Here is a 55,485-nt window from a genome sequence, read left to right on the forward strand (position 1 = left end):
TGGTGGTGCCGGAGCCGGCGCGGCCTCCGGTGACGCGGTGACCGCACCGATGCAGGGCACCGTGGTCAAGGTCGCCGTCGACGAAGGCCAGAGCGTCGAGGCCGGGGACCTCATCGCCGTCCTGGAAGCGATGAAGATGGAAAACCCCGTCAACGCCCACAAGGCAGGCACCATCACCGGCCTGACCGTCACCGCAGGCGACGCCATCACTCAAGGCACCGTCCTCGCAGAAATCAAATAACGACATATCGGTAGCGATGCGAATTTTGGCTCGAATCCGGGCCTCGGATAGCGTTACCCTGTAGCAATGTCCGAGCTTCCGGAAATTCGTATCGGTACAGCTGATCGGGAAAAGGCGCTCGACGCGCTGAGCCTGCATTTCAGCGAGGGTCGCCTCACGGTTCCCGAGTTCGACGAGCGCAGTGCCACTATCGCGTCCGCCACGACGCGCGGGGAGCTCGACACGGTCTTCGTCGACCTTCCCGCCGCGTCGACGCCGCCGCACACGCCTGCCCGGCCCGAGCAGTCGCCTGCTCCGGCCGAGACCGGCGGAATCGATTGGCGTGCAGTGGTGATGCCCCTGGTCATCTTCGGTTCGTTGGCGTTGTTCTTCCTCACCGATTTCGACAACAAGTGGCTCTTCTTCCTCCTCATCCCGCTCGCCGGTGCGCTGCTGTCCGCAGGCGGACACTCGAAGAGCCCGAAGAAAAAGAAGAAGGAGCGTTGAGGGCGCTTCTGTTCGACGTGTTCGGCACCGTCGTCGACTGGCGTACCAGCATCGCTCGCGAGGTCCGAGAACAGTGCGGGTCGGATGTCGACAGCTTTTCTTTTGCAGACCGCTGGCGCAGTCTGTATCAGCCGGCGATGGAGGAGGTTCGATCCGGTCGCAGGCCCTTCACCCGGCTGGACGTACTGCATCTCGAATCGCTCCGAGTAGTGTTGTCGGAGTTCGACATTCGGCTGGCCGAGAATCGTATTGCCGTGCTGAATCGGGCGTGGCACCGATTGGATCCCTGGCCGGATTCGGTCCCCGGACTCACCCGGCTTCGTACCGACTTCATCATCGCCCCGCTCTCGAACGGCAACATCTCCCTACTGCTCGACATGGCCAAGAACGCCGGACTGCCGTGGGACGCGATCCTCGGCGCAGAACCGGTGCGGGCGTACAAGCCCATGCCCGACGCGTATCTCCGCACCGCGGACATTCTGGGTATCGAGCCGAGCGAGTGCATGATGGTCGCCGCACACAACAGCGATCTCGCTGCGGCTGCCGACTGCGGCTTCGCAACGGCATTCGTCGCGCGACCGCTCGAACACGGGCCGAGTCAGACCACCGACCTCGCCGCGGAATCCGACTGGACTCACAGCGTCGACTCGATCGATTCTCTCGCAACGCAATTGGGCTGCTGACAACAGCTATCGAGCCTGAGGGATCAGCTGGTGCGCAATCCACGCGTCCACGTCCCGATGCGAATGAAAGCGAACAATTGTCAGCTCCGGGCAGCGCACACTCAGTCGTTCCACTCGCTCGGTGGTCGACCGGTAGGTGTTCCATGCCCATCGAACGATGTGGTCGCGATCGAAGAAGATTCGGTGCAGCGGCGGCTCGATGTTGCCGTTCCACAGCACCGTTCGACCGAACCTGCGACGGAGTGTGCGAACGATGACCTGCCACATGACTGTTCGCCGCGGTAAATCGAGCCACAGGAACAGTTCGGCTCGATCGGCGAGACGGTCCCGCACAAGACTGTATTGCCACTCGGTGACCCACGACGGGCGTGCGATGAACTCCTCCACGTCGGACTCGAACGTCGCACGCGGCGTCCAGTTCGGGCCGTGGAACAAGCTGTCGATCTCGACGTGTTCGATGTCGAGCAACGCCCCGATGCGAGCGGCCAGTGTGGTCTTGCCGGAACCGGATGTCCCCGCGACGACGATTCGCGCGGGGCGATGCGGCAGGGCGGCGTCCGGTCCGAACATCACGAAGGAGACGGTAGCGAATCGTGGAAACCGATAGGCCGTCGACTACGTCGGACGATTGCCACGATCCCGACCATCAAGGGCAACTGCAGAAAGACGATGGCGTTCAGAGCGTCGTTCGGAAGAGGCAGGTAGTCGAAGAACTGGGCCGTTCCGGTCACGATGAGCACCAGGTAGGACAGTTGCATCGACAGCATATGCCGCCGAAGCCAACCCGACCGTGAGCGTCCGACCAACGGCTGCAGCCAGCCGAACAACACCAGCGCGGCGGTCAGGATCGACACAGCGCTACGATCGCCTCCGCCATGTGGTTCACGAACTCCCGACGCGTCGACTCGGTCAGCCGGTCGAGGGAGAGGTACGGGTTCAGGTCTTCGAGCTCGACCAACAGCAAGGTTTCGTCGACGGTGCGGCACGCGTCCACCCGCGTGATTCCGTGGTCGATGTCGTTCCAGTCGACGAATCGTTGCGCGAAATCTTCGTCCTGAGCAGTAGTCGAGTACGGCTCCAGGTCCCAGCGTCGGCCGGGGTCCGGAGCATACAAGGAGTATTGCAATGTCCGGCCGACGAAGTAGAACGACACTTCGTACACGAAGTCGACTCGCGGCTGAATCAGATGGCCCGCCTCGACTTCCGACAGTTCGGCGCGCCCGATGTGACGCATACCGATCGAGTCGGCGCCCCATTTCGGTTTCACCACATAGGTATTCACCTCGGGTAAGCGCGAGACGTCCCGCGGGTCGTCGACGGTAGGTATGACCGGAAAACCGTCTGCGAAAAGGTCGACCAGGTACTGCTTGCCTCGCTGGTCGCCCTTGCCGGTGAGCTGGGTGAAGACTCTCGTGCCGTTCTCGCGCGCATGACGAGCGAAGATGTCGAAAGCAGCCTGGTACCCCAGCACAGGCCCCGAGTTCCGGATAACGACGACATCGAACCCGTCCATCAGCGCTAGCGCGTCGAGCGGGTGACAGAGCGCAATGTCGAACCGCTCGCGGAGCTGCGACGACAGAAAGATGTCCTCGTCGCAGTAGCGTCGGCCCCTCGACAGATAAGCCAGGTCGGTGACGAAGAGAACGCGTGGACGGCGGGAATACATCGGGCAACTCCTACTGGTCTCGAGACGTCACGATGTCCGTTTGCGGGCCAACAGAAATGCCTGCGATGTCGACTCGTATCCCATCGGAGCTCGATGCACGCGGACGTCAACCTCGAAATCGGCCTCGACGAGTATGGCCACGACCACGTCGGGGTCGAGTCGGTAGGCGTCGTACGAGACCGAGTGTCCATACGCCTGCTCGAGTCGCACTCGCTCGTTGCCTGCTTGAAATGCCAACAGCAGCAGACCTTCCGGCACCAGCACGCGATGCAATTCGGCGAATATCGCCGACAACTGCTGTGGCGGCGTGTGGATGATCGAGTACCAGGCAACGATCCCGGCCAGGGAGCTGTCCCCCGCGTCCAATACCTCCATCGATCCGACACCGAATCGCAGGTGCGGGTGTTCGCGCCGCGCGACCTCGATCATGTTGGGCGACAGGTCCATTCCCGCAATCTCGAGACCGAGGCGGTGCAAATGTTCGGTGATGCGGCCGGTTCCGCATCCCACTTCGAGAACGCTGCCGCTCGACACTCGGTCCGCGAATGTCGCCAACAGTCCGTGCTCGAGATGCCTGCCGTCGAGTTCGTCGCGAACCAGGTCGGCGTAGCTTTCGGCAACGGTGTCGTAGGCGGCCCTCGTCATCGAAACATGCTGCTGCTCGGTCACAGTGGCTACGGTACCGGCTCACCCGGCGTCGACAGGTAGGAGTGCGTCAGCATCTCGAAGAAGTGCCCGGTCGGGTCGCGGAAGTACACTCCGCGGCCACCGTGATCGGTGTTGACGGTGCCGGGTTCGGTCATCCGAGGATCGGCCCAGTGCTCGACGCCCTGGTCGACAAGCCTGGCGTAGGCCGCGTCGAACAGATCGTCGCTGACCCGAAAGGCGTAGTGCTGAAACTGAATATCGTCGAAGGGAGGCTCGGCGAATTGAACGAGCGTGCCGTCGGTGAGTTGGACGTTGACGAACGGCCCCCACGACGGTGCCTCCGGCAGAGCGAACAGCTCACGAAAGAACGCCGCAGAATCGGAACTGTTCTTCGCAACGATGATGGTGTGATCGAACGAAATGGACATGCGCTGCCTCCTGGACAGTACGACGCCTCCATGCCTGACGCAGTCCGTCATCGACACGCGACGCTGCCGACGATGCTCGCACGGACCCCGAATCCGAGTCAACCGGTGAATTCACGGCCGCAGTTCGGTCATCTCCGATGACAGCATTGCCGAGGAAAGGACCCCAGCATGGTCGGCCGACTTCTGTTCGTTCACGGTGCCGGCGGATTTGTCGACGACGCACCGCTTGCCAACGGCCTCGCGCAGGCTCTGCGCCTCGACCTTCGGATGCCGGAGCTGCCCGACACCGCCATGGGTTTCGAGGACTGGGCCGCGCCGGTTCGGCAGCACCTGGACCGGCTCGGACCCGAGGACACGGTGCTTGCGCATTCCTTCGGCGCATCGATCCTCGTCAGGGTCTTGGCAGAACATCGCCGGGAACGACCCCTGCGAGCCACTCTGTTGGCGATGCCGGACTGGACGCCGCGTGGGTGGGATGTCGCCGACTACGCGTTCACCGAGCCGGAGCCCGAGACCGACCTGACGCTCCTCCACTGCCGGGACGACGACGTCGTTCCCGTTTCTCACCTGGCGCTGAACTCGAAGGCTCTTCCGTCGGCGACGGTGATCGAGTTCCCGACCGGTGGTCATCAGTTCGACGGCATGATCGACGCCGTTGCCGCCGAAATCCGCGGATGAATGCGTCCCCGCGGGGACGCTCCTACTGGTCCCGATCCTCGTAGTCGATGACGAGACCGACTCGGTTCGCCAGGAGTTCGACCGATTCGACCCTGCTGACCCCGTCGGCTGCCTGGATGAAATCGAACGCGTCGCCTCCCGCTCCGCACCCGAAGCAGTGAAAACCTTGCAGGCTCGGTCGAACGTGCAGACTGGGCGTCCGCTCACCGATAGTCGTGATCGATTCCCGTCGCCCAGTGTGAGCATTCGACGGCAATCACGTCGTCTCTTCCCCGCAGGAAATCCCGGGCACCGAAGTCCCCCGACGCCGATGCCACGGCTGCGTCGACATGTCGACGCGCCAGAACGACCGGATGACCGGGACGGCCGTCGAACACAGCCCTGGCGAGACCGGTTTCCCGCGCTGCGGCGAGTACTGCCTGCACAACCTCGGCTCCAATGTCCGGGGTATCGACCACGTGCACAACCGCGTACTCCGCATCCGACGCCGCCGCCAGACCGGCGGTGAAGGAGGCGCTCATCCCCTGGTTCCAGTGGGGTGTGTGCACCGCGATCACGCCGTCTGGCATGGGCGCATCCGCCGCGCCCAGCACCACGACCACGCGATCGCAGCCGCCGTCGCGCAACGCCTGCACCGCAGTCCTCAGCCACAGCCCGTCGTGGGCGAGCACTTTGGGCGATCCGTATCGCGTTCCGGCACCGGCGGCCAGTAGCACTCCGACGGCCAGGTCCGACACGGTCGCTCCTTTCACTCGCGAGTGGAGTATTGGATGTTCGCACAACATCCACCTCGAGTGGGTCGACAAGTTTGTGCGCGCTCGACTAGCGAGGATAGGCGCGATGACTGATTCTTAGTGCACTTCTCCTGCAGCGTCGCAGGAATCCTGCCCTGTTGCTTCCGCGAGGTGCCCACCCATGTCTGTCACGCCCACCACACGCAAACGTGTCCATCCTGTCGACGAAGTGCTCCCCGTTCCGAAACTTGCCGCTTACGGGTTCCAACATGTCGTCGCCTTCTATGCCGGCGCTGTCCTGGTGCCGATCATCATCGGCAGTGCGATCGGACTGACCAACGAACAGTTGATTCACCTGATCAATGCGGATCTGTTCACCTGCGGCATCGCATCGATCATTCAATCTGTCGGATTCTGGAAAGTCGGTGTCCGCCTGCCGCTCCTGCAGGGTGTGACGTTCGCCGGTGTCTCTCCGGTGATCGCGATCGCGATGGCGAACGGAGGCGGCACCGAGGGGTTGCTGTACGTCTACGGCGCCGTCATCGTCGCCGGTCTCGTCACGTTCTTCATGGCACCGTATTTCAGTAGGCTGCTGCGCTTCTTCCCACCGGTGGTGACCGGTACCGTCATCACGATCATCGGTGTGGCGCTGCTCCCGGTGGCCGTCAACGACGCGGTGACCAATCCGGCTACTCACGAACAGGATCCGTCCAACGGGCGGTGGATGGCCTACGCGATCGGCACGCTGTTGATCATCGTGCTGATCCAACGATTCTTCAAAGGCTTCATGGCCACCATCGCCGTGCTTCTGGGCCTGGTGATCGGCAGCGCCGTCGCATTCGCGTTGGGAGACATGAACTTCGACGGCACCTCCGAGGCGTCCTGGATCGGCTTCACGCAGCCCTTCTTGTTCGGTGTACCCAAATTCAGTGTCATCGCGATCATTTCGATGATCGTCGTCATGCTCATCATCGCCGTCGAAACCACCGGCAGTGTGTATGCGACGGGTGAGATCGTCGGCAAGCGCATCAAGAAGGACGACATCGCAGCGACTCTGCGCGCGGACGGAGTGGCCACCGTCATCGGCGGCACGTTCAACTCGTTCCCGTACACGGCGTTCTCGGAGAACGTCGGCCTGGTCCGCCTGACCGGTGTGCGCAGCCGCTGGGTGGTGGCCACGGCAGGCGGCATCATGATCCTGCTGGGCTTGCTTCCGAAAACGGCAGCCGTCGTGGCATCCATCCCGCCGCCGGTGCTCGGCGGAGCCGCGCTCGCCCTGTTCGCCACTGTCGCCGTGGTCGGCATCCAGACGCTGTCGAAGGTGGATTTCACCGATCACCGCAACCTGATCATCGTTGCCACCAGCCTCGGACTGGCGATGCTCGTGACCATTCAACCGTCGGTCTCCGAAGGCGTGCCCGATTGGCTGGAGATGTTGTTCGGCAGTGGCATCGTTCTCGGCGCGGTGTCCGCGATCGTGCTCAACGTGCTGTTCTTCCACATCGGCAATCGCGGTCAGGCAGTGGCAGGCGGTCCCGGTAAGGGCATCACCCTCGACAAGGTCAACGAGATGTCGGCCGAGGACTTCGCCGCCACGTTCGGCGGCTTGGTGCAGGGCACTCCGTGGGTGGTCGAACGCGCCTACCAGCAGCGCCCTTTCGCCGATGCGCACGGCCTGCGCGAGGCCTTCCAGGAGGCACTGTTGGCCGGCACCACCGAGGAGCAGATCGAGCTGATCAACAGCTACCCCGATCTCGGCAGCGAGGACGCCACCGGCACCCTCAACGCAGCGGACCACGTCGGCCTGTCCAACCTCGAGGAGGACGAACACGACAACATCGTTCAACTGGCCGCCGAATATCGCGAGCACTTCGGCTTCCCGCTGGTGATCTGCGCGCGGGAGACCGAACGCTACGATCGTGTCCTGGCCAACGGCTGGTCTCGCGTCGAGAACGCACCGTCGGCGGAACGGTCGTTCGCGATGATCGAGATAGCCAAGATCGCGAACTACCGATTCGACGATCTCGTGGCCGATGCCAACCCGATCGCGGCCGCGCGGTTCGGTCGCATCAACGACTTCAGATAGCGAGCGCGAGTTGCTACACGAATGGATAGGGCTCGACGGGTTCAACCGGCTCAGTGATCGGCAGGCGATGCATGCGCTCTTCGAGTGCTGCGCGTCGTCGATCTGGGCCCGTCGAGTGGCCCAGGGTCGCCCCTTCCACAGCCGAGACCTGCTGTTGGACAGGGCCGATCGAGTGCTCGCCGAGTTACCCGAGGCGGAGATCGATCATGCACTCGACGGTCATCCCCGGATCGGCGGCAAGGCCGACAACCCGTCCTCGAAACGCGAGCAGGCCGCGGTGACGACCGCGGGCACCGAGGTGCTCGAGAAGTTGGCGGCGGGAAATCGCTCCTACGAGGAGAAGTTCGGGCACGTCTACCTGGTGTGCGCCACCGGCAGATCCGCGGAGGAGCTGCTCGCTATCCTCGAGGAGAGGCTCGACAACGATGCCGAAACCGAAAGACGGGTGCTCCGCGTGGAACTGGCCAAGATCAACCGAATTCGCCTCGGCCGCATGCTGGGTCCGGACCAGTGACGGGATTGTCGACGCACGTGCTCGACGCGACCTCGGGTACACCCGCGGTGGGGATGCGGGTGCGGTTGTTCCATCCCGAGAAGGGCGAGATCTCGACGGCCACCACCGATGGGGACGGCCGAATCGGCGAGGTCGTGCCCGGTCCGATCGATCCGGGTGTGTACCGACTCTCGTTCGACACCGGCGATTACTTCGAGGCGACGTCAACACCGAGCTTCTACCCGGAGGTGTCCATCTCGTTCACCGTCACCGACCCCGATGCCCACTACCACGTCCCATTGCTGTTGTCCCCCTTCGCTTATTCGACCTATCGCGGGAGCTGACATGACCGACCTGACCGGAAAGATCGTCCTCGGATCCAATCAGTACGGCAAGGCCGAGAACCGCGTGGTGCGGATCTATCGGGACTCGCCTCGGCACGAGATCCACGACATCAACGTGTCGAGTGCTCTGCGTGGGGACTTCTCCCCCGCTCACCTGGTGGGCGATCAGTCCAATGTGCTTCCCACCGATACTCAGAAGCAGACCGCGTACGCGTACGCGAAGACCAAGGGCCTGCTCCATCTGGAGAGTTACGGCCTCGATCTGGCCCGCCACTTCGTCGACGACGTCGAACCGGTGGAGGGTGCCCGCATCGAACTGGAGGAATACGCGTGGGCTCGCGCGGTGATCGACGGCGTCGAGCACGATCACACATGGACCCGCAAGGGCGAGGAGATCCGCACGTCGGCGGTGACCGTCGAGGGCAAGGGCGATGCGCAGCAGACGTGGGTGATCAGCGGCTTCAAGGAGATGGTGATTCTCAAGTCGACGGGTTCGGAGTTCCACGGATTCCTCGAGGACGACCTGACGATTCTCGAGCCCACGACCGACCGGGTGATGGCGACATCGCTGACAGCACAGTGGCGATACACCACCACCGACGTCGAGTGGGACGCCGTCTACGCAGGCGTGAAGGCGGCGATGATCGAACGGTTCGCCAATCTGCAGTCGCTGGCCCTCCAGCAGACTCTGTACGCCATGGGCGAGGCGGTGCTGGAGAAGTATCCGTTCATCGCCGAGATCACGATGTCGGCACCGAACAAGCATCACTTCGTCTACGACCTGGGCAAGTTCGGCATCGAGAACAATCTCGAGGTGTTCAACGCGGACGATCGACCGTACGGACTGATTCAGGCCACCGTCGAGCGCGAGGATGCCCCCGACGCCGGAAGTGCCTGGCGGACATACTCTGTCGTCGGGTAGGGCGCTGCGATCACGTGTGCAGCGCCGCGGTCCATTCCACCAACGGGGTGAGGGCCCGCCAGGCATCGCGCACCTTCGTCGCGGCCTTCGGTGTCTCCAGCCAGGCGGGTGAGCCGAAATGTTTGCCTGCAGTGAGGGATTTGTGGCGCAGGAGGTCGATACGCGGGTGGTCGAGCTCGTATCCCCGCGGCTTGGTCTTGAGCTTGTCGCCGCCGATCTCGTAGCCGGCTGTGGTCAGCGTCGCCAATATCCCCTCGAGTTCGGCTCCGCGGACGTCGTCGTCGACGGTGCGGCGGTAACGGGCGACGCCCTCGGACGAGGAGTTGTAGAAGCCTCCCGCGACGAACAACCCGGCGGGATCGATCTGCACGTAATAACCGAGACTGTCACCGCGAGCGACGAAGCCGCCCTGGTGGGTCTTGTACGGGGTCTTGTCCTTGGAGAAGCGAACGTCACGGTAGGGGCGGAAGACCTTGGCAGTACCGAACTCCGGTTCGAGTGTCGCGAGCAACGCCGTCATCGGTCCCTTGACCGCAGTGTCGTAGACGTCCTTGTGCTCGTTCCACCAGAGCTTGCTGTTGTCGGCTTCGAGGTCCTCGTAGAAGTCCAGGGCCGCGAAGGGTATTCCGGTGAAGCCTGTCATCGTTCGATCCTATGCGGCCCCCGTGGCCGAGGAACGAGGGATGGATTGAAGCGCGAGATAGACATCGAGGCGGTCCGAGGTGGAACTCAGATCGCGGCCCAGCAACTCCTCGACTCGCTTGATTCGGTAGCGGACGGTGTTGAGGTGGACGTGCAGCGACTCGGCCGTTCGGTTCCACGATCCACCGGTGGCCAGGAACTCGCGGAGGGTATCGGTCAGACCGGCATCGGTACGCCGGTCGTAGTCGAGCAGCGGTGCCAGAACGTGTTCGACGAACGACCGCCGCACGTCGTCGGGCAGAGCCGAGAGCATCGACACCGCCGAGGTCAGTTGCGCCCCCGCGGTGACGGTCACCGGACTGGACCCTTGCCTGCTGACTTCGAGTGCGTGACGGGCCGATCGCAGCGCGCCGTCGATGGTGATCCCGGTCGCTTCGGAACTGACGCCCACGAGCAGACGGCTGTGTCCGATGCCGGAACCCAAGCGGGTCAATCGGGTTCGCAGTGTCTGTGTGAAGCTCGGATCGTCGGTGTTCACGACCGCGACGATGTCGCCGTGTGTGCTGCACCCGACGCACCCGCCACCGAAGGAGGTCAGCGTGTCGCTGAGGACGGTGCGCAGCATCTCGCGCAGGTCGATCCGTCCGCTGTGGACGACTCTGACGACGACCAGCGAACGGTCCGGGTCGACGCCTGCCTGACGCAGCCGCGTCACGGCCTCGGGTCTGGTGCTGTCGGCCTCGATCAGCGCCACTGCCTGATCGGCGATTTCGCGTCGGACCAGCCGTCCCTCCTCGCGTCGCGCACGATCGAGCGCGGCGATGGCCGCGAGCTGGCCGAACGCATCGGAGATGGCGGGCGGGAACGTCGCCATGTCTCCAGCAACCGCGAGGAACCATCGGGTGGTCCTCTGCACGAGCGACGGCCCGATGCCGAAGATGCTGTACACACCGCCGTCACTGAGAGTGGTTGTCGTGGGCAGTCTTTCGGACGAGAGGGCAGCGTGCGTCAGCGTGTCCACATCGGCGTCGGAGAACGCCGAGACCTCGGCCACCAGCCGACGCCCGGTCGCCGTGAAGATCAGACACGCCATCCCGGTTTCCCTGGAGGTGTGCAGCGCCAACTCGTCGAGAGCTCTGCCGTCTGCGATCGCGGTGAGCAGCTGGCGTTGCCGGACGAGCGAGGTGTTCAGCGAGGCTATGCGGTCTCCGGTGACACGGCCGACGAGAAACTCGGTCACCTCGCCGAACGAGACGGTCTCGGGTACCGCGAGCAGCGGTAGTCCGTGCCGCTCGCAGGCCTCGATCAGATCGGGTGGGACGTGGCCGAGAAGCCCTTCACCGGCGGCCAGTGCCGACGCTCCCGATTCGGCGACGGCCCGGACGAACAGCTCACTGTCCGCGGGCGTTCGATGCCACACGAGACCGGTGATGACCAGCTCGCCACCCGCGATGTAGCGCGACGGGTTCGGCAGATCTGTCGTGTACGTCCATCGCAGCGTGCGACCCAGGGCATCGGTATCGGAGGTGAGCAATCGAATGCCGAGCTGCGTGGCGTCCAGCAAGTCCTTGACCTGCACTGCTGTTCCTCCCCCGGCACTCGCTGAGCGTGCTCGAAACGGCTGAGCGCGTAGGAAGAAACAGTATGTGTGGGTTGTTTCCACCGAGTTTCGGGCGTATCGCCGAACGACCGAAGATCGGTAACAGATACTCACTACAGTTCGAGATGACACGTCGGCTGGTGGATCTGCCGGCGTGGCGGATCCGCCGGCGAGGACGAGGGGTGAACGACGACCATGGATCTCGGTACTGTCGACGACATCGTGCTTCCCGGCTCCCGCGCGGACCTTCCGCCCGGACGTGTGGACACCGCGGTCCTTGCGGGAGGTACCTGGCTGTTCTCGGAGAAACAGGACCATCTGGCCACCCTCGTCGATATCACTGCCTTGGGCTGGGAGCCGTTGACCGTCACCGAGACAGGGCTCGAGATAGCCGCGACGTGCACCATCGAGACGCTGGCGCGCTACACCTCTCCGTGGCCGGCCACCACATTGTTTCCCCGCTGCGCAGCAGCGTTGTTGGCCTCGTTCAAGATCTGGAAGACCGCCACCGTGGGCGGCAACATCGCACTGGCCCTGCCTGCCGGAGCGATGATCTCGTTGACCGCAGCTCTCGACGGCGTCGGGCAGGTGTGGTCGGGTGAGGGACCCGATCACGACTACCGCATCGCGATCGCAGATCTGGTCACGGGCCCGCATGCCAATGCCCTTCGCCCGGGGGATGTGCTGCGCAGCATCGAGATTCCGCTGCACGCACTCCGGTCGAGAACCGCGATGCGCAAGCTCGCACTGTCACCGCTCGGGCGATCGGCCGCCGTGGTGATCGGGCGGGTCGACGAGGGCGGCGAATTCGTGCTGACCGTCAGCGCGTCGACCGTCCGTCCGTTCGTTCTTCGCTTTCCGGCCCTGCCGACGGCGGGCGAACTCGACGACGCGCTCGCCGAAAGCATCGGTCCCCGGCACTGGTACGACGACCCCCACGGGGCTCCCGACTGGCGTCGTCACATCAGTTGCACTGCAGCGCAGCAGATTCGCGAGGAGTTGTCATGATCGTAGACATCAACGGTGTACCCACCGACATCACTCCACGGCCCGGTCAGTGCCTGCGCACCATGCTCCGTGAACACGACCACTTCGAGGTGAAGAAAGGGTGCGACGCGGGCGACTGCGGCGCATGTTCTGTTCTCGTCGACGGAGAACCGGTGCATTCGTGCATCTTCCCCGCATTTCGTGCGGCCAACCGGTCCGTCACCACCGTCGCGGGGCTCGGTACCCCGGACGATCTCCATCCGATGCAGAGTCGATTCGTCGAAGCCGCCGGATTCCAGTGTGGATTCTGCACTGCGGGAATGGTCGTCACCGCCTCGACGCTGACCGAGGAAGACATGGACGAACTTCCCGAACGACTGAAGGGAAACCTGTGTCGCTGCACCGGGTATCGCGCCGTGTCCGACGCCGTCTGCGGGGTGGTCAACACCGAGAAGTCCGTCGACGGTCCGGCGTGTGGACGGTCCCTCGCAGCGCCGGCCAGTACCCGCATCGTCACCGGAACCGAGCCCTACACACTCGACCACACCCCTCCCGGGTTGCTGCACGCCAGCGTTCTCGGGAGTCCACACGCACATGCCCGGATCGTCTCCATCGACACCACCGCCGCAGAGCAGGTGCCGGGGGTGCACCTGATCCTGACTGCCAAAGACAGCCCGGCAACGGCATTTTCGACGGCCCGCCACGACCGCCGCGTCGACGATCCGGACGACACCCACGTTCTCGATACCGTCGTGCGCTTCATCGGCCAGCGGGTGGCGATCGTGGTCGCGGAATCGGTTGCAGCAGCCGAGGAGGGCTGCCGCGCTCTTGTCGTCGAGTACGACGTGCTGCCCGCAGTGTTCGATCCGGAGTCCGCGCTCGCACCCGATGCGCCGAAGATCCACGGCGACAAGGACGCGACTGCTCGGATAGCGGATCCGTCGCGCAATCTGGTGGCCGAACTGCACGGCAGCACCGGGGACGTCGACGCTGCCGTTCGCGGCGCAGCGGCGGTGGTCACCGGCCGCTGGACCACTCAGCGAATTCAGCACGTACACCTGGAGACCCACGGCACCATCGGCTGGTTGGACGAGACCGGAAAGCTGAACCTGCGCACCAGCACTCAGGTTCCGTTTCTGGTGCGCGACGAGATCTGCGAGATCTTCGGTTTGGCACGCGACCGCGTGCGCGTGTTCACCGCGCGCGTCGGCGGCGGATTCGGCGGCAAGCAGGAGTTGCTCACCGAAGACGTGGTGGCGCTGGCGGTACTGCGTACCGGTCGACCGGTGCAGTTCGAGTTCACGCGCACGGACGAGTTCACCGTGTCGCCGTGTCGTCATCCGTTCCGCGTCGACGTCACCGCCGCCGCGAGCGCCGACGGCACGCTGACCGCCCTGTCGATCGACGTTCTCACCGACGCCGGTGCCTACGGGAACCACAGTGCCGGTGTGATGTTCCACGGCTGCGGCGAGTCGGTGGCGATCTACCGGTGCGCCAACAAGCGAGTCGACGCGAAAACCGTGTACACCAACAACATCCCGTCCGGAGCCTTTCGCGGCTACGGATTGGGACAGGTGATGTTCGCGATCGAATCGGCGATGGACGATCTGGCGCGAGAGATCGACGTCGACCCGTTCGAGTTCCGCAGACGCAACGTGATCGTCCCCGGCGACGACATCGTCGCCGCCCACCACGAGGGAGACGACCTGCAGTTCGGCAGCTACGGCCTCGACCAGTGCATCGACCTGGCCGAAGCCGCTCTGCGACGGGGCAACGGCGAGCACGCACCGGCAGGCTGGAAGGTCGGCGAAGGAATGGCGGTGGCCATGATCGCGACCATTCCGCCGCGTGGCCACCGCGCCGAGACCTCGGTGGCATTGCTGCCCGAGGGTCGGTACGAGATACGCGTCGGAACTGCGGAATTCGGCAACGGAACCACCACCGTCCACACTCAGATCGCGGCGAGTGAACTGGCCACCTCCGTCGACCGCATCCGAGTCGATCAATCCGACACCGACTCGGTCACCTACGACACGGGCGCGTTCGGTTCGGCGGGCACCGTGGTGGCAGGCAAGGCCTTGTACGCGGCGGTTCGCGCGATGTCGGCTCGGATCCTGGATCTGGCCGCCACCGCGACCGGACACCGGAATTCGGACTGCACGCTCGGACCCGAAGGTGTCCGCTGCGGAGATCGCTTCGTCACCCTCGACGACATTCTGGCGATGGCAGGAGGCACCCTCGTCACCGCGGGCAACAGCGGTGGGCTGCCGCGTTCGCTCGCGTTCAACGTGCACGCGTTCCGGGTGGCGGTGCAGGAGGACACCGGCACCGTGAAAATCCTGCAGTCGGTGCAGAGCGCGGACGCTGGAACTGTGATGAACCCGCAGCAGTGCCGTGGGCAGGTCGAGGGCGGTGTCGCACAGGCGATCGGGAGCGCGCTGTACGAGGAGATCCGCACCGACGGTGCCGGTCTGGTCACCACCGATTCGATTCGTAGCTACCACGTTCCGCAGTTCGCGGACATTCCTCCCACCGAAGTTCTGTTCGCCGACACCTACGACCGTCTGGGCCCGTTCGGCGCGAAGTCGATGAGCGAGTCTCCGTACAATCCCGTGGCACCGGCCCTGGCCAACGCGATCCGTGACGCCGTCGGTGCCCGACTGTACGACCTACCCATGTCGTCGGACCGTGTGTGGCGGGCGGTCAGCGGTCGTAGAACGTCTGCAGAATGATCGTGCTGCGTGTCTGCACGTTGGCGGTCGCGCGGATCTCCTGCAGCAAGCGCTCGAGCGCCCTCGGCGACTCGACGCGCACCAGAAGAACGTAGCTTTCCTCGCCGGCAACCGAGTGGCACGACTCGATGGCCGACAGATGCTTCAACCTCGCAGGGGCATCGTCCGGTTGCGCCGGATCGATCGGAGTGATGGCCACGAACGCCGACAGCGGCCGGCCGAGCGCCTCCGGGTCGACCTGCGCCGTGTACCCACGGATGACGCGTCGGGACTCGAGCCGCCTGACTCTGGATTGAACGGCCGAGACGGACAGGGAAGCCTTCTCCGCCAACGTCGCCAAAGTGGCACGGCCGTCGGAGACAAGCTCGTCGATGATCAAACGATCGACGCGATCGAGATTTTCACTCACCTGCGCAATGTAGCCCAGATCCGAGACGAATCAGCGCCCAGATCCGTTTCTGCTGGTCGAATCGGTGCTTGTGCCTCTTTTTGTTCGATCGCAGCGATCACACGAAGAGCGGCGGTAGAGCGAGAACCATGACCGCCGACCAACTGACGTGTGTGAGGATCGGTGCCAGTATCCCGCCGGATGCGCGCCGCTGGAGGCCCATGACGTAACCGAGAAGCACTGCGGCGAAGCCCAGCATCGGGTTGCCCGATGCGAGGGTGGCGATCGCGTAGACGACCGTCGAGATGATCACCGGATGCTTGACGCCGATGGCCGAGTACAGCGCTCCTCGGAAGAAGATCTCCTCGGCCACGCCGTTGAGCAACGCGATGAACACGATGAGCACCAACGAACCCACCCGGGCGTGCGCGAGTACGTTCTCGGTGAAGTCGGCCAGTGGCGGAATCTGCCGAACCACGAGACCGCCGAGCATGAACACCCCGCCGACGGCGAGCCCGATCAGGATCGGTGTGACGATCGGCCGCCTGATCGATCCTCCGACCTGAATGCGTCCGAGATGCAGTGGGCCGGAGAGAAACCCGCCCACCGTCCACACCCCGGCCAACAGCAGAGTCAGTGCGTAGAACACTGGGTCGCCCGGCTCGACCTTGAGCGAGAAGTAGAGCACCGTGGCACCGATCACCAGGGTGATCAGCACGACGATTCGGCGCTTACGAAACGCTGCGTCGGACTGTCGGTGATCGCGCTCGACCGGGTCGACCAGAGCGGACTTCATCACGTTGAGTGCGGTCGTGGACCACGTTCCCATCACGCCTCCTCGGTATCGGTCAGTCGGCGCACGGCCGACCTCGCGCGTCGATTCACGTCGGCCATCACGTCGAGATTGGTACGCAGTGCAGCCGCAACGGGCTTCGAGTAGAGCAGTCGACGACCACCGAGGGCTTCGATCAATCCCCAGGTGTGGTCCGAGGACGCCGCGACACCGCGACGTCTGACCCCAAGGGCGTCACCGCCGCTCCACGCCGCGTCGGTGCTCGCGAGCCGAAGCGGATCCTTCAGCGCACACACACCGGGAGGGTCACCGACCATTCCCCGCACACTACGGGCCATGGCGTCGGCAATCGTGGTGAGACCTCGGGGAGGGTCGGGAACGAGCTCACGAATCCGACTCTCGGACGTCGTCATCGTGTTGTGCAGGGACCCGACGAGATCTTCGGCCAGTCCGGCGGGAACCGGAATGATCTTTCCGATGACCTTGCCTGCAAGTGAAGTCGGCACCAGCGGCACCGGAACACCGATGCGCTGCAGACCGGCAGCTTCGACGTACGCGAACACCAGATCTCGATACGGCACCACATCCGGCCCACCGATGTCGTACGAACCCGCGGGAACGGCGTCGGCGTCGGCGGACGCCACCAGGTAGTGCAGTACGTCGTCGACGGCGATGGGTTGCACGGGCTCGGCGAGCCAACTCGGCAGCGGCAGCACCGGCAAACGGTCCGCGAGGTAGCGCAACATCTCGTACGACGTCGAACCAGCGCCAAGGACGATGGCCGCTCGCAGCCACACCAGCTCGACGCCGTCCACCGTCAGTGCCTCGCCGACGTCCGCCCGGCTCGCGAGGTGCTCCGACAGCTGGTCGTCGTCGGGCACGAAACCGCCGAGGTAGACGATTCGGCGTACTCCCGCCCGCGCGGCCGCAGCAGCGAACTGCTCGGCGGACCGTCGGTCCTGCGCGCGGTAGTCGGACTCGCCGATGGCGTGCACGAGGTAGTAGGCCACATCGATGTCGCCGGATTCCGCGAACGCGGCAGCACAGGACCGTTCGTCGGTGACGTCGAGCGAGACTGCGGTGACGGAGTCGAAGAAATCGAAGGTCCGCAGGTTGTCCGGCGTTCGAGAGCCGACGACGACCTCGGCCTCGTCGGCCAGCAGAGCTGCCACCAACCGCGACCCGATGTATCCGCTGGCACCGGTGACGAGAGCTCTCATGCGTCGAGGCTAACGGCAGTCGGGGCGTTGTGTCGGTGTGGCATTGTCGCTCCTATGGCTCTGGTCTTGGCAGGTGTGGTTCTCCCCGATCCCCTCGGTACCGAAACGGTGCTCCGGCGCGGAGTCGCGGTGGCGCGGGCCGGTGCGGGCTGGATGCTCACCACGACCGCTTTCGCGCTTACCCTGCCCGGCCGAATCGAAGCACTGCTGACGCGTATTGAGATGTTGATGACACGCATCGATCACGTGATCGACTCCGCCGACGCCGTGGTCGCCAGCGTGCAGCGCACAACCGGTGCCGCGGACGAGGTGGTCGCGTCGGCATCGGTCGCCTCGCACACCGCGCTGGAACTGATCGAGCTGTTCGATCCCATCGCCAAGAAATCCGAACCCATGGCCCGAAAGTTCGTCGACAACCTCTCCGAGGAGGAAGTCGACGCCGCGATCGCCATGGTCGATCAGCTGCCAGGACTCCTCGATCACATGGAGGCGCTGCTTCCCATCCTCGCCACCCTCGACACGGTGTCCCCCGAGATTCACGAGCTCCTCGGAGTCACCAAGGACGTTCGACGCGCGGTCATCGGCATTCCGGGGTTCAAGTTCTTCCGCAATCGCGGTGAGGACAAGCTCGCCGACGAAGAGCGGGACGCAGAGAACTAGGGCGCTCGGCCTCAGCGCTTCCCGGCGATCCTCGCGCGCAGTCGCGTCCACCAGGACGACGCGTCCGAACCCGTCGCATTCGTGGGTGTCGCGGCCGACTGCGAACGATGCTCACGCTCGAGTCGGTCCACCTCGGCTCGGTTGGTTCGCCAGCTCTCCATCCAGGTCTCGACGTCCACCGGGGCGAGCGGCACTACCGGCGGCGTCGGGAACCGAATCCAGTCGACGATGCGAGCATTCAACTCGTCCAGCACATCTCGCGCCGAGTCCTCGCGCCGGATGGCGATGAGCGTCGACGGCAGCCGCTCGATCTCCTTGCGCAGCTGCAGTGCGGTGGGCAGCAGTGCGTCAGCGGGCAGGTTCTCCCGTTTCAGGTAGCCGCGAACCCACCACAGCTCGTCCCCGGGATCGCCCACCGGAATCGGTTTACCGGTGCCCTCTAGGCCCTCGAAGGCGCCGTTGTCCTGAGCCTCACGAATCTGCTTGTCCACCCAGGACTCGAACGTGACTCCTGGCTTCTTGCGTTCGGTCACCCCGTCGACTGTAGATCCGGTGCCGGGCCCTGCGCCACGTCTGCGAACACGACGAAGCCCCGACCCGATGTGCAGGCCGGGGCCGATGTCCCACAGCGGTGTCGGTCAGCCGTACTCGGCGACCAATCGATCGAATTCTTCGCGGTCGATGACCTGCGGCTCGTTGATCGCGAGCGCTTGGGCGTACTTGCTCGCCAGGTGGTAGTCACGACCGAGCGGCCCCTGCTCGGCGTCGTCCTCGTCGGACTGGATGCTCGCACCCGGAGGAACCTCGTTCTGCAGACCGTTGGTCTTGCTGCCGAGGAGAGCGTCGAGCTTCGCGGAAATCTTCTGCATGATCTCTTGGTCGTCGGTCATGGGAGCGGTGTACCCGAATCGCTCGAATCGACACCGCAGCGCGGTCGGGGAACGACGTGAGGATTATCTGTCGGTGCCCGGGGGCATGATGATGGGATGGCCAGGCACAGTACGGGCACCGACGCTGCGGGCGAGCTGTCGGTGATGGAGAAGTTGTCGCGGCCCACCCGCGAGTGGTTCTCCGGTGCCTTTCCTGCTCCCACGTCCGCGCAGCTGGGCGCGTGGTCGTCCATCTCGAGTGGATCGCACACTCTCGTGGTGGCGCCGACGGGTTCGGGCAAGACGCTCTCGGCCTTCCTGTGGGCCCTGGACGAGCTGGCGCAACTGGGCGCGGACAGCACCCGCAAGACCAAGGTCCTCTACATCTCCCCGCTCAAGGCCCTCGCCGTCGACGTCGAGCGCAACCTGCGTGCTCCCCTGGTCGGTATCACCCAGACCGCGAAGCGCCTCGGCCTGAACCCACCGGAGATCTCCGTCGGCGTGCGATCCGGCGATACCAGCGCCGCCGACCGCAGGAACATGATCAAAACTCCGCCGGACATTCTGATCACCACCCCGGAATCACTGTTCCTGATGCTGACGTCGGCCGCCCGAGACATCCTCGCCGAGGTCGACACCGTCATCGTCGACGAGGTCCACGCCGTCGCAGGCACAAAACGTGGCGCGCACCTCGCGGTGTCCCTGGAGCGGCTCGACGCGATGCTGGACAAGCCCGCCCAGCGCATCGGCCTGTCCGCGACGGTGCGACCGCACGAAGAAGTGGGCCGCTTCCTGGCCGGTGCGGCCCCCATCGAGATCGTCGCTCCACCTGCACCGAAGACCTTCGATCTGACGGTTCAGGTGCCGGTGGAGGACATGACCGAACTGGGGGTCACCGATCCGAACGCCGACACCTCCGCCGCTCCCCCGGCGCAGGGATCGATCTGGCCGCACGTCGAGGAGAAGATGGTCGATCTCATCCTCGAGCACAAATCGTGCATCGTCTTCGCCAACTCCCGTCGCCTCGCAGAACGCCTCACCGCGCGACTCAACGAGGTGTACGCCGAGCGGATCGGCGACGGCGTGGAGACACAACACAAGCCGCCGTCGCAGGTCGGCACTCCCAACGACGTCAACCACGGTGCCGATCCGTTGTTGGCCCGAGCCCACCACGGCAGCGTCAGCAAGGATCAGCGCGCGCTGATCGAGGACGATCTCAAGACCGGCAGGCTGCGCTGCGTCGTCGCCACCAGCAGCCTCGAACTCGGAATCGACATGGGCGCAGTCGATCTGGTCGTTCAGGTCGAAGCGCCACCATCGGTGGCGAGTGGGCTGCAACGCGTCGGACGCGCAGGTCACCAGGTCGGCGAGATCTCCAAGGGTGTGTTGTTCCCCAAGCACCGCACCGACCTGATTCACTGCGCCGTCACGGTCGAACGCATGACGTCGGGCAAGATCGAGGCGTTGTTCGTTCCCGCCAACCCTCTCGACGTACTGGCGCAGCAGACCGTGGCGGCCTGCGCTCTCGAACCGATCGACGCGGAGGACTGGTTCGACTCGGTCCGTCGCACAGGCAGTTTCGCCACCCTGCCCCGATCCGCCTACGAGTCGACTCTCGACCTGCTCTCGGGCCGCTACCCCTCCGACGAGTTCGCAGAGCTGCGGCCGCGGCTCGTGTGGGACCGCGACGCCAACACTCTCACCGGCCGTCCCGGGTCGCAGCGACTGGCCGTCACCTCCGGTGGCACCATCCCCGACCGCGGACTCTTCACCGTCTACATGGTCGGTGAAAAGCAGTCCAGGGTAGGTGAACTCGACGAGGAGATGGTCTACGAATCGCGAGTGGGAGACGTGTTCGCACTCGGTGCCACCAGCTGGCGCATCGAGGAGATCACCCACGATCGGGTGCTCGTCAGCCCGGCGTACGGCCAACCCGGCCGGCTCCCCTTCTGGCACGGCGACGGTCTCGGTCGACCGGCCGAACTGGGCCAGGCACTGGGCGAATTCCTGCGAAGCACCACCGATCGCAGCAACCTCGCCGAGCGACTGAGCTCCGACGGTCTCGACGCCAACGCCGTCAACAACCTCATCGCCTTGCTCGACGAGCAACTCGAGGCGACGGGTCAACTGCCCACCGACAAGACGATGATCGTCGAGCGGTTCCGCGACGAACTGGGCGACTGGCGGCTCGTGCTGCATTCGACCTACGGCCAGCAGGTACACGCTCCGTGGGCACTCGCAGTCGGCGCGAGACTGATCGAGCGCTACGGCATCGACGCCGCTCCTACTGCCTCCGACGACGGCATCATCGTTCGGCTCCCCGACACAGACGACCAGCCGCCCGGCGCAGAGCTGTTCGTGTTCGAGCGCGACGAGATTGCCGACATCGTCACCGAGCAGGTCGGCGGGTCGGCCCTGTTCGCGTCGAGGTTTCGCGAATGTGCCGCTCGCGCACTGCTTCTCCCCCGCCGCAACCCGGGCAAGCGTGCGCCGCTGTGGCAGCAGCGCCAGCGTTCGGCTCAGCTGCTCGACGTGGCACGCAAATACCCTACGTTCCCGATTTTGCTCGAGACCGTGCGCGAATGCCTGCAGGATGTCTACGACCTCCCTGCCCTCGAAGACATCCTCGCCCGGATCGGTCGACGCCAGATCAGGATCGTCGACGTCGAGACTCCGTCACCGTCCCCGTTCGCCAATTCGCTGCTGTTCAACTACGTCGGCGCATTCATGTACGAGGGCGACAGCCCGTTGGCCGAACGCCGAGCCGCCGCACTGTCACTCGACTCGGCGCTCCTCGCCGAGCTGCTCGGACGCGTCGAACTGCGAGAGTTGCTCGACGACAGCGTCATCACCACCACCGAACTCGAACTGCAGAGACTGCCCGAGGACAGACACGCCAAGGACATCGAAGGCGTGGCCGACCTGCTACGACTGCTCGGACCGTTGACCGTGGACGAAGTCGGCCTGCGCACCAACGGCGACGAATATCCGCAGTGGCTCACCGAACTCGCCGATGCCAAACGGGCGATGGAGGTCTCGTTCGCCGGCAAGAACTGGTGGACGGCGATCGAGGACGCCGCTCGACTGCGCGATGCGTTGGGCGTTCCGCTCCCCATCGGCACTCCCGCTGCGTTCATCGAACCCGTCGACGATCCACTGGTGGACCTGGTCAGTCGATACGCCCGAACCCACGGCCCGTTCACTCTCGACGACGCAGCGGCGCGGTTCGGAGTCGGCACCGCCGTGGTGCGCGACGTCCTGCGCAGACTGGCCGTCGACAAGCGCGTCGTCGAAGGCGAATTCCGTCCCGGTGCCGCGGGTAGCGAATGGTGTGACGCCGAAGTTCTCCGGCGTATACGACGTCGATCGCTGGCCGCGGCCCGGCAGGAAATCGAACCCGTCTCCACCGCAACCCTCGGCCGCTTCCTGCCGGCGTGGCAGCATGTGGACAGCCGGCGCCTGAGCGGGATCGACGGCGTCGCGACCGTCATCGAACAGCTTGCGGGCGTTCCTGTTCCGGCGTCGGCCTGGGAATCTCTCGTGCTCTCGTCGCGGGTGACCGATTACAGTCCGGCGATGCTCGACGAACTCACCTCAACCGGTGAGGTGTTGTGGTCGGGACATGGCGCGATCTCGTCGAAGGACGGCTGGGTGAGCCTGCACATGGCCGACACCGCCCCGCTCACCCTCGTTCCTGCGGCCGAATCGGACCTGTCGGAACTGCAGATTCGTATTCAGGACGCCGTCGCGGGCGGCGGCGCGTACTTCTTCCGGCAACTCTCCGACACCGTCGGCAGTACCGACGACACCGCACTGCAGGCTGCACTGTGGGAGTTGGTGTGGGCGGGCCGTCTGAGCAACGACACGTTCGCCCCGCTGCGCGCGCTGTTGAACTCGACAACCACCCGCTCGGCCCCGAGTCATCGTGCACCTCGTCGTACACCGCGGTTGCGCTCGTACCGGCAGTTCGAGCGCCCCTCGCTCCCGACCCGCACCGGGCCGCCGACTGCGGGTGGACGGTGGTCACGATTGCCCGAGCTCGAACCCGACCTGACCGTCCGCGCCCACGCGACCGCCGACGTCCTGCTCGAGCGCTACGGCGTGGTCACCCGCGGTTCGGTGATGAACGAGGGTGTGCCCGGCGGATTCGCCACGATGTACAAGGTGCTCACCGGATTCGAGGATTCCGGTCGCTGCCGTCGCGGCTACTTCGTCGACTCACTCGGCGGCGCGCAGTTCTCCACCTCCGACGTGGTGGACCGGTTGCGCAGCTACGACGAACCGAAGAAGAACGCCACCGCTGTCGTGCTCGCGTCCTGCGATCCGGCCAACCCCTACGGCGGAGCACTGCCCTGGCCGAAAGCCGGCAGCGGCGAGGCCGGTGTCGGCGAGAATCCGGACGAGACGACGAAGCACCGGCCTGGTCGCAAGGCCGGTGCACTGGTGGTCCTCGTCCGCGGCGAATTGACGATGTTCGTCGAACGCGGCGGAAAGTCAGTGCTCACGTTCGGTGACAACACCGACGACATCGGCGCTGCAGCAACCGCATTGGCAGCCACCGTTCGCCGCGGCGGTGTCGACAAACTACTCGTCGAGCGAATCAACGGTCACGACATCCACGGCACCGACTTCGCGAAGACCTTGACCGAAGCAGGTTTCTCGGCGACCCCACGCGGACTTCGCCTGCGTCGCTGATTTGCCCACTGCCTGCGAGAACACCAGAGAGAACACCAGAGAGGACACCGACACCGATGCCCGAGGGCGATACCGTCTGGCGCGCCGCCAACACCCTGCGCGCCGCACTCGAGGGCCAGCAGCTCACCACCTGCGACATTCGCGTACCCCGTTATGCCACAGTCGATTTCACCGGCAAGACCGTCGATTCTGTCGCCTCAAGAGGTAAGCATCTGCTGATTCGAGTCGGCGGCTACTCCATCCATTCGCATCTGAAGATGGAGGGCACCTGGCACGTCTACGCTCCCGGTGCCCGCTGGCGTCGCCCTGCGTTCCAAGCGCGGATCATCTTGAACACCGCCAACGCACAGGCCATCGGTTTCGAGCTCGGAGTGCTCGAGATCCTCGAGGACGAGGACGAAGCCGTCGGATACCTCGGACCGGACCTGCTCGGTCCCGACTGGGATCCCGACGTCGCGCTGTCCAGGCTCGCAGCGGATCCGGCCCGGCCGATCGGGCTCGCGCTGCTCGATCAGCGCAACATCGCCGGCCTCGGCAACGTCTACCGCAACGAGATCTGCTTTCTCCGTGGAGTCGATCCGCGCACCCCGGTCGGCGAAGCCGGTGACCTGAAGAAGACGATCGACCTCTCCTATCGATTGATCATGGCCAACAAGGATCGCAACCAACGCGTCACCACCGGAGATCGGCGACCCGGCCGACACTTCTGGGTGTACGGGCGCGAAAACAAGCCGTGTAGACGGTGCGGAACCACCATCGAATTCGGTCTGATCGGAGACAATCCACTGGAGGAACGGCAGATCTACCACTGCCCGCACTGTCAGAACTGAACCGTGGCGAGATCGGTTCGGTCCGTGGTGTCCTTTTCGACGAACCCCGTTCGTCCTTCGTGTGTAGGTCGGCAAACGGTGCCGACCGCGACGACTCCAAGGAGCCTTCATGACCACGTACGCAGCCATCGTCTACACCCATGATGCCGACTGGACCTCGCCCGAGGTGGCGGACGAGATGGCCGAATACGGTGCATTCAGTGCCGCGGCCGGATCCGCGATCACCGGCGGCGCGGTCCTGCACCCCACGTCGACCGCCACCACGGTGCGCGTGTCGGGAGGGAAGGGAGGTGACGTCCTGACAACCGACGGTCCCTTCGCCGAAGCAAAAGAGGTGCTTGCCGGGTTCTTCCTCCTCGAGGCGGAGGGCCTCGATGCCGCAATCGCACTGGCCGCACAGATCCCAGCAGCGTGGAACGGAGCAATCGAAGTTCGGCCGGTCATTCCGATGACTCGATGAGTACGCCGGGCGAGCACCTCTCGGCCGTGGTCCGTGACGAGGGTCGCCGCGTCCTGGCGACCCTCGTGCGCACCACCGGCAGTTTTGCCGTCGCCGAGGACGCAGTCTCCGATGCCGTGGTGACCGCACTCGCTCACTGGCCCAGATCGGGTGTCCCCGACAATCCGCGTGCCTGGCTCACCACCGTGGCTCGCAACAAGGCGCTCGACATCATCAGACGCGAGGCCGGGCGCACCGCAAAGGAACGAGAGGCGGCGGATCTCGCCGTGCTGAACCAGAATTGGAGCGAGAGCGACGAGTCCTCGATCGCCGACGATCTGTTGCGGTTGGTCTTCACCTGCTGCCATCCGACGCTCTCCGTCGAAGCGCAGGTGGCACTGAGCCTGCGCACCCTCTGCGGGCTCGCCACGTCCGACATCGCCCGCTTGATGCTCGTGCCCGAGGCCACCATGTCCAAACGGCTCACGCGCGCGAAGAAGAAGATCGCAGCTGCCAACATTCCGTATCGAGTACCGGATTCGGCGGAGTTACCGCAACGACTCGACGCGGTGGCCACCACGGTGTACTTGATGTTCACCGCCGGCCATCTCGGCGGTGAGACGCTGGTGCGGCCTCGGCTGTGCGACGAGGCACTCAGGTTGGCCCGCTTGCTGATCGACCTGATGCCGGACGAGCCGTCACTTCAGGGGCTACTGGCCCTCATGCTGTTCACCGACTCGCGCCGAGCGACCAGGACCGATGAATCGGGCGGCCTCCTCAGGCTGGAGGATCAGGACAGATCTCGATGGAATCGAGAGGCGATCGAGGAGGGTGCTCGGTTGATGGACAGTGCACTGCGTCGCAACGACTCTCGGCCCAGCCGCTACACGATCCAGGCAGCCATCGCAGCATGTCACTCCACCGCAGCGACCTACGCCGACACCGACTGGTCTCGGATCGTCATGCTGTACGACGCGCTTACGGTTGTGGAGAACACACCGATCGTGGCACTCAACCGCGGCGTGGCCATCGGAGAGAGCCAGGGGCCCGCCGCCGGGCTAGCCGCACTCGACGCCATCGATTCTCTCGGCGGCCATTACCTGTGGCATGCCTGTCGAGCTGTGATGCTCGATCGCCTGGACCGCGCGGAGGAGGCCAGGAACGCACGAACGACCGCGCTCGCTCTCGACCCGTCGCCGGCCGAGAGGGCGTATCTCCGAGCGCAGCTCGCGCCGTCTTCCCACCCTGTCGAGCAACGACGCGAAGAAACCTGAAAGCTCCCTGTCAGGTGCGGCCAAGCCCCTTCACAGCTTCGCCGATCACCATGGATCGCATGCTGACACTTGCGATACTCACCCTGCTCATCATGGCCGTCTCCGGCGTGACGGCGACTCGCGCGCCCCGGACGCTGGTTCGACTGCGCTAGATCGTGCGTACCGGTTCGAGAATTTCCTGGCGGGCCTCGGGAGCGACCACTCGTAGAGCATCCGCCGATGCGTCGTCGGGCTGACGCTGCGACTCGATCTCGGCCTCCACCCGGGCGCGGTACGTCTCGACCTCACGATCGACCGTGGCCTCGTCCCAACCCAGGACCGGTGCGATCAACGCCGCAACCTGGCCCGCGCAGTTCATTCCGCGATGCGAGTACTCGATCGAGATTCGGGTCCGACGCGAGAGCACGTCCTCGAGATGCAGTGCGCCCTCCGCTGCCGCGGCGTACACCACCTCCACCTGGAGGTATGCCGGCGCATCGGTGAGTGGTTGCAGCAGTTCGGGTTTGCCGTCGGCCATGGCCAGCACCTCGTCGATCAACGAACCGTATCGGTCGAGCAGATGCGTCACCCGATGCGGATGCAGTTTGTGCATCTCGCCGAGATGCGGTGCCTGATTGACCAGCGCGAAGTAGCCGTCGGCACCGACGAGGGGCACCTTCTCGGTGATCGAGGACGCCACCCGCACCGGGATGTCCTCGGCGGCCAGATCGACTGCGTCCTCTGCCATCACGCGATACGTCGTGTACTTGCCGCCCGCGATGGCGACGAGCCCGGGTGCGACCCGAGCAACCGCGTGTTCGCGGGACAGCTTGGAGGTTTCGTCGCTCTCGCCGGCGAGCAGTGGCCGCAGGCCCGCGTAGACCCCGTCGATGTCCTCGTGGGTCAGTGGCGTGACGAGCACCGAGTTGACCTCGCCGAGGATGTAGTCGATGTCGGCCTTGGTGGCCGCCGGGTGTGCGAGATCGAGGTTCCAGTCGGTGTCGGTGGTACCGATGATCCAATGCGCGCCCCACGGAATGATGAACAGCACCGACTTCTCGGTGCGCAGAATGATCGCGGCCTCGCTGACGATTCGATCGCGCGGCACCACGATGTGCACGCCCTTCGAGGCGCGTACCCGGAACCGTCCGCGCATGTTGGACAGCGACTGGATCTCGTCGGTCCACACTCCGGTGGCATTGATCACCACGTGTGCACGCACCTCGGTGGTGGCACCGGTCTCCGAATCACGCACGCGCACACCCGATACTCGGTCGGCCTCACGCAGGAAGCCGACGACCTGGGTGGACGTTCGCACCACGGCGCCGTAGTGGGCGGCCGTTCTGGCCACGGTCATGGTGTGCCGGGCGTCGTCGACGACGGTGTCGTAGTAGCGAATACCGCCGATCAGCGACTTGCGTTTGATCCCGGGCGACATACGCAGCGCACCGGATCGAGTCAGGTGCTTCTGCTGCGGCACGGATTTGGCCCCACCCATGCGGTCGTACAGGAAAATGCCCGCGGCGATGTACGGCCGCTCCCACAGGCGATGGGTGAGCGGGAAGAGGAATTTCAGCGGCTTGACCAAGTGCGGTGCGAGCGTGGAGAGGGAGAGTTCGCGCTCGTGCAGGGCCTCGCGTACGAGCCCGAACTCGAGCTGCTCGAGGTAGCGAAGCCCGCCGTGGAACATCTTGGACGAGCGAGAGGACGTTCCCGACGCGTAGTCCCGCGCCTCGACCAGGGCCACCTTCAGTCCACGCGTCGCCGCGTCGAGGGCCGCCCCGGAGCCGACGACGCCACCGCCGATGACCACTACGTCGAACTGCTCGGTTCCGAGCTGGTCCCACGCCTCCACCCGCTGGTCGGGTCCGAGGAACTTCGTATTCGATCGGTTGCTCATCTCGAACGCTCCCTCTCCTTCGAAAATCCCCGCATTGCTTGCACGTCAGGCTACCGCCCCGGGTCCTGCGGGCGCAGAACCTGCCGAGTGCGCCGCGCCCAGTCGCCGTACTGCGTCTGCCAGCACGGTCGGGGTCGATCCGGCGAAGCTCAACCGGAGCGAGTGACGGTACTGCGCGCCCGAAGCGAACGCCGTGCCCGGCACGAAGGCAACTCCGTGATCGAGTGCCGCGTCGAGCAACTCGCCGGTGTCGGTTCCGTCCCGGAAGGTGGCCCAGGCGAACATCCCTCCCGCGGGGCGTGAGACGGTGAGCCGGGGGCCGAACTCGGCGACAAGAGCGTTGGTCAATGCCGTTGCACGAGTGCAGTACTCGCGCCGCAGGACAGTCAGGTGGGCGTCCAGCCACGCGGTGTCGGCGAGCATCTCCGCCGCCATCGACTGCGTCAGCGAGGATCCACACAGATCCGCGCCCTGCTTGAGCAGTTCCACCGCCGCGCAGACGCTGGGTGGGGCGACGAACCAGCCGACGCGGAGCGTCGGAGCCAGGATCTTCGACGCGCTCGACAGTCGGATGACGCGGTCGCTGTGGCATGCGATCGGCGGCGGCGGTGCGTCGATACCGGATTCCGTTGTGTCGAAATAGATCTCACCGTACGGGTCGTCCTCGATCACCCAGAATCCGTATCGATCCGCCAGCGCCGCGAGGTGACGACGTCGCAGCTCGCTCATCGTGACTCCACGCGGATTGTGGAAGTTCGCGACGGTGTGGACCACCGCGGGCCGCAGTCCCGCCGTCAGTCTGCGTTCGAGTTCGTCGGTGTCCGTTCCGGTATCGGTGATGGGAATGGACTCGATGCTCGCTTCGGCGATCGAGAAGACCTGCAGCGCACCGGTGTACGCGGGTTCGTCGACCACGACGACAGCGCCCGGGTCGATCAGGGCCTGCGCGAGCAACGCCAGGGCCTGCTGCGAACCGTGCGTCACGATGACGGACTCGACCGGAACGGGCACTCCCCCGCGCACGGCCGATTCCCTGGCCGCAATGGCATTGCGCAGAGTGCGGTGGCCCGATGTCTCGCAGTACTGCACCGCGTCGGGGCGGCGAAGCGCAGCCTCCGCTGCTCCGGCGATGCGGTCGACCGGTATCAGATCGGTGGCCGGTAGACCTCCGGCCAGGCTGATCACATCGTTGCGTGCCGTGAGGGACAAGAGATCACGGATGGCCGAGCTGTTGAGCGACTCGGTGCGCCTGGCCAAGCCGGCGGAAAGGTACGTAGAGGACATGAGAAGGACTCCGGGGCAGCAGGAATGGGAGAACGGCCCGCGGATCCGCTGAGTCGAAGAAGGAGCGGACGGGTGTGTCCGCTCCTTCGACTGTCTCACGTGCTACCGAAATATGAAACGCAATTCTCGCATTGTGAGATCAGTCCAAATCGTCGTGCGCCATCAGCTGACGCGCGGCCTCGATGACCGAACCCGACAGCGACGGGTACACCGAGAACGTGTTGGCCAGGTCGTTGACCGAAAGGTTGTTCTGCACCGCCATCGCGATCGGCAGAATCAGCTCCGATGCACTCGGAGCGACCACGACGCCGCCGATCACGACGCCGGTGGCCGGACGACAGAAGATCTTCACGAAACCACGCTTGAGTCCGCTCATCTTGGCTCGCGGATTCGTGGTGAGCGGCAGCATCACCACGCGTGCGGGCACGTCACCGGCGTCGATCTTGGACTGCGCGACGCCGACCGATGCGATCTCGGGCCGAGTGAACACCGCCGAGGCCACGGTCTTGAGCTTGATCGGGCTGACGGCCTGTCCCAGTGCGTGATACATCGCGATACGTCCCTGCATCGCCGCGACCGAGGCCAGCGGCAGCAGACCGGTGCAGTCACCGGCGGCGTAGATGCCCGCGACCGCGGTACGCGAGACGCGATCCACCCGCAGGTATCCACCCTTGTCGAGTTCGATGCCGACGTTCTCGAGTCCCAGACCGGAGGTGTTGGGCACCGATCCGACGGTCATCAGCGCGTGACTGCCCTCGACGGTGCGGCCGTCCGAGAGCGTGACGAGAACACCGTCTTCGGTGCGGACCACGGAATCGGCGCGGGCGTGCTTGACGAGGGTGACACCGCGCTCGTTGAACGCGTCCTCGAGCACCAGCGCGGCATCCTCATCCTCGTGCGGAAGGACGCGGTCGCGGCTCGAGACCGCGGTGACCTTGACGCCCATTTCGGTGTAGGCCGAGACGAACTCGGCACCGGTGACACCGGATCCGACGACCACCAGGTGCTCGGGGAGGGCCTCGAGGTCGTAGAGCTGACGCCAGTTGAGGATGCGTTCACCGTCGGGTTCGGCTCCCTTGACCACGCGGGGGCGGGCTCCGGTCGCGATGAGCACCACATCGGCGTCGAGAATGCGCTCTTCGCCGTCGGCGAGCACCGCCTTGATCTGGTGCGAGGCCATGCCGACGTGGGAGTCGATCATCTCGGCGCGTCCGGCCAGCAGTTGCACGCCGACGGAGGTGACGCGATGGGCGATGTCGGAGGACTGCGCCTGCGCGAGGCTCTTCACGCGGTCGTGAATCTTCGGCAATGCGACGGCGGCCTGCGACGGATCGAGGGAGATACCGAGGTCGCTGGCTCGACGCATCTCGGTGCGAATGCCGGTCGAGGCGATGAACGTCTTCGACGGCACGCAGTCCCACAGGACGCAGGCACCGCCGATACCGTCGGAATCGACGAGCGTCACCTCTCCGCCGTGCTGTGCGGCAACCAACGCTGCTTCGTACCCTGCCGGACCACCACCGATGATCACAATCCGGGTCATTGATCCTCTTCTCGCATGCTCGAAATCTCTCGCTGTGTCGCGTCAACGGTATTCCAGAGGCTGCCCTCGCGCGTCGGTAGGGCTGGCTTCGTTCGGCCGATAGGAGGCCGGACCTGGGGCGACGCACCGAAACACGACCACGAGGCGTCAGTGTGTACCGATACGGTTTAGGCTGGCCGACGTGCCAATTTATGCCGCCTACGGATCGAACATGCATCCGGAGCAGATGTTGCAGCGATGCCCTCACTCGCCCCTGTCGGGAACCGGGTGGCTGCACGGATGGCGGTTGACCTTCGGCGGTGGAGACATCGGCTGGGAAGGCGCGCTTGCGACGGTCGTGGAGGATCCCGACTCGCAGGTCTTCGTGGTGCTCTACGACGTATCCGAGGAGGACGAGGAGAGCCTGGATCGCTGGGAGGGCTCGGAACTCGGCATCCATCGGAAGATCCGGCTGCGCATCGAGACCGGCCGGGAGCCGGTGCTCGCCTGGATGTACGTACTCGACGCCTACGAGGGCGGCCTGCCGTCGGCTCGCTACCTCGGCGTGATGGCGGAGGCAGCCGAAATCGCCGGTGCCCCAGCCGAATACGTGCGAGACCTCCGTACCCGGAACAGCCGGAACGTCGGTCCGGGTACCGCCTTGTAGCTCGAAGGACGGGTCAGAAGTAGTTCGCCATGACCGACGCCACCCACGTCGGTTCCCTCACGTCTTCACGCGTCGGAACCATGGACTGCAGGAACGGCTTGATATCGAACACCGGTGAGCCGTCGATCGCGTCGAGACCTCGGACTCGGATGCGCAGTCCGTCCACGTCGACGATCTCGCACCGCGACACCCCGAGATGATTGGGTCGATCCTTGACTCGTTGAGCGAGGACACCCACCCGAGGAAGCGTCGTGTCACCGCGGGGATGGCGCGAACCGGTGGTCTTAGCGGCGGGATCGCACAGGTGGAAGCCGTAGATCACTTCGAGGTGGGAGAACTCTGCGAGACCGAGGGTCGCGTCGGCGTCGAGGACACTCGCGTCGAGGTCGATCACGGCCTCGACCGATCCCCAGTTGTCGTCCACCACCTCGGCGCGATCGGATCCGACGATCCCGATCGGCGACACGTCGAACGCCATCTCGTCTCCTGCCTCTAGTTCGGATCCAGCGCGATTCCGGTCATCACCTTCACGCCCACGGCCAGTGCTCGTTCGTCGAGATCGAAGGTGGGTTGGTGGATGTCGAGTTGCGGTCCGGTGCCCGGCCACACACCGAGTCGAGCCATCGCGCCCGGCACTCGTTCGAGGTACCACGAGAAGTCCTCGCCGCCGCCGGACTGCGCGGTATCGGCCAACGCGTCGGGTCCGACCCGGTCGATCGCCTTCTCGAACGTGTGCGTGGACGCCGGATCGTTGACCACGGGAGGCACGCCGCGACGGTAGTGCAGCTCGAAGCGGACCCCGGTCGGTGCGAGCAACCCGGTGACGATCTCGCGGACCAACGGTTCGAGCAATGCCCAGGTCTCGTGGTCGCCGGTGCGGACGGTGCCGGTCAGCATGCCGGTCTGCGGTATGGCATTGGGGGCCTGGCCCGCGACCACCGCTCCCCACACCATGACCGTGCTGGTTCGCGGATCGACACGCCTGCTCAACATCCCGGGCAGGCCGGTGATGACGGTGCCCAACGCGTAGATGAGATCGGTGGTCAGGTGCGGCCGAGACGTGTGTCCGCCGGGTGAATCCAGCCGCAGCTCGACGGTGTCGGCGGCGGAGGTGATCGCACCGAGACGCACGCCGACCTGCCCCACTTCGAGCCGCGGATCACAGTGCAGCGCAAAGATCTTGGTGACGTCGTCGAGCGCTCCCGCGGCCACCGCGTCGAGGGCACCGCCCGGCATGACCTCCTCGGCGGGCTGAAAGATCAGGCGCACCCCGTACTGCAGGTCCGGCAGTGACGCCAGCGCCAGCCCGGTCGCGAGCAGCACCGTGGTGTGTGCGTCGTGGCCGCAGGCATGCGACACCCCCGGCACGGTCGACGAGTACTCCGCGCCGGTGTTCTCCTGCAGCGGTAGGGCGTCCATGTCCGCCCGCAACGCCACCCGGGGACCGTCGGGTCCGATGTCGCAGATCAACCCTGTTCCGCCGGGGAGCGGCTTGGGTGACAGGCCCGCTGCTTCTAGATGCTCCATCACGAACGCGGTGGTACCGAATTCGCGTCGAGCAAGTTCCGGATTGGCGTGAATGTGCCGACGCCAGAGGGACAGATCTGCCGTGTGCGCGTGGATCCACCGATCGATCGCGTCTTCGCGGGTACTCACGACTGCGCCGCCGAGCGCGCGATCACGCCGTCGAGCAGACGGGCGCGAGTACTGGGATCGGCTGCGGCACGCGCCGCAGTTCTGGCGAGACCGAGGGCTCCGTCGAGCAATGCTCGATCGGCAGACTCGGTGATGCATGCGGCGGCGAACTCCGGTTGATGCGTCACCGCCCCTCCTGCATCGAGTCCGACGACGGGGTGGATACCGGGTAGAACATTCGTCACGTTTCCCATGTCTGTGCTGCCCAACGGGCGAAATCCTTCCAAATCCGGAGCCAGGGGCGATCGGCCCAGCGCTTCGATCTCCTGCCGAAAAGCTGCGACCAGCCACGAGTCCGGCGTCAACGCCGCGTAGGTCGGCGACACCGTACGGATCTCGTGAGTGCACCCGGTGGCGATGGCTCCTGCCTCGAAACACGCGTACGTCTTCGCCGTCAGAGCGTGCAGCGATTCGGTGGTGTTCGCGCGCAGGTAGTAGAGCAACTCGGCATGGCCGGGCACGATGTTCGGTGCCACACCCCCGTCACTGACGATGCCGTGCAACTGCTGACCAGGCGCGAGGTGCTGCCGCAGGAGCCCGAGTGCCACCTGACTGATGGTCACCGCATCGCCTGCGTTGATTCCCCACTCGGGAGCTGCCGACGCGTGCGCGGCCCGGCCGGTGAACTTCACGGCGATGTCCGCCAGCGCCAGCGAGGTCGCACCCACGATGTCGAAGGGGCCGGGATGGACCATCAACGCCGCGCCGACGCCGTCGAACACTCCTCGCTCCAGCATCAACACCTTGCCGCCGCCGGTCTCCTCGGCCGGGGTACCGAGCACTCGCACTGTGATGCCGAGAGCGTCGGCGACCGGGGCGAGCGCGAGCGCAGCACCCACGGCCGAGGCCGCGATGATGTTGTGCCCGCACGCATGCCCGATCTCGGGCAGAGCATCGTATTCCGCGCAGATCCCGATCACCAGATCGCCGCTGCCGAACGACGCCGTGAACGCGGTGTCCATGTCCGCGACCGCCGTCTCGACCTCGAAATCGTGGGCTCGGAGCGTATCGAGGATCTTGGCGACGCTGCGATGTTCGGCGAACGCGAGCTCCGGTTCGGCGTGGATCGAGTGCGAGAGCGCGACCACCTCGTCGGTGGCGGTGGCCAGGGCGCGGTCCATCGACTCGCCCACGGCAGCACTGTTCGATTCGTCGATCACGAGAGACAGTGTGTCACTAGCGCGACCGAGTGTCGGAACAGAGCTGTGCCGAGTCGGGGGTGACGACGGTCCTGCTACTTCCCGAAGCTGAAGTTGCTGTCGTCGGTTGCGGTGTTCAGCGCGGCGAGCAGGTCCACGTGCATACGACTCTTGATCCCGGCCAGGTTCGCACCCCGGGTGCTCGTCAGCGCCGCAGCCTTCGCGACCGCGTCGGACACCAGCGACTCCTCCGATGCCGTCGCCTCGACGATTCCGGCGGCCACGGCGTCGGCACCGCCGTAGCGGCGACCGGTCGTCATGGCTTCGACGGCGGTCTGCTTGGGCAGCCGGGAGTTGATCAGGGCAGACATTCCGACGGTGAACGGCATGTTCAGGTTCACCTCGGGCAGGCAGTAGAAGCCGCGATCGACACGCTGGATGCGGAAGTCGTGGGAGGTGGCGAACATCGCGCCAGCGCCGAATGCGTGCCCCTGCACAGCCGCGACGGTGGCCATCGGAAACGCGAGCAACCGGGTGTAGAGAGTGTGCACGCGGTCGAGATACCAGGTGATCTTGTCCAGGTTGGCGAACAGCCAGTCGGTGTCGAGACCGTTGCTGTAGAACTTGCCTGCCGACGTGGTGACCAGCGCCGCCGGACCGGTCGAGGCCTCGACCGCGTCGAGCAACGCGTGGGTGGCATCGATCCAGTCCGGGTGGAAACGGTTCTCGGGATTGTCCGCTCCGTCCTTCGCACCGAGGAACAGGATGTGGACGTCGCCGTCGCGTTCGAGATAAGGCATGCAGCGGATACTACCCAACGGTAACTTCCGCCGGTCGCACATCCGTGTCGTCGATCTCCTACTGTTGTTCATCGTGGCAACCACCGACGCACATGTGACCGACCCCGTGACCGATCCCGACGGTGCCGCGCGCACCGCTGCCGACGCACTCGCCGCAGCAACCGGGGTCGATACCCACACCGTGGCCATCGTCCTCGGTTCCGGATGGCAGGCGGCAGCCGACGTCTTCGGCTCCCCCACCGCGACCGTGCGCATGGCCGACCTGCCCGGTTTCGCGCCACCGTCGGCGTCGGGCCACTCCGGCACCATCACCTCGGTGGACGTCGGCGGCACCCACACACTGCTGTTGCAGGGACGCACGCACGCCTACGAGGGCCACGATCTACGACGCGTCGTGCATCCGGTACGGACCGCGATCGCGGCGGGTGCGACGACCGTCGTGCTGACCAACGCTGCAGGCGGTATCAGGGACGGCATGAGCGTCGGACAGCCAGTGCTCATCTCGGACCACCTCAATCTCACGGCTCGTTCACCTCTCGTGGGGGCGGAGTTCGTCGATCTGGTCGACGCGTACTCCCCCGAACTCCGCGCCCTTGCGAGCGAGATCGATCCGTCGCTCGAGGACGGCGTCTATGCCGGCCTGCCCGGCCCGCACTACGAGACGCCCGCCGAGATCAAGATGCTGCGCACACTCGGTGCAGACCTTGTGGGGATGTCGACGGTGCACGAGACGATTGCTGCCCGCGCGAAAGGCGCACGGGTCCTGGGCATTTCCCTGGTGACCAATCTCGCTGCCGGAATGACCGGTGAACATCTGAACCACACCGAAGTGCTCGCTGCCGGTAAGGATTCTGCGGCTCGCATGGGAGCGTTGCTGCACGAGCTGGTCTCCCGCCTGTGACCGAGGAGCTCACCGAGCAGGTACAGCGGTGGATCGCAGGCGATCCCGACCCCGCCGCTCGCGAGGAACTCGACGGGCTGCCCGACGCCGAACTCGCCGACAGGTTCAGCGGTCCACTGACGTTCGGTACCGCGGGTCTTCGCGGCCCGGTGCGCGCGGGACCGAACGGGATGAACGTGGCGGTGGTGACGAAGACCTCGGCCGGCATCGCGGCCTGGTTGATCGAGAACGGTCTGGGCGGCTCCACGGTCGTGGTCGGTCGCGACGCCAGGAACGGCTCCGAACAGTTCGCCTTCGCGGCCGCCGAAACCTTCTCCGCCCAGGGCTTTTCGGTGGTGATGCTGCCTCGGCCGCTCCCGACACCCGTCGTCGCCTTCGCGGTGCGGGCACTGGACGCCGAGCTGGGAGTACAGATCACCGCGTCGCACAATCCCGCCGCGGACAACGGCTACAAGGTGTACCTCCGGGGCGGCTCGCAACTGATCCCGCCCAGTGACGCCCAGATCGAAGCGCTCATCGAGGCCACTCCCGACGCGATCGAGGTTCCGCGCGCGATCGTGCAGCCCGGCGGCTCCGACATCGCGGCGCGATACCTCGATTCCGTTGTCGCACTGCCACGTTCGACGCGTCGAGACATTCGCACCGCATTGACTCCCCTGCACGGAGTCGGCGGTGAGCTCGCGATGGCCGCACTGCGTGGTGCAGGGTTCCGCGATATCCGGGTGGTCGAAGAGCAGTTCGAGCCCGATCCAGCCTTCCCGACCGTCACGTTTCCCAATCCCGAAGAGCCTGGTGCGGCCGACGCGGTGCTCGCACTGGCGGCCGAGATCGACGCCGATATCGCGATCGCCCTCGACCCCGACGCCGATCGCTGTGCGGTCGGGGTGCCCACGGACAGTGGGTGGCGCATGTTGACCGGCGACGAGACCGGGGCTCTGCTCGCGAACCATCTGCTCGCCGATGCGCCCGCCGACTCGCTGGTGGCCAACACGATCGTCTCGTCGCAGCTGCTCTCGGCGCTCGCTCCGGCGCGCGGCGCTCGGTACGCCCGAACCCTGACCGGATTCAAGTGGCTCGTTCGCGCGGGCGAGGGCCTCGTGTACGCCTACGAGGAGGCCATCGGGCACTGCGTCGACCCGAACGTGGTGCGCGACAAGGACGGTATCTCGGCCGCGGTGGTGCTCGCAGACCTGGCCGCCGACCTGAAGCAGGATCGACGCACCCTGCTCGACGTGCTCGACGACCTCGCGGTCGAGTTCGGCGTACATCTGGGATCGCAGGTCTCGCGGAGGGTTCAGGACCTCGCCGAGATCGGGAACATGATGCACCGGTTGCGCAGCGCACCGCCGACGGAACTGGCCGGTCGGGCCGTCACCGTGCTGGACTACGCCCGGCGCGACGACGAATTACGGACCGACGCAGTCGAGATCAGCGGATCGGGGCTGCGGGTGATCGTGCGGCCGTCCGGTACCGAACCCAAGCTCAAGGCCTACCTCGAAGTGATCGAGCAGGTCGACGGACCCGAGGACCTGCCGAGAGCGCGGACGGCCGCGGCCGAGATTCTCGCCGAGCTGACCGACTTCGCCCAGCACCTCTAGGCGACCACGAACCCTCAGAACAACGCCGACTGCACCGCAGGCAGGTCGGACGTGAACACGCCGAGTTCGATTCGCCGACCCTTCAGCGCCGCCAGATCCACGACGTAGGTCTCGTCGTCGACGGTCGCGATCACCGCCTGCCCGACGCATGTCCTGATATCGAGTCCGTGGGATCCGGTTGCGACATCCGCAGGGTAGGCGACGCGGCTGACGTTCTCGCTCAACGCTTCCCGGCCTGCGGGCGGGGCCCATCGTTCGTCGATCGGGGTGCATCCGGCGATGCCTGCCGTGGTCAGCATCTCGCGGACCTGCTCGGCTTTGGCAGCGGCGGCGGCCTCGAGCCTGTCCACGTCGATCGGCAGGCACAGCGAGGCGGCTTTTGCTGCGGACCGCACCGCCTGCCGTAGTCCCAGCGATTCGGTCACGAGATCCTCGGCCACCCTCACGACTTTTCCGTCGTCGGCGTGAGCGACGTACCGCGCGCAGATGGCACCTTGCTCGACGAGCCTGCCCCATTTACGGGTGTCCGCTGCCGTCCCGATCTTGAAAGTACCGTTGGCGAACGCCGCCAGGTACAGCCAATGCGGCTGCATGACATGCTTTTCCAGTTCTCGCGAAACGAATCCGCTGCGATGCACGGTGTGCACGAACCGAAAGCTGTCCTTGTCCGCGCAGGAGGCGCACTGCCCCGACGCGACGGCCCGCTCCCGGCCGGGGCACGGCACGTAGCGCGGCGGGCCGTCGGCCCGAAATGCCATGCGCCCGGTGCAGTATCGATCGGTCGACGCACCCGGTGCACGGAAACCGAGCCTGCGACCGACCAGTTCGCGGAACTCGATCTGCTCGGTGGCGACGTCGAGCAGCCGCAAGCTCGGCCGCGGTGCAGGTGACGCGGCCGAGGGCCAGGAAACGCCGAGAACCAGACTCGCCGCGGCAGCGCTCGTCAGCGCGGGCCGAACTGACGATCGCCCGCGTCACCGAGGCCGGGAACGATGAAGGCGTTGTCGTTGAGGCCGTCGTCGATGCTCGCGGCCACCAGTCGCACCGGCAGACCCGAGGCTTCGAGCGCGGCAACTCCTTCGGGAGCAGCGACGACGCAGATGGCGGTCACGTCCGCAGCGCCGCGGCCGACGAGCAGTTCGATCGTGTGGACCATGGACCCGCCGGTGGCGAGCATCGGGTCCAGTACGTAGACGGGCGTCTGCGACAGGTCGTCGGGCAGAGACTCCATGTACGGCACGGGCTGATGGGTCTCCTCGTCTCGGGCCATGCCGACGAAACCGACGCGGGACTGCGGGATGAGGCTGCTGGCCTTCTCGACCATGCCGAGGCCTGCACGCAGAACCGGGACCAGCAACGGCGGCCGCGCCAGCCTGGTTCCCTCGGTGACCGCGACGGGTGTGCGCACCTCGAAGGTGTCGATCGCAGCATCGCGGGTGGCCTCGTAGACCAGCATGTGGGTGAGCTGGCGCAGAGCCGACCGGAACGTGGCGTTGTCGCTGCGCTCGTCCCGCATCGTGGTGAGCAGGGCTGCGGCCAGTGGGTGATCGACCACGTGTGTTTCCATGCCGACAAGGATAGGACTCGGTCGGCAGGACGCGAAACGGCAACTCGGGGGAACCGAATGGCACGTACCCGCGTCGAACCAGTTGGGCGTCGCACTCGACGACCGTGAATCGATTGCATTCTCAGGGGGCACTGATGGCCGAGCTCGTCGTCGAAACCGAGGGGGTCCTCGCATACGGTGCGGTGGCGTCGACCATGGCCGAGCAGATCGCTGCCGCGGGTGCAGCTGCCGCCGCGTGCGGCCCCGCTGTGCTGGCTCCGGTCTTCGGCCTGATCGGGCAGGAATTTCTCGGCGCAGTCACCGGTACCCATCTGGCGCACACCGATGCCGTGGTGCGCCTGGCCGGCGCGGTGGCGAGCATCGGTTCCGCGGCCACCGCGTCCGCAGTCTCGTACGCCCTCACCGATGCCGGCACCGGCGCAACCGTTGCGGCCTCGGCCGCCGGTATCGCACCGGACGCGCGGTAAGTGTCGATGATCGATCTGCTGGCCCGTCCCATCGTCGATCTGCTCGGAGCCTTCGGCAACGGGGCGCTCCCCACAGGGGGACCGGCCGACGTGCTGCGGGTGTCCTCGGCAGCGATCGAGGCGGCTCAGGGAATCGGCAGGGTCGCGGTCACCGAGCTCGCTGCGAACTGGAACGGTGAGTCCGCCGACGCGGCCATTCGCTACGCCGAGAACGCTCATTCGAGTGCAATCGCACTCGCCGACCACGCCGACGACATCGCCGCCGTCGTCGATCAGGCCTGCCGCGACACCAATCAGGGCTTCCTCGAACTGCAGGCGATCGTGCAGTCCTTCGTGGGAATCGCACTGGCGGCCGGGCCGATCATCACCACTCCGCCGGGGCAGACCATGCTGATCACGGCGGCCATCGAGCATCTCGAGCGAGCTCTCGTGGTGGTGGCCAGGGTTCGCGGCGAATTGGCCGTCCACACCGCGAACATCGTTCAATTGACCGCTCCGCCTTCGGTTCCCGCCCCCGTGGGCGGCGGACCGACACCGACTCCCGGCTCGTCCTCGAATCTCATGACCTCGCCCGCGACAGCACAGGTGATCGAGGCTGGCGAGAAGCTGGCGAAGACATTCGCGCAGTCGGTCTCCTCGCCTGCAACGGGAGCCGACGTGACGAGTAGTGGCGGTGGCGGCGCACAGAACTTCATGGGCAATTCGACGGACAGCACCGGCGGGGGCGTCCAGGTGCGCTTGCCCGACGGCAGTACCGTCACCGCACCCAACGCCGAAGCCGCGGGCGCAGTCCGCAGCGCACTCACCCAACAGGGTGTGCCCTACGCGTGGGGTGGCACCACGCCGGGCCGCGGGCTCGACTGCAGCGGATTGACCCAGTGGGCGTACGCGCAGCAGGGCGTCGAGATCCCGCGTCTGGCACAGGAACAGGACATCGGATCCGCCGTGGCACCGGGTGAGGTGATGCCCGGTGACCTCGCAGTCTGGGACGGGCACGTGGCCATGGTCATCGGAAACGGTCAGCTCGTCGAGGCAGGCGATCCCGTACAGGTGGGACCGATCAGAACGACCAACAGCGGTATGGGCTTCAAGGGCTTCTACCGTCCGACCGAATGAGGGGCCAGACAATGTCGGACTCGGACACCCCCGTCGTCAGCGCGGTATCGGGAACTCGATCGGGATCGGTGACGGTGCGTGCCACCGAACACGGACTGCCGATCGGAATCGTCATCGACGAACGCGAACTGCGATACGGCGGAGGCGCATTGGCGTCGACGATTCTCGATCACTGCGTACGGGCGAGTGCGGCCGCACGAGCCCAGCGCCGCACCCTCCTCGCCGAGGACGGCGTTCCCACCGAGGTTCTCGATCGTCTCGGTCTGCCCACCCGTGCTCGAGTCTCCGCCGAAGCGAACGCCGATCTCGCACAGGACTCCGCACCCACGAGTTGGTTGAAGCAGGTATGACCCACGCCCACACCACCGAACTCGACGCTCTGGTCGACAGCGCCCAGCACCGGCTCGATGCGCTCCGTGAAACACACGAGCGACTGGACCGCATCAGAATTCGACTCACCTCGCCGGACGATCTGGTGACCGTGGTCGCCGATGGATCCGGCGCCATGGTCGAGCTCGAACTGGCCGAGAACCTCGGCTCGGTTGCCGCCCACGCCCTCGCGTCGACCATCACCGTAGTGGCTGCCGACGCCGCACTGGCGGCGCTCGACCAGCGCGAGGCGATCCTGCAAAGTCTGCAGGGTTCGTTCACAGACTCCTGAGATAGGCTTCGCGCCATGGCTGGAGACATCATCCCGATCGAACTCGGTCTCACCGCCGGTGACTTCTCGACACTGTGGGCACCGGAGTGGCGAGAAGGCGACGACGAGTGGGAGGCATTCCTCGGACACGAAGAAGACCTGTACGGATTCTCGACCGTCGCAGAGCTCGCGGCATTCGTCCGATCCGACGACGACAACGATCTCGTCGACCATCCGTCGTGGAAGGTGGTCTCCGCACTCGCCGCACACGAACTCGAGCCCGACGATCTGCACCGCTTCGATCTGGTGGCGGTACCGGAGTTGGTGGCCTCAGACCCCGAGGCCGACGTTCTCGCCGAACTGCAGGCCACCTTCGACATCGTCTCCTCCATCGGCGATGTCTGCGAATTGCGACCCGTCACAAGCTTTTTCGGCTCCAACCCGTTCGTCGGGGCGGTCGGCGGAGGCGTCGAGAACTTCCTCGGTCGCGAGGGCGGAGAACTGTGGGACCGCATCGGAGCGGCCGTCGCCAAGCACTGGGACGACGTGCTCGACGCAGTCGACTCCATAGTCACCTCCCCCGATGTCGACTCCGCTGCCGTTGCCGTCGCCGAAGCCGAGATCACCGCAGCGGCAGAGAACGCCGTCGACGCCGATGACGTCACGGACGACATCGACTCCGATTCGGACGACGAAGACGATGACGACGACGACACCGCCGAGGTGGACCGCGATCCGATCGCCGCGGCCGCAGCCGAAGACACGTTCTGGACCACTGTCGGCATCGACCCGATTCGCATCATCACCTCGGACGACACGCTCTACACCCTGCGGTGCTACCTCGGCGACAAGCCGGTGTTCCTCGGTCGCGGCGGCGCCATCAGCGTCTTCGGTTCCGAGCGTTCGTTGGCCCGGTATCTGGCCGACGATCACGATCACGATCTGGCGCAGGTCAGCACCTACTCCGACGTTCAGACCGCCGCCATCGACGGCTCCCTCGACATCGCGATCACCGACGACAACGTGTACGTGCTGCCCGGTCTGGCCGACGACCTCGCCGACGGGCCCACCGCAGTCGACGTCGAACAATTGGATCTGGCCGTCGAATTGTTCACCGATGCAGCCGATTTCGCCGGTGACGATTCCGTCGACGAGGCGCTCGCCACGTCCACCCCACTGGGTTGGTACGTCTCGTACACCCTCGAGCCCAGTCCCGACAGGCTCGCTCCGAGCGCGCCGTTCGACGTCGAGGCCGAAGCATGGCGCGCCCTGGAGCGCGAGTTCGAGAGCCGGCTGCGCAAGAAGTAGCCGCCCGCCGGGCCCGATCGATCAGCCGATCAGAACTGCGTATCCGGGCTTGATGACGTCGTCGATCAGGGCCAGCCTCTCGTCGAACGGCAGGAACGCCGACTTCATCGCGTTGATGGTGAATCGCTCGAGATCGCTCCAGCCGTAGCCGAAGGTCTCGACGAGCTTGACCATCTCACGACTCATCGAGGTATCGCTCATCAACCGGTTGTCGGTGTTGACGGTGACTCGGAATCGCAGTCGGGCAAGCAGATCGAACGGGTGCGTCGCCAACGATTCGACGGCACCGGTCTGGACGTTGGAGCTGGGGCACAGCTCGAGGGGCATCCTGGTGTCGCGGACGTAGGCCGCCAACAGGCCGAGTTCGGGACTGCCGTCGGCACCGGTGGTGATGTCGTCGGTGATCCGAACCCCGTGACCGAGCCTGTCGGTGCCGCAGAACGCCACCGCTTCCTGGATCGACGGCAGACCGAATGCCTCCCCCGCGTGAATGGTGAAGTGCGCGTTGCTCGCTCGCATGTACTCGAACGCGTCGAGGTGGCGACTGGGAGGGAAGCCCGCTTCGGCGCCGGCGATGTCGAAGCCGACGACGCCGCGGTCACGGAACCGAACCGTCAGCTCGGCGATCTCCCGTGAGCGCGCCGCGTGCCGCATCGCCGTGAGCAACGTGCCGATCGTGATGTTCTTGCCGCGCACCTTGGCCGCGGAGATCCCGGCTTCGAAGCCGGCAAGGGTATGGGCGACAACCTCGTCGAGGGTCAGTCCGCGCTCGAGGTGCTGTTCCGGCGCGAAGCGCACCTCGGCGTACACGACGCCGTCGTCGGCCAGATCCTCGGCGCATTCGCGCGCCACTCGGAACAGCCCTTCGGGGGTCTGCATCACGGCGACGGTGTGCGCGAACGTCTCGAGATACCGCACGAGCGAGCCACTGTCCGCGGCGTCGCGGAACCACTCGCCCAACGCTGCACCGTCGGTGGCGGGAAGATCGCCGTAACCGCATTCTTCGGCCAGCTCCAACACGGTCTGCGGGCGGAGTCCGCCGTCGAGGTGATCGTGCAACAACGCCTTGGGAGCTGTCCTGATCGACGCGAGATCGAGTGGCGCACTGCCACCGATCGAGGACTGAGTGTTCTCCGCGGTGCTCATGTGACGACGGTAGCGTGCGGCCCGCGCGCACGCGCGTCCGCCGGAACCCATCGGCGAGTCCGCGGATTCCGGCGAACCCCGCCACTTCTGCGACCCATTCCGTTGCATTGTTACTCCGATGAAAACAATTCCGTCGATACACAGCGAATCAGCGACGGAAATCGTAGTGTTCATCCCACACACGCGGCCGATTCTGTCGGGTCCCCCTCCGACGTCCTCGGTCGACTCGAACCTCGGAGAGACTTATGTCCACTGTGGAACCGCCGAACACCCTTCCGGGTAAAGGACTCAACACCGGCGCTCTCGGGTTGGTCGGCAACATCGTCATCGGACTGTCGGCAGTGGCCCCGGCCTACAGTCTGGCCGCCACCCTCGGCTACGTCGTGTTGGCCGTCGGCGACAAAGCGCCGTCGATGTTTCTCATCGCGTTCGTCCCGATGCTGCTCACGGCCTTCGCCTACCGGGAATTGGGACGCGACACCCCGGACTGCGGAACGTCGTTCACGTGGGGCACCAAAGCCTTCGGACCCTGGGTCGGCTGGATGGCGGGATGGGGGCTGGCAGTCTCGGCGATCATCGTGCTGGCCAACGTCGCCGAGATCGCCGCCATCTACCTGTTCGAGTTCCTGGGGCTGTCGGGGTTGGCGGAATCCACCGCTGCCAAGGTCGCCCTCGGCTCGTTCTTCATCGCCTCGATGACCTACGTCAGTTTTCGCGGCATCCTCATCAGCGAACGCATGCAGAACGTGCTGCTCGTCGTGCAGTTCGGGGTGCTCATCGGAGTGTCGGTGACGGCACTGGTCAAGGTGGGGGCGGGCACCGCAGGGCCGCAGGCCATCACACCCCAGTGGAGTTGGTTGGTGCCGACCGGAGTGACGATGTCCGACGCGGCCCAGGCCATCATCCTGTGCATCTTCATCTACTGGGGATGGGATGCCTGCCTGGCCGTCGGCGAGGAAACGAAGGACTCGGAGAAGACGCCGGGACGCGCCGCGGTGATCACGACGCTGATCCTCGTCGCGACATACGTTCTCGTCGGATACGCGGTGCAGTCGTTCGCCGGGTTCGGCGATACCGGCATCGGCCTGAACAACCCGGACAACGTCGACGACGTGCTCACCATCCTCGGCGGTCCGGTTGCCGGCTCGATCGTGGCGTCGCTGCTGCTGTTGACGGTCTCGATCTCGGCTCTGTCCTCGACCCAGACGACCATCCTGCCCACCGCCCGCGGAACCCTGTCGATGGCCGTCTACGAGGCCCTCCCCAAGCGGTTCGCGAGCGTCCATCCCAAGTACATGACGCCCGGCTTCGGCACCCTCGTGATGGGAGTCGCGGCCCTGCTGTTCTACCTGGTGCTCACCTTCGTCAGCGCCAACGCACTCCAGGATTCGGTGGCGTCGCTCGGCCTCGCGGTCGCCTTCTACTACGGCATCACCGCGTACGCGTGCGTCTGGTATTTCCGTCGGACCTTGTTCTCGTCCGCCCGAAACCTGTTCATGCGCGGCATCTTTCCGCTTCTCGGTGGGCTGTCCATGACGTGGGCGTTCGTCCAGAGCGCGGTCGACATGATCAAGCCCGACTACGGTTACACCGTCTACGGTCCGATCGGCGGAGTGTTCGTTCTCGGTGTCGGCATGCTGGTACTCGGCATTCCGCTCATGCTGCTGTGCTTCGTGGGGAACAAGGACTTCTTCCAGGGCAAGACACTCACCGCGTCGACCGACGTCAAGGTTCCCGACACTTACTAGAAGAGAAGGACACCGCGCTCATGAAGATCACCGTCGGCTACCTCGCCACACCCAGCGGCGACGACGGCGTAGCCCTGGCCACCGCCCTCGCCCGCGCCCTCGACGCGTCCATCGACATCGTGCTGGTCATGGCCGTCGACGAACCTGTGATGGAAGGCAGCGGACCGTACCGAAAAGTTCTCGAGGCCAAGGCGCGGGGCTGGGTGGACGACGCGGCCGCCCAGGTGCCGTCGGGCATCGAGGTGACCACGCACGTGCTCTCCCACGAGTCGTTCGCCCGCGCCCTGATCGACTTCGCGGTGAACACCGATGCCGACATGATCGTCGTCGGCGGTGCCGGTGACGGCCTGCTGAACCGGCACTCGATCGGGTCGGTCGCCAGTCAACTGCTGCACGCGTCGGAGGTGCCGCTGGCACTTGCCCCTCGGGGCTACCGGCTCTCGAACGCACCGATCACCGACCTGACCGTCGCCGTCCCCACTCGAGCCTCCGCTCCGAATCCGCTGCCCTTCGCCATCACTCTTGCCAGCGCGGCGCACGTGCCGGTGCGATTGGTGTCGCTGGTCTCGCTCGAGCCGACCGGGGCCCCGAGCGACGAGACGTCACTGGACACCCGTCGACGACAGGTCGCCGCCGCGCAGGACAATCTCGACCACGCTGTGCGCACCCTCCCCGATATCGAGGGCCTGCAGTCTGTCGTCGCCGACGGGTCGACACTGGACGAGGCGATGGGCAACCTCGACTGGAAGCCGGGCGATGTGCTGTTCCTGGGCTCGAGTCGATTGGCGACTCCCAAGCGGGTGTTCCTCGGTTCCAGCGCAGCCAAGATTCTGCGGGCTGCGCCGGTGCCGGTGGTCGTCGTTCCCCACGAGTAAGTGCCACAGGCAGTGGTGCGGTTGAGTGCCATGGGTGGCACTCAACCGCACCACTGCCTTGGCATCTCAGCTGTCGAAGCCGAGCCCGAGGGCATCCATTCCCTTCAGCCACAGTCCCCGTCGTCCCTCGTTGCGGTCTGCGCGGGCGAATTGGGCACGCGTGATGTTGATGCCGATGGATCTGATGGGCTCGGGTGGGAACGGCAGCGGCTTGGTGCGCACCATCTTCAGGCGTGTTCGCTCGGTGTCCTTGCCGTCCAACAGATCGAGGGCGGTGCGGGCCCCGAAGTGCGACGCGCCGACGCCGAGGCCGGTGAACCCGGCCACCGAGGCCACCCGTCCGTTCATGCCGAGATCCCAGAATGCGCTGAACCGCGAGCACGTGTCGATCGATCCGCCCCAGGCGTGGGTGGCTCGGATTCCCTCGAGACTCGGGAACATCTGCAGCAGGTGTTCGGCGAGCAATGCGAACTCTTCGGGATGTTGGGTTCGGCGTGGGTCGGTGTCACTACCGTAGAAGTAGTGCGCATCCCACCCGCCGAACAGGATGCGATCGTCCGCCGTCAACCGGAAGTAGTGGAATCTGTTGCCGGAGTCGGCCAACCCTTCGCGGCCGGACCAGCCGATGTCGGCGAGCTGTGACGGATTCAGCGGCTCGGTCATGATCACGTAGTCCCATACCGGGACGATCCAGTGACGGAGCTTGCGACGCAACGATTTCGATGCCGAGGTGGCCAGCAGAACCTTGGCTGCCTCGATGGTGCCGTAGCCCGTCTTCACTCGAATACCGTTGCCGGACTTGTCGATCGACAGTGCCCTGGTGTTCTCGTGAATGCGAACGCCGAGCGACTCGGCCGCGTCGGCCAGGCCCCACGCCAGTTTGGCGGGGTCGATCATCGCGACGTCGGGGTCGAAGAGTGCACCGCGCGCCATCGGTGAGGTGACTCTCGACGCCGCCGCAGCGGCGTCGAGGTACTCCATCGACTGCGACAACCGTGCCGCCTCGTCGCCGAGCTCACGTAGATCGTCGACCTGCCAGTCGAAGTTGGCGATGTCCAGCTCGCCGGTGCGCTCGATGTCGGCGTCGATTCCGTACTTCTCCGCCGTCGCGCAGATCGCGTCGAGCGTCTCTGTTCCCATGCGCAGCAGCTCGGGCAGTTCGTCCGCGTAGCGGTCCAGTCCGTTGCTCAGTCCGTGCGTCAGGCTGGCCGCGCAGAAGCCACCGTTGCGTCCGGTTGCGCCCTCGGCGATGCGGTCGCCTTCGAGCACCACGATCGATCGGTTCGGGTTCTCCTCGGCCGCGTGCAGAGCCGCCCACAATCCGGTGAACCCGCCGCCGACGATCACCAGATCCGCTGTCGCAGAGCCGGTGTGCCGACTGCGCGGAGCCGGGCGTTCGGGACGATCGAGCCAGTACGACTCCGGTGCCGCGCCCGCCACCATCGCCACGCCGCGTTCGGTGGGTGCGGTTGCCCATGATGTGCTCATCGGGCATCCACCTGCGCTTCGGGATCGGCCGCAGCGAACACCGTTCGGTGCCAAGCCTTTCGGGCCACACCCGTGATGTCGGTCATGACATGCTTGACGGTGAGATACTCGTCGAGCGAGTAGCTGGACATGTCCTTACCGAACCCCGAGGCCCCGAACCCGCCGTGCGGCATCTCGCTGATGATCGGGATGTGGTCGTTGATCCACACGCAGCCGGCGGCAATCTCCCGCGTCGCTCGGCCTGCGCGGTACACGTCCCTGGTCCAGGCGGAGGCGGCGAGTCCGAACTCGGTGTCGTTGGCGCGCCGGATCGCATCGTCGTCCCCGTGATGCTTCGACACAGTGAGCACCGGACCGAACACCTCGTCGCGATAGATCTCGTCCTGCTCACCGACATCGGCGATCAGGGTCGGCGGATAGAACGCACCCCGGCCCTGCGGGACACGGCCTCCGGTCACCACCCTGGCCCCCGCGTCGCGGGCTCGATCCACCATCGCCGCCACACGATCGCGGTGCGTGACGGAGATCAACGATCCCATGTCGGTCGCCGGATCCGTCGGGTCTCCCACGACGACGCGTCCCATCAACTCGGCCACTCCGGCGACGAAGTCGTCGTACAGGGATTCGGCGACGATGGCGCGGGTGGCAGCCGTGCAGTCCTGACCGCCGTTGATCAACGATCCCGCGACGGCTCCGTGGATGGCTGCGTCGAGATCGGCGTCCTCGAACACCACCAGCGGTGCCTTGCCGCCGAGCTCGAGCTGCACGCGCGTGCCGTGCGCAGCGGCCTGCGCCATCACGCGCCTGCCGACGGGAGTGGAGCCGGTGAACGTCATCAGATCCAGATTCGCGTGGGAGGACAGCGCGACTCCTGCATCGAGACCTGTTCCGGTGACCACGTTGAACACCCCGTCGGGAACGCCCGCTTCGGTGGCCAAGCGTGCCAGCCGCAACGTGGTCAGCGGGGTGAGTTCACTGGGCTTGAGCACGATGGAGCACCCGGCCGCCAACGCCGGCATGGCTTTCCACACCGCCATCTGCAGCGGATAGTTCCAGGGAGTGATCGACCCGACCACTCCGACGGCGTCACGACGGATGGCGGAGGTGTGTTCCCCCGAGTACTCCGCAGCGGCCTTGCCGTCGAGGTGCCGCGCTGCTCCGGCGAAGAACTCGATGTTGTCGATGCTGCCCGGAACGTCGAATTCGGTTGCCAACCTTGTCGATTTGCCGGTCTGCACCACTTCCTCGAACACGAAGTTCTCCGCATCGGCCGCAACGAGACGCGCCAGTTCCATCAACACGGCACTGCGGTGCGCGGGGGTGGCGGTGGACCATGCCGGAAAGGCCGATCGGGCATGCACGAGAGCCGAATCGACGTCGGCGGCGGAGGCCAGCCCTACGTCGGCGACGACAGCTCCGGTCGCGGGATCGTCGACCGCATACCGATCGCCGCTTCCGTCCACCGCGCGTCCACCGATCCAACAACCTGGAATGTTCGCCATGCCTGCGACAGTACCGTCGGATCCACTGATTCTCTCTGTTTCCAGCCTTTCGACAACGGATTCTGTCGTCTGAATCGACATTCGACACGCTTTTCATCGTCGACGGGTTGTGTTCACGGCCACGACAGTGACAAGATCGATCCATGCCCGAGCAACCGCCCATCGCACTCGACGACGTCTCCAAGGCGATCATCGAGCAACTCCAGGAGGACGGGCGTCGCTCGTACGCCGCCATCGGCAAAGCCGTCGGACTCTCGGAAGCGGCTGTCCGTCAACGAGTTCAGCGCCTGACGGACTCCGGCGTCATGCAGATCGTCGCGGTGACCGATCCGGTACAGGTCGGATTCAAGCGGCAGGCCATGATCGGCATCAGGTGCACCGGCGACAGTTATGCATTGTCCGAGGAACTGTCGGCGATCGATGCGATCGATTACGTCGTCCTCACCGCAGGGTCGTTCGACATCGTCGTGGAAGTGGTGTGCGAGGACGACGAACAACTCCTGCAGATCCTGAACAAACAGATCCGCAGTCTGGACGGTGTCACCAGCACCGAAACGCTGGTCTATCTCAAACTCGTGAAGCAGCAATACAATTGGGGAACACGATGACGCGAACGACATCCGAGCTCGACGCTTCCGCAGCCAAGCATCTGTGGGGCCACTTCACCCGCCACGGCGCAGGGGTCACTCCCCCGATCATCACGCGCGGTGAGGGTTCGACCATCTGGGACTCGAACGGCAAGAGCTACATCGACGGTCTTTCGGGGCTGTTCGTGGTGCAGGTGGGCCACGGTCGCGAGGAACTGGCCGAGGCTGCCGCCAAGCAGGCCAAGGAGTTGGCGTTCTTCCCCCTGTGGTCGTACGTCACCGAACCCGCGATCGAGCTCGCCGAGCGGCTGGCCGGATACGCCCCTGGCGATCTCAATCGCGTCTTCTTCACCACCGGCGGTGGTGAAGCGGTCGAGAGCGCATGGAAGCTCGCCAAGCAGTACTTCAAGAAGGTCGGCAAGCCCGGCAAGCACAAGGTGATCTCGCGAGCGATCGCGTACCACGGCACCCCGCAGGGCGCGCTGGCCATCACCGGAATCCCCGCACTCAAGGAGCCCTTCGAGCCGCTGACACCGGGCGCGTTCCGAGTGCCGAACACCAACATCTACCGCGCCCCTGCCCCCATGGACAGCGATCCGAAGGCCTTCGGAATCTGGGCCGCGGACCGGATCGCCGAGGCCATCGAATTCGAGGGCCCCGACACGGTCGCCGCGGTGTTTCTCGAGCCGGTTCAGAACGCCGGCGGCTGCTTCCCGCCCCCGCCCGGATACTTCGAGCGGGTCCGCGAGATCTGCGATCGCTACGACGTTCTGCTCGTCTCCGACGAAGTCATCTGCGCTTTCGGCAGGATCGGTTCGATGTTCGCCTGCAGCGACTTCGGCTACGTACCGGACATCATCACCTGCGCGAAGGGAATGACCTCGGGCTACTCACCCATCGGCGCAATGATCGCCTCCGACAAGCTGTTCGAGCCGTTCGACGACGGCACGTCGAGCTTCGCGCACGGATACACCTTCGGTGGCCACCCTGTCTCCGCCGCCGTGGCCATGGCCAATCTCGACATCTTCGAGCGCGAGGGCATCAACGCGCACGTCGCAGACAACGCACCGGCGTTCCGTGCGACGCTCGAGAAACTGCACGACCTGCCGATCGTCGGAGACGTGCGCGGCGAGGGATTCTTCTACGGCATCGAGTTGGTCAAGGACAAGACCACGAAGGAGACCTTCAGCGACGCCGAAGCCGAACGCATCCTTCGCGGCTTCCTGTCCACTGCCCTGTTCGATGCCGGCCTGTACTGCCGCGCCGACGATCGCGGCGATCCGGTGGTGCAGCTGGCTCCGCCACTGATCTGTGGTCAGAAGGAGTTCGACGAGATGGAGCAGATCCTGCGCAGCGTCTTGACCGAGGCGGGGAACCTGATCTGACCGACGCCGCTACCGACCGATGCGGTCGATCACGAGGGGCCGCGGCTGCGAGGCCGTGGCCCCTATCCCCCAGCTGGATTCGAGTGCCTGCTGCGCGTACTCGAAGCGCTCGGGAGTGTCGGTGTACAGCGTCGCCAGCCGATCTCCTGCGCGCACCCGATCGCCGGGCTTGGCGTGCAGTCGCACACCGGCTGCGGCCTGCACCGGCTCACCCTGTCGCTCACGGCCCGCGCCCAGCCGCCACGCCGCCAGTCCGACACCCATTGCGTCCAACTCGGTGACGACGCCGTCGGTGGCGGCGATGAAGTCCTGGCTCTCGCGGGCGACGGGTAACGCGGCATCGGGATCGCCGCCCTGCGCGGCGATCATCGTTCGCCACCGATCCATCGCCGAACCGTCGGCGAGTTTGTCGGCGGGGTCGATGCCTTCGATCCCGGCGGCAGCGAGCATCGTGCGCGCCAGCGTGATCGTCAGCTCGACGATGTCGGCAGGCCCACCTCCGGCGAGTACCTCGACCGACTCCCGAACCTCGAGCGCGTTGCCCGCGGTGAGCCCGAGCGGGGTGTCCATCGCGGTCAGCACCGCCAGAGTCCGTACGCCCGCATCGGTTCCGAGTTCGACCATCGCGGTCGCGAGTTCGCGGGCGTCGTCGACGTTCTTCATGAACGCACCGGCACCGACCTTGACGTCCAAGACGAGCGCTCCGGTGCCCTCGGCGATCTTCTTGCTCATGATCGAGCTGGCGATCAGCGGGATCGATTCGACCGTTCCTGTCACGTCGCGCAAGGCGTAGAGCTTCTTGTCGGCAGGGGCCAGATCGGCTCCGGCAGCGCACACGACGGCACCGATCGCCGGATCGGCCAGGATGCGATGCATCTCCTCACCGCTCAGATCGGCCCGCCACCCGGGGATCGACTCGAGCTTGTCGAGCGTTCCGCCGGTGTGGCCGAGTCCTCGACCCGACAGCTGCGGCACAGCGGCCCCGCAGGCGGCGACGAGCGGAGCCAGCGGTAGCGTGATCTTGTCTCCCACACCACCGGTCGAATGCTTGTCGACGGTGGGCAGCGGCAGCGCCGAGAAGTCCATTCGGGTGCCCGACGCGATCATCGCGTTCGTCCACGTACCGAGCTCGCGACGCGACAATCCGCGCCACAGAACGGCCATCGCCAGAGCCGACATCTGTTCCGGCGCGACGGATCCGCGGGTGAACTCCGCGATCACCCATTCGATCTGTTCGTCGTCGAGAACGCGCCCGTCGCGCTTGGCGCTGATGATGGATACGGCGTCAGGCATGGTTGTTCACGCGTCCTTCGTCGAGGTTGTCGGGGCCGAAAGCATCAGGAAGCAACTCTGCCAGTCGAGCCGGTCCCGAGACGGTGTCGACGAGCAGATCCGGGCCGCCGAACTCGTACAGCAGCTGTCGGCATCGCCCGCACGGCATCAGAATTTCACGCCTGGAATCGCAGCAGGAAAAGGCCACGAGTCTGCCGCCGCCGGTCGAGTGCAAGTTCGACACCAACCCGCACTCCGCGCAGAGCCCCAAACCGTATGAGACATTTTCCACATTGCACCCGGTGACTATCCGATTGTCGTCCACCAGAGCCGCGGCGCCGACCGGAAAGTTCGAGTATGGGGCGTAGGCACGGCCCATTGCCTCATGAGCATTGTCGCGCAACGTCTTCCAGTCGATTTCGTTCATGGTGCACCATCCAATCACGGTGTCTGAATTGATGCAGAGATCCGGCCGAAAGTGCCTGCAGCAATTGGGAAGGCAAACCTAACACCGGATTTCGGCAACGTACGAACCTCGAGTCGAATTAGTTCCGTGTTTCGAATGGGTTTACAGTTTCTTGTAAGCGGCTAGTACAACCAGCACTAGGGCCGAATCGCGACAAATCGAGCCACGACAAGACCGGCCACCGGGCTCGATGCGTCCACCAACGACGTTGGAGGCATTGCACTCGATGAGTAGCACGACAGAAGTCGCTCCGGTCAAGGAGCGCAAGCGGTCGCTGTACCGCGGGGATCCGGGCATGTGGTCCTGGGTCCTTCACCGAATCACAGGCGTCCTGGTCTTCTTCTTCCTGTTCGTCCACGTTCTCGACACGGCGATGGTTCGGGTCAACCCCGAGACGTACGACGCCATCATCGAGACGTACAAGACCCCGCTCGTCGGTCTGATGGAGATCGGCCTCGTCGCCGCGGTGCTGTACCACGCGTTGAACGGCATCCGCGTGATGCTGATCGACTTCTGGTCCAAGGGACCGCAGTACCAGAAGCCGATGCTGTGGGTCATCGCAGTCGTCTGGCTCGTCGTCATGATCCCCGGCGCGGGACGAATCTTCTACAACATGTTCACGGCGGGTGGTCACTGATGTCGACGCAGGGTCCCGAGGCGAAGGTCCTCGGCACGAACTACGACCGTCCGGCCAGCTTGGCCAACCCGCGTTCGCCGCGGCGCCAGAGCAAGGGCAACTTCGAGCTCTACGCATGGCTGTTCATGCGCTTCTCCGGCCTGGCACTCGTCGTGCTCGTCCTGGGCCACATGTTCATCATGCTGATGCTCGACGACGGTGTGCACCGCATCAACTTCGCATTCGTCGCCGGTCGTTGGGCCAGCCCGTTCTGGCAGTTCTGGGACCTGACGATGCTGTGGCTGGCGCAGCTGCACGGCGGCAACGGCCTGCGCACGATCATCGCGGACTACTCCCGCAAGGACTCGACGCGTTTCTGGCTGACCACGCTGCTCGTGCTGTCGATGATCCTCATCATGGGCGTCGGCACCTACGTCATCTTCACGTTCGATCCCAACATCACGGCGAGCTAAGGACACTGACGCTTACATGCAGGAACATCGTTACGACGTACTGATCGTCGGCGCAGGCGGTGCCGGTATGCGTGCTGCGATCGAGGCCGGACCCCGTGCTCGCACAGCCGTACTGACCAAGCTCTACCCCACGCGCTCGCACACCGGCGCAGCTCAGGGCGGCATGTGCGCCGCCCTGGCCAACGTCGAGGAAGACAACTGGGAGTGGCACACGTTCGACACCGTCAAGGGCGGCGACTACCTCGCCGACCAGGACGCGGTGGAGATCATGGCCAAGGAAGCCATCGATGCTGTTCTCGATCTGGAGAAGATGGGTCTTCCGTTCAACCGGACACCCGAGGGCAAGATCGATCAGCGACGCTTCGGTGGTCACACCCGTGATCACGGCAAGGCTCCGGTGCGTCGTGCGTGCTACGCAGCCGACCGCACCGGCCACATGATCCTGCAGACGCTCTACCAGAACTGCGTCAAGCACGACGTCGAGTTCTACAACGAGTTCTACGCACTGGATCTGTGTCTGACCGAGACCGACGACGGTCCGGTCGCGACCGGCATCATCGCCTACGAGCTCTCCACCGGTGAGCTGCACATCTTCCACGCGAAGTCGATCATCTTCGCCACGGGTGGCTCGGGCCGGATCTACAAGACCACCTCCAACGCCCACACCCTCACCGGTGACGGCATGAGCATCGTGTTCCGCAAGGGTCTTCCCTTGGAGGACATGGAGTTCCACCAGTTCCACCCGACAGGTCTCGCAGGATGCCGCCCTCGCCGCGCACGGCCTCGGAGATGAGGATGCCCAGGCC

The 55,485-nt window shown here is 65.4% G+C and carries 56 protein-coding genes and 2 pseudogenes; 30 read left to right on the forward strand and 28 right to left on the reverse strand.

Annotation, left to right across the window (positions count from 1 at the left end; all coding sequences use genetic code 11):
• The 3 genes from CH251_RS02360 to CH251_RS02370 all read left to right on the forward strand — a co-directional run.
• On the forward strand, window positions 1–241 hold a 241-nt coding region (locus CH251_RS02360), incomplete at its 5' end, for a biotin/lipoyl-containing protein (RefSeq protein WP_143537893.1).
• 66 nt (window positions 242–307) lie between these two features.
• Entirely contained in the window at window positions 308–727 is a 420-nt protein-coding gene (locus CH251_RS02365; protein ID WP_094611688.1) for a DUF1707 domain-containing protein, read from the forward strand.
• On the forward strand, window positions 724–1,410 hold the full coding sequence (locus CH251_RS02370; protein WP_094611689.1) for a haloacid dehalogenase type II: 687 nt from the start codon (window positions 724–726) through the stop codon (window positions 1,408–1,410). Before CH251_RS02365 ends, CH251_RS02370 begins: the two co-directional genes overlap by 4 nt.
• A 6-nt stretch (window positions 1,411–1,416) precedes the next feature.
• Here CH251_RS02370 and CH251_RS02375 read toward each other — a convergent pair whose 3' ends face one another.
• From CH251_RS02375 to CH251_RS02395, 5 genes are read right to left on the reverse strand one after another with little or no spacing between them, the layout of a single operon-like run.
• Entirely contained in the window at window positions 1,417–1,980 is a 564-nt protein-coding gene (locus CH251_RS02375; protein WP_094611690.1) for an AAA family ATPase, read from the reverse strand.
• The gene (locus CH251_RS02380; protein WP_094611691.1) at window positions 1,980–2,264 is read right to left on the reverse strand and encodes a hypothetical protein; all 285 of its coding nucleotides are present in this window, start codon (window positions 2,262–2,264) and stop codon (window positions 1,980–1,982) included. The genes CH251_RS02375 and CH251_RS02380 overlap by 1 nt, the downstream gene beginning before the upstream one ends.
• The gene (locus CH251_RS02385; protein WP_094611692.1) at window positions 2,252–3,076 is read right to left on the reverse strand and encodes a hypothetical protein; all 825 of its coding nucleotides are present in this window, start codon (window positions 3,074–3,076) and stop codon (window positions 2,252–2,254) included. Before CH251_RS02385 ends, CH251_RS02380 begins: the two co-directional genes overlap by 13 nt.
• Window positions 3,077–3,103: 27 nt before the next feature.
• Complete coding sequence (locus tag CH251_RS02390; protein WP_256978762.1) at window positions 3,104–3,745, reverse strand: class I SAM-dependent methyltransferase; 642 nt, start codon at window positions 3,743–3,745, stop codon at window positions 3,104–3,106.
• 5 nt (window positions 3,746–3,750) lie between these two features.
• On the reverse strand, window positions 3,751–4,152 hold the full coding sequence (locus CH251_RS02395) for a VOC family protein (RefSeq protein ID WP_094611693.1): 402 nt from the start codon (window positions 4,150–4,152) through the stop codon (window positions 3,751–3,753).
• Between the two features lie 168 nt (window positions 4,153–4,320).
• Here CH251_RS02395 and CH251_RS02400 point away from each other — a divergent pair, with 168 nt between their 5' ends.
• Window positions 4,321–4,830: an alpha/beta fold hydrolase gene (locus CH251_RS02400; RefSeq protein ID WP_094611694.1), complete on the forward strand. Its 510-nt coding sequence runs from the start codon at window positions 4,321–4,323 to the stop codon at window positions 4,828–4,830.
• 40 nt (window positions 4,831–4,870) lie between these two features.
• Here the strand turns inward: CH251_RS02400 and CH251_RS02405 are convergent.
• Window positions 4,871–5,035: pseudogene (locus tag CH251_RS02405) on the reverse strand (CHC2 zinc finger domain-containing protein); the annotation flags it as partial.
• Window positions 5,034–5,567, reverse strand: a complete 534-nt coding sequence (locus tag CH251_RS02410) for an NTP transferase domain-containing protein (RefSeq protein ID WP_256978764.1) — start codon at window positions 5,565–5,567, stop codon at window positions 5,034–5,036. The pseudogene CH251_RS02405 and the gene CH251_RS02410, both read right to left, overlap by 2 nt.
• 178 nt (window positions 5,568–5,745) lie before the next feature.
• Between CH251_RS02410 and uraD (CH251_RS02415) the strand changes: the two genes are divergently transcribed.
• Genes uraD (CH251_RS02415) through pucL form a run of 4 tightly spaced genes read left to right on the forward strand, consistent with a single transcriptional unit; the run spans window position 5,746 to window position 9,409 of the window.
• Complete coding sequence (gene uraD / locus CH251_RS02415; protein ID WP_094611697.1) at window positions 5,746–7,650, forward strand: 2-oxo-4-hydroxy-4-carboxy-5-ureidoimidazoline decarboxylase; 1,905 nt, start codon at window positions 5,746–5,748, stop codon at window positions 7,648–7,650.
• Between the two features lie 10 nt (window positions 7,651–7,660).
• Window positions 7,661–8,164 carry a 2-oxo-4-hydroxy-4-carboxy-5-ureidoimidazoline decarboxylase gene (gene uraD, locus CH251_RS02420; RefSeq protein WP_094611698.1) on the forward strand — a complete coding sequence of 168 codons (504 nt, stop codon included), beginning with the start codon at window positions 7,661–7,663 and terminating at the stop codon, window positions 8,162–8,164.
• Window positions 8,161–8,487, forward strand: a complete 327-nt coding sequence (gene uraH, locus CH251_RS02425) for a hydroxyisourate hydrolase (protein WP_032376865.1) — start codon at window positions 8,161–8,163, stop codon at window positions 8,485–8,487. The genes uraD (CH251_RS02420) and uraH overlap by 4 nt, the downstream gene beginning before the upstream one ends.
• Window position 8,488: 1 nt before the next feature.
• Window positions 8,489–9,409 carry a factor-independent urate hydroxylase gene (gene pucL / locus CH251_RS02430; RefSeq protein ID WP_032397428.1) on the forward strand — a complete coding sequence of 307 codons (921 nt, stop codon included), beginning with the start codon at window positions 8,489–8,491 and terminating at the stop codon, window positions 9,407–9,409.
• Window positions 9,410–9,419: 10 nt separating this feature from the next.
• Here the strand turns inward: pucL and CH251_RS02435 are convergent, their stop codons facing one another.
• A complete protein-coding gene (locus CH251_RS02435; RefSeq protein ID WP_094611699.1) occupies window positions 9,420–10,052 on the reverse strand; it encodes a DUF2461 domain-containing protein in 633 nt (210 codons plus the stop codon).
• 9 nt (window positions 10,053–10,061) lie between these two features.
• Entirely contained in the window at window positions 10,062–11,630 is a 1,569-nt protein-coding gene (locus tag CH251_RS02440; protein WP_094611700.1) for a PucR family transcriptional regulator, read from the reverse strand.
• A 216-nt stretch (window positions 11,631–11,846) separates the two neighbouring features.
• Between CH251_RS02440 and CH251_RS02445 the strand changes: the two genes are divergently transcribed.
• Window positions 11,847–12,659 (forward strand): FAD binding domain-containing protein, encoded by an 813-nt coding sequence (locus CH251_RS02445; protein ID WP_094611701.1) that lies wholly within the window; start codon window positions 11,847–11,849, stop codon window positions 12,657–12,659.
• Entirely contained in the window at window positions 12,656–15,370 is a 2,715-nt protein-coding gene (locus CH251_RS02450; RefSeq protein ID WP_094611702.1) for a molybdopterin cofactor-binding domain-containing protein, read from the forward strand. The genes CH251_RS02445 and CH251_RS02450 overlap by 4 nt, the downstream gene beginning before the upstream one ends.
• Here CH251_RS02450 and CH251_RS02455 read toward each other — a convergent pair.
• The 3 genes from CH251_RS02455 to CH251_RS02465 form a co-directional block, all read right to left on the reverse strand.
• The gene (locus CH251_RS02455) at window positions 15,342–15,779 is read right to left on the reverse strand and encodes an Lrp/AsnC family transcriptional regulator (RefSeq protein WP_032376860.1); all 438 of its coding nucleotides are present in this window, start codon (window positions 15,777–15,779) and stop codon (window positions 15,342–15,344) included. The two genes, CH251_RS02450 and CH251_RS02455, sit on opposite strands and share 29 nt — an antisense overlap.
• A 97-nt stretch (window positions 15,780–15,876) precedes the next feature.
• Window positions 15,877–16,587, reverse strand: coding sequence for a CPBP family intramembrane glutamic endopeptidase (locus tag CH251_RS02460; RefSeq protein ID WP_094611703.1), 711 nt, complete (start codon window positions 16,585–16,587; stop codon window positions 15,877–15,879).
• Complete coding sequence (locus CH251_RS02465) at window positions 16,587–17,771, reverse strand: NAD(P)H-binding protein (protein ID WP_094611704.1); 1,185 nt, start codon at window positions 17,769–17,771, stop codon at window positions 16,587–16,589. The genes CH251_RS02460 and CH251_RS02465 overlap by 1 nt, the downstream gene beginning before the upstream one ends.
• 54 nt (window positions 17,772–17,825) lie before the next feature.
• Between CH251_RS02465 and CH251_RS02470 the strand changes: the two genes are divergently transcribed.
• Window positions 17,826–18,431 (forward strand): ribulose 1,5-bisphosphate carboxylase large subunit, encoded by a 606-nt coding sequence (locus tag CH251_RS02470; RefSeq protein ID WP_094611705.1) that lies wholly within the window; start codon window positions 17,826–17,828, stop codon window positions 18,429–18,431.
• Window positions 18,432–18,442: 11 nt separating this feature from the next.
• Here CH251_RS02470 and CH251_RS02475 read toward each other — a convergent pair whose 3' ends face one another.
• Together CH251_RS02475 and CH251_RS02480 are read right to left on the reverse strand one after the other, a co-directional pair.
• On the reverse strand, window positions 18,443–18,964 hold the full coding sequence (locus CH251_RS02475; protein WP_094611706.1) for a DUF1992 domain-containing protein: 522 nt from the start codon (window positions 18,962–18,964) through the stop codon (window positions 18,443–18,445).
• A gap of 105 nt (window positions 18,965–19,069) precedes the next feature.
• Window positions 19,070–19,321 carry a modification methylase HgiDII gene (locus CH251_RS02480; RefSeq protein ID WP_094611707.1) on the reverse strand — a complete coding sequence of 84 codons (252 nt, stop codon included), beginning with the start codon at window positions 19,319–19,321 and terminating at the stop codon, window positions 19,070–19,072.
• Between the two features lie 96 nt (window positions 19,322–19,417).
• Between CH251_RS02480 and CH251_RS02485 the strand changes: the two genes are divergently transcribed.
• From CH251_RS02485 to CH251_RS02500, 4 genes are all read left to right on the forward strand, one after another.
• Window positions 19,418–23,995: an ATP-dependent helicase gene (locus CH251_RS02485; protein ID WP_094611708.1), complete on the forward strand. Its 4,578-nt coding sequence runs from the start codon at window positions 19,418–19,420 to the stop codon at window positions 23,993–23,995.
• Window positions 23,996–24,051: 56 nt separating this feature from the next.
• Complete coding sequence (locus CH251_RS02490; RefSeq protein ID WP_094611709.1) at window positions 24,052–24,825, forward strand: DNA-formamidopyrimidine glycosylase family protein; 774 nt, start codon at window positions 24,052–24,054, stop codon at window positions 24,823–24,825.
• Between the two features lie 109 nt (window positions 24,826–24,934).
• Complete coding sequence (locus CH251_RS02495) at window positions 24,935–25,285, forward strand: YciI family protein (protein ID WP_094611710.1); 351 nt, start codon at window positions 24,935–24,937, stop codon at window positions 25,283–25,285.
• Window positions 25,282–26,538, forward strand: a complete 1,257-nt coding sequence (locus CH251_RS02500) for an RNA polymerase sigma factor (RefSeq protein ID WP_094611711.1) — start codon at window positions 25,282–25,284, stop codon at window positions 26,536–26,538. Before CH251_RS02495 ends, CH251_RS02500 begins: the two co-directional genes overlap by 4 nt.
• Before the next feature lie 148 nt (window positions 26,539–26,686).
• Here CH251_RS02500 and glpD read toward each other — a convergent pair whose 3' ends face one another.
• From glpD to CH251_RS02515, 3 genes are all read right to left on the reverse strand, one after another.
• The gene (glpD, locus tag CH251_RS02505; RefSeq protein WP_094611712.1) at window positions 26,687–28,417 is read right to left on the reverse strand and encodes a glycerol-3-phosphate dehydrogenase; all 1,731 of its coding nucleotides are present in this window, start codon (window positions 28,415–28,417) and stop codon (window positions 26,687–26,689) included.
• A 45-nt stretch (window positions 28,418–28,462) separates the two neighbouring features.
• Entirely contained in the window at window positions 28,463–29,701 is a 1,239-nt protein-coding gene (locus CH251_RS02510; protein WP_094611713.1) for a PLP-dependent aminotransferase family protein, read from the reverse strand.
• A gap of 139 nt (window positions 29,702–29,840) precedes the next feature.
• On the reverse strand, window positions 29,841–31,244 hold the full coding sequence (locus tag CH251_RS02515; protein WP_094611714.1) for an NAD(P)H-quinone dehydrogenase: 1,404 nt from the start codon (window positions 31,242–31,244) through the stop codon (window positions 29,841–29,843).
• Between the two features lie 181 nt (window positions 31,245–31,425).
• On the opposite strand from CH251_RS02515, the gene CH251_RS02520 reads away from it, so the two are divergent.
• Window positions 31,426–31,890 (forward strand): gamma-glutamylcyclotransferase, encoded by a 465-nt coding sequence (locus tag CH251_RS02520; protein ID WP_094611715.1) that lies wholly within the window; start codon window positions 31,426–31,428, stop codon window positions 31,888–31,890.
• Between the two features lie 13 nt (window positions 31,891–31,903).
• On the opposite strand, the gene CH251_RS02525 is transcribed toward CH251_RS02520, so the two are convergent.
• The 4 genes from CH251_RS02525 to CH251_RS02540 all read right to left on the reverse strand — a co-directional run bounded on the left by CH251_RS02525 (window position 31,904) and on the right by CH251_RS02540 (window position 35,524).
• Window positions 31,904–32,368, reverse strand: coding sequence for an SAM-dependent methyltransferase (locus CH251_RS02525; RefSeq protein WP_094611716.1), 465 nt, complete (start codon window positions 32,366–32,368; stop codon window positions 31,904–31,906).
• A 14-nt stretch (window positions 32,369–32,382) separates the two neighbouring features.
• Entirely contained in the window at window positions 32,383–33,546 is a 1,164-nt protein-coding gene (locus tag CH251_RS02530; RefSeq protein WP_094611717.1) for a M20 family metallopeptidase, read from the reverse strand.
• A complete protein-coding gene (locus CH251_RS02535; RefSeq protein WP_094611916.1) occupies window positions 33,543–34,706 on the reverse strand; it encodes a M20 family metallopeptidase in 1,164 nt (387 codons plus the stop codon). Before CH251_RS02535 ends, CH251_RS02530 begins: the two co-directional genes overlap by 4 nt.
• Before the next feature lie 113 nt (window positions 34,707–34,819).
• Window positions 34,820–35,524, reverse strand: a complete 705-nt coding sequence (locus tag CH251_RS02540) for an enoyl-CoA hydratase-related protein (RefSeq protein ID WP_094611718.1) — start codon at window positions 35,522–35,524, stop codon at window positions 34,820–34,822.
• On the opposite strand from CH251_RS02540, the gene CH251_RS02545 reads away from it, so the two are divergent.
• A complete protein-coding gene (locus tag CH251_RS02545; RefSeq protein WP_373454903.1) occupies window positions 35,523–36,425 on the forward strand; it encodes a purine-nucleoside phosphorylase in 903 nt (300 codons plus the stop codon). The two genes, CH251_RS02540 and CH251_RS02545, sit on opposite strands and share 2 nt — an antisense overlap.
• The gene (locus CH251_RS02550; RefSeq protein ID WP_094611719.1) at window positions 36,422–38,023 is read left to right on the forward strand and encodes a phospho-sugar mutase; all 1,602 of its coding nucleotides are present in this window, start codon (window positions 36,422–36,424) and stop codon (window positions 38,021–38,023) included. The genes CH251_RS02545 and CH251_RS02550 overlap by 4 nt, the downstream gene beginning before the upstream one ends.
• A gap of 14 nt (window positions 38,024–38,037) precedes the next feature.
• On the opposite strand, the gene CH251_RS02555 is transcribed toward CH251_RS02550, so the two are convergent.
• A complete protein-coding gene (locus CH251_RS02555; RefSeq protein WP_256978766.1) occupies window positions 38,038–38,892 on the reverse strand; it encodes a DUF2797 domain-containing protein in 855 nt (284 codons plus the stop codon).
• Window positions 38,893–38,966: 74 nt separating this feature from the next.
• The gene (gene upp / locus CH251_RS02560; protein WP_037188128.1) at window positions 38,967–39,590 is read right to left on the reverse strand and encodes a uracil phosphoribosyltransferase; all 624 of its coding nucleotides are present in this window, start codon (window positions 39,588–39,590) and stop codon (window positions 38,967–38,969) included.
• A gap of 134 nt (window positions 39,591–39,724) precedes the next feature.
• On the opposite strand from upp, the gene CH251_RS02565 reads away from it, so the two are divergent.
• From CH251_RS02565 to CH251_RS02580, 5 genes are read left to right on the forward strand one after another with little or no spacing between them, the layout of a single operon-like run.
• Complete coding sequence (locus CH251_RS02565) at window positions 39,725–40,057, forward strand: type VII secretion target (protein WP_143537894.1); 333 nt, start codon at window positions 39,725–39,727, stop codon at window positions 40,055–40,057.
• A gap of 6 nt (window positions 40,058–40,063) precedes the next feature.
• Window positions 40,064–41,173 (forward strand): C40 family peptidase, encoded by a 1,110-nt coding sequence (locus CH251_RS02570; protein WP_094611920.1) that lies wholly within the window; start codon window positions 40,064–40,066, stop codon window positions 41,171–41,173.
• Window positions 41,170–41,523: a hypothetical protein gene (locus CH251_RS02575; RefSeq protein WP_256978767.1), complete on the forward strand. Its 354-nt coding sequence runs from the start codon at window positions 41,170–41,172 to the stop codon at window positions 41,521–41,523. The genes CH251_RS02570 and CH251_RS02575 overlap by 4 nt, the downstream gene beginning before the upstream one ends.
• Complete coding sequence (locus CH251_RS27350) at window positions 41,520–41,834, forward strand: YbaB/EbfC family nucleoid-associated protein (protein WP_179273567.1); 315 nt, start codon at window positions 41,520–41,522, stop codon at window positions 41,832–41,834. Before CH251_RS02575 ends, CH251_RS27350 begins: the two co-directional genes overlap by 4 nt.
• 15 nt (window positions 41,835–41,849) lie before the next feature.
• The gene (locus CH251_RS02580) at window positions 41,850–43,121 is read left to right on the forward strand and encodes a primosomal protein (RefSeq protein WP_179273568.1); all 1,272 of its coding nucleotides are present in this window, start codon (window positions 41,850–41,852) and stop codon (window positions 43,119–43,121) included.
• Between the two features lie 21 nt (window positions 43,122–43,142).
• Here the strand turns inward: CH251_RS02580 and CH251_RS02585 are convergent, their stop codons facing one another.
• The gene (locus tag CH251_RS02585; protein WP_094611921.1) at window positions 43,143–44,267 is read right to left on the reverse strand and encodes an adenosine deaminase; all 1,125 of its coding nucleotides are present in this window, start codon (window positions 44,265–44,267) and stop codon (window positions 43,143–43,145) included.
• A gap of 245 nt (window positions 44,268–44,512) precedes the next feature.
• On the opposite strand from CH251_RS02585, the gene CH251_RS02590 reads away from it, so the two are divergent.
• On the forward strand, window positions 44,513–46,015 hold the full coding sequence (locus CH251_RS02590; protein ID WP_094611721.1) for an APC family permease: 1,503 nt from the start codon (window positions 44,513–44,515) through the stop codon (window positions 46,013–46,015).
• 20 nt (window positions 46,016–46,035) lie between these two features.
• Window positions 46,036–46,890 carry a universal stress protein gene (locus CH251_RS02595; protein WP_094611722.1) on the forward strand — a complete coding sequence of 285 codons (855 nt, stop codon included), beginning with the start codon at window positions 46,036–46,038 and terminating at the stop codon, window positions 46,888–46,890.
• Window positions 46,891–46,956: 66 nt separating this feature from the next.
• Here CH251_RS02595 and CH251_RS02600 read toward each other — a convergent pair whose 3' ends face one another.
• Window positions 46,957–48,378, reverse strand: coding sequence for an FAD-binding oxidoreductase (locus CH251_RS02600; protein ID WP_094611723.1), 1,422 nt, complete (start codon window positions 48,376–48,378; stop codon window positions 46,957–46,959).
• Window positions 48,375–49,880, reverse strand: coding sequence for a gamma-aminobutyraldehyde dehydrogenase (locus CH251_RS02605; RefSeq protein ID WP_094611922.1), 1,506 nt, complete (start codon window positions 49,878–49,880; stop codon window positions 48,375–48,377). The genes CH251_RS02600 and CH251_RS02605 overlap by 4 nt, the downstream gene beginning before the upstream one ends.
• Window positions 49,881–50,023: 143 nt before the next feature.
• Here CH251_RS02605 and CH251_RS02610 point away from each other — a divergent pair, with 143 nt between their 5' ends.
• Window positions 50,024–50,488: an Lrp/AsnC family transcriptional regulator gene (locus CH251_RS02610; protein WP_094611724.1), complete on the forward strand. Its 465-nt coding sequence runs from the start codon at window positions 50,024–50,026 to the stop codon at window positions 50,486–50,488.
• Window positions 50,485–51,852 (forward strand): aspartate aminotransferase family protein, encoded by a 1,368-nt coding sequence (locus tag CH251_RS02615; protein WP_094611725.1) that lies wholly within the window; start codon window positions 50,485–50,487, stop codon window positions 51,850–51,852. Before CH251_RS02610 ends, CH251_RS02615 begins: the two co-directional genes overlap by 4 nt.
• A 9-nt stretch (window positions 51,853–51,861) precedes the next feature.
• Here the strand turns inward: CH251_RS02615 and CH251_RS02620 are convergent, their stop codons facing one another.
• Window positions 51,862–53,145 carry a thymidine phosphorylase gene (locus CH251_RS02620; RefSeq protein ID WP_094611726.1) on the reverse strand — a complete coding sequence of 428 codons (1,284 nt, stop codon included), beginning with the start codon at window positions 53,143–53,145 and terminating at the stop codon, window positions 51,862–51,864.
• Window positions 53,138–53,551, reverse strand: a complete 414-nt coding sequence (locus CH251_RS02625) for a cytidine deaminase (RefSeq protein WP_094611923.1) — start codon at window positions 53,549–53,551, stop codon at window positions 53,138–53,140. Before CH251_RS02625 ends, CH251_RS02620 begins: the two co-directional genes overlap by 8 nt.
• Before the next feature lie 265 nt (window positions 53,552–53,816).
• Here CH251_RS02625 and sdhC point away from each other — a divergent pair, with 265 nt between their 5' ends.
• The 3 genes and pseudogenes from sdhC to CH251_RS02640 form a co-directional block, all read left to right on the forward strand.
• Window positions 53,817–54,227, forward strand: coding sequence for a succinate dehydrogenase, cytochrome b556 subunit (gene sdhC / locus CH251_RS02630; RefSeq protein ID WP_094611727.1), 411 nt, complete (start codon window positions 53,817–53,819; stop codon window positions 54,225–54,227).
• On the forward strand, window positions 54,227–54,679 hold the full coding sequence (locus CH251_RS02635; RefSeq protein WP_032397462.1) for a succinate dehydrogenase hydrophobic membrane anchor subunit: 453 nt from the start codon (window positions 54,227–54,229) through the stop codon (window positions 54,677–54,679). The genes sdhC and CH251_RS02635 overlap by 1 nt, the downstream gene beginning before the upstream one ends.
• Window positions 54,680–54,695: 16 nt before the next feature.
• A pseudogene (locus tag CH251_RS02640) lies at window positions 54,696–55,427 on the forward strand (FAD-binding protein); the annotation flags it as partial.
• Window positions 55,428–55,485 lie beyond the last annotated feature (58 nt).

This window comes from Rhodococcus sp. 06-462-5 (genome assembly GCF_002258315.1).
Taxonomy (GTDB): domain Bacteria; phylum Actinomycetota; class Actinomycetes; order Mycobacteriales; family Mycobacteriaceae; genus Rhodococcoides.

Bases quoted from the DNA above. Each gene is read 5' to 3' on its own strand.
- CH251_RS02605 (WP_094611922.1), bottom strand. From the start codon at position 49,880: ATGGCGAACATTCCAGGTTGTTGGATCGGTGGACGCGCGGTGGACGGA.
- CH251_RS02545 (WP_373454903.1), top strand. From the start codon at position 35,523: ATGCAGCGGATACTACCCAACGGTAACTTCCGCCGGTCGCACATCCGT.
- CH251_RS02525 (WP_094611716.1), bottom strand. From the start codon at position 32,368: ATGGCGTTCGACGTGTCGCCGATCGGGATCGTCGGATCCGATCGCGCC.
- CH251_RS02510 (WP_094611713.1), bottom strand. From the start codon at position 29,701: ATGTCCTCTACGTACCTTTCCGCCGGCTTGGCCAGGCGCACCGAGTCG.
- CH251_RS02465 (WP_094611704.1), bottom strand. From the start codon at position 17,771: ATGAGAGCTCTCGTCACCGGTGCCAGCGGATACATCGGGTCGCGGTTG.
- CH251_RS02540 (WP_094611718.1), bottom strand. From the start codon at position 35,524: ATGCCTTATCTCGAACGCGACGGCGACGTCCACATCCTGTTCCTCGGT.
- CH251_RS02395 (WP_094611693.1), bottom strand. From the start codon at position 4,152: ATGTCCATTTCGTTCGATCACACCATCATCGTTGCGAAGAACAGTTCC.
- CH251_RS02590 (WP_094611721.1), top strand. From the start codon at position 44,513: ATGTCCACTGTGGAACCGCCGAACACCCTTCCGGGTAAAGGACTCAAC.
- CH251_RS02570 (WP_094611920.1), top strand. From the start codon at position 40,064: ATGATCGATCTGCTGGCCCGTCCCATCGTCGATCTGCTCGGAGCCTTC.
- CH251_RS02565 (WP_143537894.1), top strand. From the start codon at position 39,725: ATGGCCGAGCTCGTCGTCGAAACCGAGGGGGTCCTCGCATACGGTGCG.
- CH251_RS02575 (WP_256978767.1), top strand. From the start codon at position 41,170: ATGAGGGGCCAGACAATGTCGGACTCGGACACCCCCGTCGTCAGCGCG.
- CH251_RS02400 (WP_094611694.1), top strand. From the start codon at position 4,321: ATGGTCGGCCGACTTCTGTTCGTTCACGGTGCCGGCGGATTTGTCGAC.
- CH251_RS02620 (WP_094611726.1), bottom strand. From the start codon at position 53,145: ATGCCTGACGCCGTATCCATCATCAGCGCCAAGCGCGACGGGCGCGTT.
- CH251_RS02615 (WP_094611725.1), top strand. From the start codon at position 50,485: ATGACGCGAACGACATCCGAGCTCGACGCTTCCGCAGCCAAGCATCTG.
- CH251_RS02435 (WP_094611699.1), bottom strand. From the start codon at position 10,052: ATGACAGGCTTCACCGGAATACCCTTCGCGGCCCTGGACTTCTACGAG.
- CH251_RS02385 (WP_094611692.1), bottom strand. From the start codon at position 3,076: ATGTATTCCCGCCGTCCACGCGTTCTCTTCGTCACCGACCTGGCTTAT.
- CH251_RS02375 (WP_094611690.1), bottom strand. From the start codon at position 1,980: ATGTTCGGACCGGACGCCGCCCTGCCGCATCGCCCCGCGCGAATCGTC.
- CH251_RS02600 (WP_094611723.1), bottom strand. From the start codon at position 48,378: ATGAGCACATCATGGGCAACCGCACCCACCGAACGCGGCGTGGCGATG.
- CH251_RS02460 (WP_094611703.1), bottom strand. From the start codon at position 16,587: ATGGGAACGTGGTCCACGACCGCACTCAACGTGATGAAGTCCGCTCTG.
- CH251_RS02535 (WP_094611916.1), bottom strand. From the start codon at position 34,706: ATGGACCGCGCCCTGGCCACCGCCACCGACGAGGTGGTCGCGCTCTCG.
- CH251_RS02365 (WP_094611688.1), top strand. From the start codon at position 308: ATGTCCGAGCTTCCGGAAATTCGTATCGGTACAGCTGATCGGGAAAAG.
- CH251_RS02490 (WP_094611709.1), top strand. From the start codon at position 24,052: ATGCCCGAGGGCGATACCGTCTGGCGCGCCGCCAACACCCTGCGCGCC.
- upp (WP_037188128.1), bottom strand. From the start codon at position 39,590: ATGGAAACACACGTGGTCGATCACCCACTGGCCGCAGCCCTGCTCACC.
- CH251_RS02445 (WP_094611701.1), top strand. From the start codon at position 11,847: ATGGATCTCGGTACTGTCGACGACATCGTGCTTCCCGGCTCCCGCGCG.
- CH251_RS02625 (WP_094611923.1), bottom strand. From the start codon at position 53,551: ATGAACGAAATCGACTGGAAGACGTTGCGCGACAATGCTCATGAGGCA.
- CH251_RS02595 (WP_094611722.1), top strand. From the start codon at position 46,036: ATGAAGATCACCGTCGGCTACCTCGCCACACCCAGCGGCGACGACGGC.
- uraD (WP_094611697.1), top strand. From the start codon at position 5,746: ATGTCTGTCACGCCCACCACACGCAAACGTGTCCATCCTGTCGACGAA.
- CH251_RS02480 (WP_094611707.1), bottom strand. From the start codon at position 19,321: ATGACCGACGACCAAGAGATCATGCAGAAGATTTCCGCGAAGCTCGAC.
- CH251_RS02500 (WP_094611711.1), top strand. From the start codon at position 25,282: ATGAGTACGCCGGGCGAGCACCTCTCGGCCGTGGTCCGTGACGAGGGT.
- sdhC (WP_094611727.1), top strand. From the start codon at position 53,817: ATGAGTAGCACGACAGAAGTCGCTCCGGTCAAGGAGCGCAAGCGGTCG.
- CH251_RS02585 (WP_094611921.1), bottom strand. From the start codon at position 44,267: ATGAGCACCGCGGAGAACACTCAGTCCTCGATCGGTGGCAGTGCGCCA.
- pucL (WP_032397428.1), top strand. From the start codon at position 8,489: ATGACCGACCTGACCGGAAAGATCGTCCTCGGATCCAATCAGTACGGC.
- CH251_RS02635 (WP_032397462.1), top strand. From the start codon at position 54,227: ATGTCGACGCAGGGTCCCGAGGCGAAGGTCCTCGGCACGAACTACGAC.
- CH251_RS27350 (WP_179273567.1), top strand. From the start codon at position 41,520: ATGACCCACGCCCACACCACCGAACTCGACGCTCTGGTCGACAGCGCC.
- CH251_RS02450 (WP_094611702.1), top strand. From the start codon at position 12,656: ATGATCGTAGACATCAACGGTGTACCCACCGACATCACTCCACGGCCC.
- CH251_RS02495 (WP_094611710.1), top strand. From the start codon at position 24,935: ATGACCACGTACGCAGCCATCGTCTACACCCATGATGCCGACTGGACC.
- CH251_RS02580 (WP_179273568.1), top strand. From the start codon at position 41,850: ATGGCTGGAGACATCATCCCGATCGAACTCGGTCTCACCGCCGGTGAC.
- CH251_RS02610 (WP_094611724.1), top strand. From the start codon at position 50,024: ATGCCCGAGCAACCGCCCATCGCACTCGACGACGTCTCCAAGGCGATC.
- CH251_RS02470 (WP_094611705.1), top strand. From the start codon at position 17,826: ATGGCTCTGGTCTTGGCAGGTGTGGTTCTCCCCGATCCCCTCGGTACC.
- glpD (WP_094611712.1), bottom strand. From the start codon at position 28,417: ATGAGCAACCGATCGAATACGAAGTTCCTCGGACCCGACCAGCGGGTG.
- CH251_RS02515 (WP_094611714.1), bottom strand. From the start codon at position 31,244: ATGACCCGGATTGTGATCATCGGTGGTGGTCCGGCAGGGTACGAAGCA.
- CH251_RS02485 (WP_094611708.1), top strand. From the start codon at position 19,418: ATGGCCAGGCACAGTACGGGCACCGACGCTGCGGGCGAGCTGTCGGTG.